Origin of the sequence: Streptomyces zagrosensis, assembly GCF_014203645.1 — a bacterium.
GTDB classification, from domain to species: Bacteria; Actinomycetota; Actinomycetes; order Streptomycetales; family Streptomycetaceae; genus Streptomyces; species Streptomyces zagrosensis.
Map to the genome: position 1 here is coordinate 57,672 of NZ_JACHJL010000012.1, position 57,671 is coordinate 115,342.

The window sequence follows — 57,671 nt, forward strand, 5'->3', positions numbered from 1 at the left end:
TCGTCAGCCCCACCTTCGCTTGATGTCTCTTTGCGGAGCCGGCCTCGCAGCCGCCCCGTGGACCCCGTGACCCGCCTCCGTAAGCCCCGCCCCGTGCCCCGTGGGCCCCGCGCTCCGACCGTAGGCGCCCCTAGGCGGCGCCGGGGCCGCGCGCTTCGGGCCGGGCGCCCCGCACGCCGTCGCTGTCCACCGCGGCGCCGTAGGATTGAGGCATGAGCACCACAGAGCCGCTCCTGTTCCTCAAGGGGCACGGCACCGAGAACGACTTCGTGATCGTCCCCGACCCGGACGGCCACCTGGAGCTGTCCGCGGCGGTTGCGGCGCGTATCTGTGATCGCCGTGCGGGCGTCGGAGGCGATGGACTGCTGCATGTCGTACGGTCCGCCGCGCACCCCGAGGCGCAGGCGATGGCGCCCGATGCCGAGTGGTTCATGGACTACCGCAACGGTGATGGCAGCATCGCCGAGATGTGCGGCAACGGGGTGCGGGTTTTCGCTCGCTACCTGCGCTATGCCGGGCTGGCCGACGAGGGCGACCTCGCCATCGCGACGCGCGCAGGCGTACGCCGAGTGCACGTTGCTAAGGCCGTCGCCAAGGCCCTGCCCTCCGCAGCCTCGCAAGACGAGGGGCAGGCCGGGGGCGACATCACCGTCACGATGGGTCGGGCGCTGCTGCCGGCCGGGCTCGATGCGTCGGTCACCGTCTCGGTGGGGGCGCGTAGTTGGCCGGCGCGTCATGTGAACATGGGCAATCCGCATGCGGTCGCGTTCGTCGATGATCTCGCCGATGCGGGCGACCTGTTCAGTGCGCCAGGTGTGCAGCCCGCCTCCGTGTACCCGGACGGCGTGAACGTCGAGTTCGTGGTGAGTCGCGGTCCGCGGCATGTTGCCATGCGCGTGCACGAGCGGGGCGTGGGGGAGACCCGGTCCTGTGGCACTGGCGCCTGCGCCGTGATGGTGGCCGCCGCACGCCGCGACGGCCTGGACCCCGCAGAACTCGGCCACCCTGTTACGTACACGGTCGATGTCCCCGGCGGCAGGCTGGCGATCAGCGAGTTTCCGGACGGCAGTGTGGAGATGACGGGGCCCGCCGTCATCGTGGCGCAGGGAACACTGGACCCAGCGTGGCTGCGTACGACGCTTGGGAGCGACGGCGAGCGTGGGGCGGGACCGCTCAGCGGATGAATGCTCACCGGACAGGCGCGCACCGGATGGACACGGAGTGCGAGCTCGCCGCGCGGCGGGCGGTTTGACGCCTCTTCCACGGAAGCCCGCTGACGAAACATCGGTTCGTTTGGCTCGCTCGAATGGGTGATCTGGTTCACGCTTGGCGAGAGCGGTTCGGTGGCAGGTGATGGGCTCGGTAGCATCAAGCACCGGCACGGGCGCCAGTTCGGTGCCCCAGGGGCCGATCGCCCCGGCAGTCGCTGCTTCGCCGGTCGATGCCGCCGGAGGTGCCCATGAGCGCAGAGGCCACAAACCCAGCAGAACAGGCTGCGTTCGGCCGAAGGCGTGGCCGCCCCCTCATCGACCTGCGTAACCTTCGAAGGTTCGGGCGGGCCGCGCTCTTAGGGCCGACGCCACGGGGCCGAGTTTCCGATGCGATCGAGCACGTGGTCAAGACGCACCGTGCCCACCACCCCGGGGCCGACCTAGACGTGCTGCGTCGGGCGTACGAGCTCGCCGAGTCCTCGCACCGGGGGCAGATGCGCAAGAGCGGTGAGCCGTACATCACTCACCCGCTGGCCGTGACGCTCATCCTGGCGGAACTCGGCGCCGAAACCACGACGTTGACTGCCTCGCTGCTGCACGACACGGTCGAGGACACCGAGGTAACGCTCGCTCAGGTGCGGGAGGAGTTCGGCGAGGAGGTGCGCTACCTCGTCGATGGTGTCACCAAGCTGGAGAAGGTGGATTACGGGGCCGCAGCAGAGCCCGAAACGTTTCGCAAGATGCTCGTCGCCACCGGCAACGACGTGCGGGTCATGTCCATCAAGCTCGCTGACCGGCTGCACAACATGCGCACGCTGGGCGTCATGCGTCCCGAAAAGCAGGTCCGCATCGCCAAGGTCACCCGCGACGTACTGATCCCGCTCGCCGAGCGGCTCGGCGTACAGGCGCTCAAGACGGAGCTTGAAGACCTGGTCTTCGCGATCCTGCACCCGGAGGAGTACGCACGAACCCGTGAGCTGATCGCCGAGCACGCCGCCCGCCCCGACCCGCTGGCCGAGACCGCACGCAGCGTACGAGCGGTACTACACGAGGCGGGCATCGCCGCTGACGTGCTCGTTCGGCCGCGGCACATCGTCTCGGTCTACCGGGCGCGACTCAAACGGGGCGAGTTGTCCGGTTCGGGCCTTGGGCGGCTGTTGGTGCTCGTCGGGGAGGACGCCGACTGTTACGCGGTCCTCGGCGAACTCCACACGTGCTTCACGCCGGTCATCTCGGAGTTCAAGGACTTCATCGCGGTACCGAAGTTCAATCTCTACCAGTCGCTGCACACGGCGGTCGCCGGTGACGCCGGCGAGATCACCGAAGTGCTCATCCGCACCCAGCAGATGCACAACGCCGCCGAGGCCGGTGTGGTCGCACTGGGCAATCCGTACGCCCCCGCACCGGACGGAGCGGAGGGCACGGAGCGTACGGCGACGGGTGGTGGGAGCGGCACGGGGGAGCGACACGGTGCCGGGGACGGGGCGGACGGCGAGCGGGCCGATCCGACCAGGCCCGGCTGGCTGTCGCGGCTGCTGGACTGGCAGCGCGCGGTGTCGGACACGGACGCCTTCTGGTCCTCGCTCCGCGACGATCTCGCCCAGGACCGTGAGATCACCGTCTTCGCCCTCGACGGCACGGTACTCAGCGTCCCCGACGGGGCGAGTTGTGTGGACGCCGTATACGCGCGGTACGGAGCGGCCGGGCACTGCTGTGTAGGTGCCCGAGTCAACGGCCGGCTCGTCACGCTCAGTACGGCGCTCCACGACGGGGACGGTGTCGAGTTCCTGATGGCGAGCGGACGCGACGCCGCGTCGTCCGGCCCATCCCCGGAATGGCTCGCCCACGCGCGTACTCCAGCCGCACGGATTGCCATCACGCACTGGCTGAACTCTCACCAGACAGCACCCGACCACCCGCCCCATCCGGGCTCCGATGCCGCGAGCTCCCCCGCTGCCCACGGCGGTGCCGTTACGCATCACGCGACGCCTTCGGACGGTGGCGAGCGCGAGTCGGGCGCGCCAGCGCCCCATGCGGCTGAGCACGGGGCTGCCCCCGCTACAGGTGAGCACGGGGCCGAGTCCCGTGTGGATGGGGAGGAAGCCGGGAAGAGCGGCCTGGCGACGCTCGGGGCCGTAGCGCGTGGCGCCGCAGGGCGTGCTGCCGCGGGCAGTGGGGCACGGGGGGCAGAAGGCGGTCAGGACAAGGAGCACGGCCACGCGAGGCCCGGGGCGCCGGAGGACGGGGCGACGGCCCACAGCGGGGCACGGGGCACGGGGCACGGGGCACGGGGGGCCGCGGACGGAGCGCCGGCCACGGAGCACGGGGCCACGGGGCACGGGGCACGGAGCGCGGAGCACGGGGCCCGGGGGGCCACAGACGGAGCCCGCGCCGCACTGGAGGAGACCGCGCACAGCAGCGCCACGGCGGACGGCGGCGGTGCGCTGAACGCAGCCTCCGCCCTGCTCGTTGCCTCACCTCCGCCGATCGTCGCCCCGCCCGGCGCCGGGGAGGCTGAGCGCCTCCCGGCCCCGACCCGAGGTGGCGAGCCGCATGACGACGACGGCCACGGCACCGTTCCGAGCACTGGCGCCGCCCCGAGTACCGGCACGCCGCCGCCTGACAACACCGTGGCCATGGCCAAACCGGCGTCCCACGGCGACCGTGCTGCACCTCCTGTCGGGTCCACCCCGGCCAGCAACGCTGCGGTGGCCACCGCAGCACAAGACGGTGCTGGCTCCGACGAAGCAGAGCCCGAGGCGAGCACGGGGGGTGCGCCGAAGAGCGCTGTACGCGGCCGGGGCACTGTCTCGGCTGACCGCGAGCGGGGCATCGACGGCCGGGTCAGCGCCGGGCGTCGGGCCGCTGGCCACGATGGGGAGGGCGACGGCGCCGAGCCCGCTTCCGGGCGGCAGCGGCACATCGCCACGGGGCGCCGGAACATGTCAGAAGGCAAAGGCGCCGCCTCGGCCGCTGCGGGCCGGGCCCAGGAGCCCGGTGCACACGTTGCAAACGGTGTGGCGGACTCGTCCCGTGCACCGGGCTCGCCCCGCACCGAGGGCACGCCCGGCGGGCAGCGGGGCGCGTCAGACGCACGCCGTGGCCCCGGTGTCGTCGTGGGCCAGCCCGGTGTCGCCGTGCGACTGGCCGGGTGTTGTACGCCGGTGCCACCGGACGAGGTCACCGGGTTCGCCGTACGGGGTGGAGCGGTCACCGTGCACCGGGTGCCCTGCCCCGTGGTGACGCGGATGACCGAGGAAGGGCGGGAGTCGGTTGAGGTGCACTGGCAGTTGGATGCCGAGACGACGACCCGCGGCTATCGGGTGACACTTTGCGCCGAGGCATTCAGCCGGCCCCACCTGTTGGCCGACCTCACCGAGGTCATCGCCGCACAGGGAGCAGAGGTCATCTCCGCGGCCGTGGAGCCACCGTATGAGCAGCGCGTTCGGCACACGTACACGCTGCAACTGCCGGACGCCGGTCGGCTGCCGCTGCTGATGCGCGCCATGCGCCAGGTGCCCAGCGTGTACGACGTCACCCGCGCGGGTCATGAACTCACGACGGCGGGCGTGTAACACGCCCTGCCGCTGCTGCCGCTCCCGTTCCCGCCGGGGTCGGCGCTCCGTGCTCCGGGCCCCGTTGCCCGTGCTGGGGCTCCGTGCCCCGTGCCCCGCGCTCCGTGGAGGCGAGGCCCCCCGGCCCCGGCCCCGAGCCTGACGCTCCGAGGGCCAGCCCCCGCACCCCATGCCGGCCCTACGCCCCACGCCCGCCCCGCGCCCCATGCCCCGCCCCTTCATCACTCCAAGGACCACCCCCGAGAACGCCGCCCCGCCCCCCGTCAACTGGCTGGCTCACCCTGATGGTCCGGCCGCCTCCCTGCCCCGTTCATCCGGCATGCCTCGCTCGTTACGCCCGGCCACTTCGGCCACGCCGCGGAAAAGCCGCGAAACAGCCGCGGAAAACCCGCGTGACCCCCGCGATCGTGCGTGGCACCATCAAAGTGTCGGCGCGGCGGCGGCCCGGGAATCGTTTCGGGCGGCCGAGCGTTATCGACACTGACTGTTCTCACACGACGTAAGGAACCAATGACAACCCCTTCCCAGCAGCAGTCGTTCCCCGCCGCGGATACCTCGGACCGGCAGAGCCTCCCCGAGAGCCTTCGGGCCGACGCCCTGATGGAAGAGGACGTCGCCTGGAGCCACGAAGTCGATGAGGAGCGTGACGGCGAGCAGTACGACCGCTCCGAGCGGGCCGCTCTGCGCCGTGTCGCGGGCCTGTCCACCGAGCTCGAAGACGTCACCGAGGTCGAGTACCGGCAGTTGCGCCTGGAGCGCGTCGTGCTGGTGGGCGTCTGGACGTCCGGCACGGCGGGTGACGCGGAAAACTCGCTCGCGGAACTCGCGGCGCTCGCCGAGACGGCGGGAGCGCTCGTTCTCGACGGCGTCATCCAGCGTCGCCCCAAGCCCGACCCGGCCACGTATATCGGTTCCGGCAAGGCGGAGGAACTGCGTGACGTGGTGCTCGAATCGGGCGCGGACACCGTCGTCTGCGACGGTGAGCTCAGCCCCGGCCAGCTCATTCACCTGGAAGACGTCGTCAAGGTCAAGGTCGTCGATCGCACGGCGTTGATCCTGGACATCTTCGCCCAGCACGCCAAGTCCCGAGAGGGCAAGGCGCAGGTCGCGCTCGCGCAGATGCAGTACATGCTGCCGAGGCTGCGTGGCTGGGGTCAGTCGCTCTCCCGGCAGATGGGCGGCGGCGGCGGTGGCGGCATGGCCACCCGTGGCCCTGGTGAGACGAAGATCGAGACCGACCGGCGGCGGATTCGCGAGAAGATGGCGAAGATGCGCCGTGAGATCGCGGAGATGAAGACCGGCCGCGACATCAAGCGGCAGGAGCGTAAGCGCCACAAGGTTCCATCCGTCGCGATCGCCGGTTACACGAACGCGGGCAAGTCGTCCTTGCTCAACCGCCTCACCGGCGCCGGTGTCTTGGTGGAGAACTCGTTGTTCGCCACCCTGGACCCGACCGTCCGTCGCGCTGAGACGCCCAGCGGCAGGCTTTACACGCTGGCCGACACCGTCGGCTTCGTACGACACCTACCTCACCACCTGGTCGAAGCGTTCCGCTCCACCATGGAGGAGGTGGGGGACGCTGACCTGATCCTGCACGTGGTCGATGGTTCGCACCCCGTGCCCGAGGAGCAGTTGGCGGCCGTGCGCGAGGTGATCCGAGACGTGGGCGCCGTCCAGGTGCCGGAGATCGTGATCGTCAACAAGGCGGACGCGGCAGACCCGGTGGTCCTGCAACGGCTGCTGCGGGTCGAGCAGCGTGCTATTGCCGTATCGGCGCGTACCGGACAGGGCATCGAGGAACTGCTCGCGCTCATCGACGCGGAACTACCGCGGCCGAGCGTTGAGCTTGAGGCGCTTGTGCCCTACACACGAGGTGGCCTCGTCTCTCGTGTGCACGCCGAGGGCGAGGTGATCTCCGAAGAACACACCCCGGAGGGCACCCTGCTCAAGGCCCGTGTGCATGAGGAACTGGCGGCGGAACTCCGTCCCTACGTGCCGGCAGGTTCCGTTGGCGGCCCAGCCGACACCGCCTGACGCATCACCAGCGCCCCGCACGGCGCCCGTCGCGCCGGCCGATCACCAATACGACCGGCCGGTGCACGGGTCTACCCACCCGTCTGCCCCGAGCTGTAACCGGCGGGACGGACAACAGGTAGACCCGCCGCGGTGAGCCAGATCGGCCTCTCGGCCGGGCGGATGCACCACATCAGGTGCGTGCTCGGGGCACGTCAGGCCACCCGGCGCCGCACTGACGTCGCGTCCCGAAAGGGCGTCTCTTCCAAGCGGCGCCTGCCCTGAGACGTACCGCCCGTTCAGGCCCGCACCGGGCACCCGACCAGCACACCGGCGGCCGGCGTACGTGAGGGTCCGCCCCACCACATCGGTGGGGCGGACCCTCATGTCGTTCTCAGTTCCGAAGGCGGTCGAACGCTCGCGGAGCGTCCTCTGTAGAGGGCTTGCAACGCACTCACCGAATTGGCCAGGCGTCTCACCGGACGGCGGACGAACTGGCGCGTCGAGTGCGCTGACAGAACCGCCCTGGCCCGCCTCCTACCAGACCGACAAGCCAGCCCGCCAGTTGACCAGGCGTGTCAGCCGACCGAACGTGGCAGCCGACCGAACGCGAACGCGACAACCGACCGAACGCGTCAACCGGGCGGGCGCTCGCCGCTGGAGCGCGCGCCCGGCAACCTGCTCATCGGTTGGCGAACTTCTTGCTCACCGCGTTGTAGACACCCTTTGCCTCTTCGCCCAGGTGCGGGCCGGCCAGCCAAGTTCCATTGGCCGGGCCGATCGAGGTGTTGGACACCAGCGCCGGTTGCCCGTCCTGGCCCTTGGCAACCCAGCCGCCACCGGAGGAGCCGGCAGTCATGCGGCAGCCGACGCGGTACATGGTCGGCTGCGCCGTGTCCAGCGAGAGCCGTCCCGGCTTGTCGGTGCACTGGTGCATGGATTGGCCGTCGAACGGCGGGGCTGCGGGGTAGCCGGTGGCCGTCATGTCCTCGATCGACTTCACGGCCGGGGCGTTGAACTCCACCGGCAGCGCGCCACCGATGGTTTCCTCAAGCGACTTGTCGCTACCGTCCTCCGGCTTGACCTTCAGCACCGCGAAGTCATACGGAGCGCCCTGGCCCCCGACCTTGGCGCCCTGCTTGATCCACTGGTCGGAGGTCTGCGCCCACTCGGCCCACCACAGCCCCTTCGGCGCGATCTCTTCCTTGGACGCGTTCTCCAACTCGGCCGTCGAAAGTCCGCTGTCGTTGTATGAGGGCACGAACATGACGTTGCGGTACCAGCCGCCGCCCTTGCCCGCGTGCACGCAGTGACCCGCGGTCCAGAGCATGTTGGACTTGCCGGGGTTTGCCGGGTCCTTCACCACGGTCGCGGAGCAGACCATTGAGCCGTCAGGACCGTCGAAGAAGACTTTGCCCGCCTCCGGCACATTTGCGCTGTACGGAGTCTTCACCTGCTGTGCGTCCACCGGCTGCGGCTCGGGGTCGGTCACGTTCTGGTCGCCGGCGATGTCGTCCTCAACCGGCTGGTCGGGCTCCTCGGCATCCTTCATCCGGTCCGAGTCCCACAGGTCCTCGATGATCGGGTTGATGAAGTCGCCGGCCTCGCGAAGCCACTCCTTGTCGAAGTCCTTCCAGGCCCCGTCCTTCCACTTGTCCAGGTCGAGCCCGAGGTCCTTCAGCTTGTTGTTGAGGTCGCTCGGCAGCGCCAGATCATCCGAACCCTGATTCGCGGATGCGCTCGGGTCGGAGCCACCTTCGTTGTCCGAGGGACCGCAGGCAGTGGCGGTCAGCGCCAGTACCGCGGTCAACGCCGCCGCGGCTATCGCGGAAGAGGAGTTCCGCGCGCGCCGTGCCCGCCGCTTGGCGCGCTGGCGAGAGCTGGATGGGCGAAAGGATGGCATGGGCGGAACTCCCCCTGGATGTTCGGTCTGCTCTACAGGCGTTCTCTACTTGTCATGCACCGCCCTGGCGGAGGGCGGCACCCCACTATGCCGGTGACGCGTACGACGGCCGAACGCGGGTCCCCGGTTCCGCGGCGTCAGGGATCTGCCGCCGGACCGTTATCCGTGGCCCGCCGCGTCGTTGGTACGTACGGGGCACGCCCGACCCCCGTTCCACGACGGGAATTAGCACCGATCCGCAGGCAACGGACGTCACGTGGCCAGCGACAAGGCCGGTCAGGCTTCGCTAGACAAAGCACGGGTTTCACCGGAAACCCGTGCATGCCAGTGACGCCGGCGCGACGAGCGATGCCGGCACCACCGCCACATCGGCACCGCCAACGGCGCCACCGGCACATCGGCACCACCAGCACATCGGCGGCCCCCACGTCACGGCGAGGCAACCGCACGGTTAGCCGAACGAAGGAGGAAGGCGCACCCGCCTTGGCCCAGCGCCTGAGGCTCGCGCCGTACACCGTATGAACGCAGCTTCCGGAGCCGACGCGCTGCCGGGCACCGTCACCTCAGTGACGGTCCCCGAACAGACCCGGTGCAGTGATAGGCCGGCCTCTAGCCGCGGTACGGCCCGGGCGCCCGATCCGCTCGACCATGCGGACCCGCGCACGGCAGCGGACGCCGCAACCGTCGAGAACCTGCTGAGGTGCTGGGTACGCGAGAACGACGCCGCCCCGCCGCGTGGTGACATCCTGCGGCTCACGCTCACGGCCAGCGGCATCGGCCTTCGCGTCCCCGTGCGCTACTGGTCCGCGACGGGTTGGCACCGTTTCGGTCACCCGGTTTTGGAGGGCGGCCCGGCCGACGCTCCGACGGTGGACGCGGTCACCCTGGCCGCCCTGCTCAGCCGTGAGGCCACGTACCAGCCGGCTCGTGATGCAGAGCCCCTCGGCGGCGGTGGCGGGGAGGCGGACTGCGGTCGCGCAGCGGTAGCGGCGGACGAGTACGAGTACGGCACTGCCTACTCAGTAGAGGGGGCGCGGGGCAGCGCGTACGGGGGTGATGGCGCGCCCCGTGGCGCATATGGGGGCGACGGCGCGTGCGGTGGTGCGTACGGTGTCGCGGAGGCGTTGGAGGGGGCATACGACGCGAAGGAAAGCGGTCAGTGTGGCGACGCCCAAGCCCCGGCCGCAGATGCGGGATTGACCGCAACGGGTATGGCTTACACCGCGGCCGTTGCCGCTGTCGATGCCATGCCTACGAGGAGCGGAAGCGACCCATATGGTGCCAGCGGTGCCACCGGTGCCAATAGCGTCAGTGTGAGTGATGCGAGCGTCGCTCACCAGAGCGGCGTGGCCGCAGCGTCCCTGGACGTTGAACGGTGGCAGGGAGCCGGCGGGGCAACTGCGGTGAGCGGTGCCGAACTCGTCGGTCGAGTCGCGGATTCCGTGCGCCGTACTGCCGTATTCCTCGCCGACCGGCGGGCTGCGCCAACTGACTCCGGCACTGGCGGAGCCTTCCTCGCCGGCGAACAGGCGTTGTTGCTTGGCCACCCGCTGCATCCCACGTCCAAGAGTCGTGAGGGCCTCTCGGAGGCGGAAGCCGGGACGTACTCTCCTGAGCTACGCGGTGCCTTCCCGCTGCACTGGTTCGCGGTGGACCCCTCCGTGCTCGCCGCCGATTCCGCATGGACCGAGCGGGGCCGCACCGTACCCGCCGATCGACTCATCACCGTGGTCGCAGGAGCGCCACCGCTGCCTAGTGGCGCGGTGCCACTGCCGCTGCATCCGTGGCAAGCACGCGAGGTTCGGCACCGTACGGCAGTCGCCGCGCTGATCGAAGCGGGACTGGTGCGCGACCTTGGCTCAAGCGGCGCCCCGTGGCACGCCACCTCGTCGGTACGCACCGTCTTTCGGCCCGCAGGACCCGCGATGCTCAAGCTCTCTCTCGGAGTGCGCATCACCAACTCCCGTCGCGAGAATCTGCGCAAGGAACTGCTTCGCGGGGTGGAGGTACATCGGCTGCTACGGAGCGGGCTGGCCAAGGAATGGCGGGCTGCGTGCCCAGGGCAACCAGGCTTCGACATTGTGCGCGACCCGGCCTGGCTCGCCGTCGATGGGCCCGACGGCGAACCGGTGACTGGCCTGGATGTGGTCATCCGGCACAACCCGTTCGCCGCCGATGATGACGCGGTGTGCCTGGCGGGGCTCGTCTCGCCCAGGCCCTGGCCTGGGCGACAGGGGCAGGTGATGTGCTCCCGGCTCGCCCACATTGTGAGCCGGCTTGCCGCTCGCACGGGGCGCCCCGTGGGCGCCGTCTCGGCGGAGTGGTTCCTGCGCTACCTGCATACCGTCGTGCGACCGCTCCTGTGGCTGGACGGAGCGGCGGGGGTCGCGTTGGAGGCGCACCAGCAGAACACGGTCGTACTGCTTGATGCGTACGGTTGGCCCACGGGCGGGCGCTACCGCGATAACCAGGGCTTCTACTTCCGCGAGTCTCACAGAGCTGCGCTCGACCGCCGGCTGCCAGGCATCGGCGTACGCAGCGACACCTTCGTCTCCGACGAGGTCACCGACGAACGCTTCGCCTACTACCTGGGCATCAACAATGTCCTCGGCCTCATCGGGGCGTTCGGTGCCCAACGGCTCAGCGACGAACGCCTGTTGATCGCTGCCTTTCGCCGCTTTCTTGGCGAGGCATCCCGACAACCGGCGGCGACTCGTTCCCCACTGGCCGCCCGGCTGCTTGACGCACCCACCCTGCGCTGCAAAGCCAACATGCTCACCAGACTGCGTGGCCTGGACGAGCTGGCGGGACCGGTGGACACCCAGTCCGTCTACGTCACCGTCGCCAACCCCCTCGTTGCATCCGCCCCCTGACCCATGAGCCGAGAAACCGCCATGAGACCCACCGGTTCCACCCCCGATGCCCCCGACAGTGCTCCTGCCCACCGCGCCCCTGCCGCCGCCGGCGCCTCGCCCTCTGCCCGAGACGGAGCCGGTGATACCACTGTCATCCCCGATGACCCGGCCTGTGACGACACGGTCGATCTGCTGCTCCCCGAGGTGAACGGCGACGTCCCCCCCTCTTCGTTGCCGCTTCTCCCCTCTCTCCCCCCGCTTCCCGACTGCACCGATGTTCCCGCGTTCCGTGCCTACCCCGGGGATGCCGCGTTTGCAGCGGGCCCCCACCGAGCGGCGCAGCCAGGCGTGCCGCTCGGTGCTCGGGCGGTGACGGCGCACCTGGGTGAGGCGCCGACCACTGTTGCTCCCGCCCCGCCGCCGGCACAGGGCCTGCTCGGTGACGTCGGGCGTTGGGGCCCCGTCACCACGCCTTTCGGTTCCTTTCGGCTCGTCCCTGTCCACATCGAGCGTGACCTTCCATTGGTCTGCCGCTGGATGAACGACCCCGCTGTGGCCGCCTTCTGGGAGCTTGCCGGCCCCGAGCAGATCACGGAGCGCTATCTGCGAGGGCGGCTGGACGGTGATGGCCGCGCTCTGCCTTGCCTTGGTGTCTTGGACGGCACGCCGATGAGCTATTGGGAGCTGTACCGGGCAGACCTGGACCCCGTGGCCCGGTACTACCCGGCCCGCCCCCATGACACTGGGCTGCACTTGCTGATCGGCGGCGTGCCTGACCGGGGCCATGGCGTGGGTACGGTGCTGCTGCGTGCGGTCGCCGACCTGGTGTTTGACCACCGGGCCGACTGCGGTCGAGTGATTGCCGAACCTGACCTCCGTAACACCCCCTCCATCGCGGCATTTCTCAGCGCGGGCTTCCGCTTCAGTGCCGAGGTGACCCTCCCCGGCAAACGCGCGGCTTTGATGGTCCGAGACCGGTCGCTACGCCACCTGCTCTGACCACGCGGATGGTGAAGGTCGCGACGCCGCCCGGCGGTCCGCCCCGCGTCCCAAGACAGCCCCCAGCACCGCCCGCCAGGCACCGTACGCACGGCGCCGCACGCCTGCTGCGCGCCGCCGGACGCGGCATCGTGCCCCCCATCCCTGTACGGCTCGCGACCAACGCTGTCAGTGGCGCCCCGTAGGCTGGCTTTCCTATGACTTCATCGCCTTCACCGACCCTCACCGACCTGCTGCACGCCGCCGTGACCGCCGTCGGCGGTACGGAACGCCCCGGGCAGGTCACCATGGCTCAAGCCGTCGCCGAGGCGATCGGCGCATCCCGGTTCCTGGACCAGGACGACGGCGACGGCGGAGGTGAGGCGGAGAGCGAGCGCGCACATCTGCTCGTCCAAGCGGGAACCGGCACGGGGAAGTCCCTCGGCTATCTGGTCCCCGCCATCGCGCGCGGCGAGCGAGTCGTGATCGCCACCGCGACGCTCGCCCTACAGCGCCAGCTCGTCGAGCGTGACCTTCCGCGTACGGTCGATGCGCTGCACCCCTTGCTGCGCCGCCGCCCCGAGTTCGCCATGCTCAAGGGCAGGTCCAACTACCTGTGTCTGCACCGGCTACACGAGGGCGTGCCGCAGGAAGAGGAGGAAGGGCTTTTCAACCCCTTCGAGGCCGCCGCTGCCCAGCCCGGGCAGGCCACCAGCAAGTTGGGCAAGGACCTGCTGCGGCTACGGGACTGGGCGGACGAGACCGAGACCGGCGACCGGGACGACATGACACCGGGCGTCTCCGACCGTGCCTGGTCTCAGGTTTCCGTGTCATCTCGGGAGTGCCTGGGCGCATCGAAGTGCGCGTACGGCGCGGAGTGCTTCGCCGAGGCGGCCCGCGAGCGCGCCAAGCTCTCCGACGTCATCGTCACCAACCATGCGCTGCTCGCGATCGACGCCATCGAGGGCGCCCCCGTGTTGCCCGGCCACGAAGTGCTGATCATCGATGAGGCGCACGAATTGGTCTCTCGCGTCACCGGGGCCGCCACTGGCGAACTCACCCCCGGCCAGGTCAACCGCGCCGTACGGCGGGTCGCGAAGCTCGTCAACGAAAAGGCGGCGGACGCTCTACAGACGGCCGCCGAGAGCTTTGAGCGGCTGATGGAGCTGGCGCTCCCGGGCCGCCTCGAAGAGGTTCCAGAGGACCTCGGCTACGCCCTGATGGCCTTGCGTGACGCGTCGCGCACGGTGATCTCGGCCATCGGAAGCACCCGCGATAAGTCGGTGCAGGATGAGGACGCGGTCCGTAAGCAGGCGCTGGCCTCGGTGGAGAGCGTGCACGCGGTAGCGGAGCGCATCGTGGAGGGCTCCGAGTACGACGTCGTCTGGTACGAGCGGCATGACCGATTCGGCGCCTCGCTACGGGTCGCACCGATGTCCGTCTCCGGGTTGTTGCGCGAGAAGTTGTTCACCGACCGCTCCGTGGTGCTCACCTCGGCGACCCTCAAGCTTGGTGGCGACTTCAACGGCGTGGGCGCATCGTTGGGCCTCGCTCCGGAGGGCATGGCGGAAAAATCCGGTGGGGACGACTCGGCTATGCCGCGCTGGAAGGGGCTTGACGTCGGTTCGCCCTTCGACTACCGCAAGCAGGGCATTTTGTACGTGGCCCAGCATCTGGCTCAGCCCGGGCGCGAGGCCGGCCGGGCGGACATGCTCGATGAGCTGACCGAGCTGGTTGAGGCCGCTGGTGGACGCACGCTCGGGTTGTTCTCGTCCATGCGGGCCGCTCAGACGGCGGCCGAGGAACTGCGTGGGCGCCTTGACACGCCCATCCTGCTCCAGGGCGAAGAGACGCTGGGCGAGCTGATCCGTTCCTTCGCCGCCGATCCGCGGACGTGCCTGTTCGGCACGCTGTCGCTGTGGCAGGGCGTCGATGTGCCGGGGCCGAGCTGCCAGTTGGTGGTGATGGACCGGATTCCGTTCCCGCGCCCCGATGACCCGCTGATGAGCGCCCGGCAGAAGGCGGTCGAGGAGGCCGGGGGCAACGGGTTCATGGCGATCGCGGCGACGCATGCCGCCCTGTTGATGGCGCAGGGCGCCGGTCGCCTGGTGCGTACATCGGGGGACCGGGGCGTGGTGGCGGTGCTCGATCCGCGGCTGGCCAAGGCCAGATACGGCAGCTTCCTGCGGGCGTCGATGCCGAACTTCTGGTTTACCACCGATGGCGAGCAAGTCCGCCGATCCCTGTCCGCCATCGATGCGGCAGCCAAGTCCGGGGAGTAAGCCAAGGCCGACGAGGTTGCGGCGGTTTCCTGCCTTCGCTGGGGACGCCCGGGAGCGCGCCTGACGGCCACTGCGAGCGGTGACGGTTGTTACGGAGCCAGACAGCCGCGCCCTCGGCTGGTTCGGCTGGAGATGACCTGCGCTTGGTGGCCACTGTCAGAAGGGACGGCCGTGTACCTCGGCGGGGCGCACACCGAAGTCTGACGGTGGGCGCCCCTAGCAGCGATCTGCCGTCCGCACGAAAAACGTGTCAGCGGCGCAACGAAAGCCATCTCGGCGAGGCACGGGAGAGTCGGTGAGGGGAGCAGCCCCGGAACCGGCGCAGTGGTCCCGGGGCCGGTCGTGGGAGGCGGTCAGACCCGGCGCAGCACCGCTACCACCTTGCCGAGGATGGTCGCTTCGTCACCGGGAATCGGCTGGTACGCAGCGTTGTGCGGGAGCAGCCACACATGGCCGTCCTCACGCTTGAAGCGCTTGACGGTTGCCTCGCCGTCGAGCATCGCAGCCACGATGTCACCGTTCTCCGCCACCGGCTGACGACGCACGGTGACCCAGTCCCCGTCGCAGATGGCGGCCTCGATCATGGAGTCGCCGACCACCTTGAGGACGAACAGCTCACCGTCGCCGACCAGCTGCCGGGGGAGCGGGAAGACATCCTCGACCGACTCCTCGGCCAGAATCGGACCACCGGCGGCGATCCTGCCGACCAGCGGTACGTACGAGGCTGCGGGCTTCCCTGCCGTGTCGGCGGGCTGGGCACTGCTGGGCTGGTCGGAGCCACGGACCTCGTACGCGCGAGGCCGGTGCGGGTCTCGGCGGAGAAACCCCTTGCGCTCAAGCGCCATGAGCTGATGGGCCACGGACGAAGTGCTGGAGAGGCCTACTGCCTGCCCGATCTCCCGCATGGACGGCGGGTAGCCCCGTCGCTGCACGGAGTCGCGGATCACCTCGATGACACGCCGCTGCCGATCGGTCAGTCCTGAGCTGTCTGCCCGGATACCTGGAGGTCGGCCGGGCAGCGAGCGGGCTGGCCGCTGCCCTTCTGGGCTTGGGGTGGCGTCATTCATCGCGTGTGCCGGTTCGAGTCGGTTCCGGGAGCGGTCCTGGGCAGTGATGATGGCGCTGTCTGCGGTGGTGGTCACGGCGGCCCCTCTCGATATGTTCTCCCTAGTTAGCCAACGGTAGTTGCTTTCGAAAGGTTGCGCCAAACACACGTTCGAGTGAAAATCCGCAGATTACCTGACGTGATCACGAGGCGTCGTGTATGAGCCGGGAGATGAATTCGGGCCATTCACGGTACCGCTCTCGGCGCGGACGGCGTGCGCCGGGGTGGTGCACACCGCAGTGGTGTGCTCATTTCCCGCGTCTTTTCGCGCATTTACCCGCGTGCCCGCGTGCACTCCCTCCCCCTTCCGCCGTCCCCTTTCCTCCTTCCTCGCCTATCTCCGCCGCGCCGTACCTGTCCCGCGGGCCCATGCCGGGCCGGGTGACCGTCGCGCCGTGGCCTTCCGCATCGTTACGGTGTGTAGCCAGTGGCGGTGCAATGGTGCGCGTACGAGGACTGTGGCAGGTGTGGTGAGGGGGCTGGGCTGGATGTTCGGGCGCCCTCGCTGCTGCTGTGGGCGCCGCTCAGTGCATCACTTGCGCCCCAGTGGCTCCGCCATGGCATGGCTTCCCGTACCCTCGTGGCTGCCGCTGCGCCACGACACGCCACGGCGGTCGCTGAGCGCCCGGCACCAGATCTAGTGGTTTGATAGACGTCAGCCACCTACAGGTTGTGGTCCCGGGTGAATATCCGCCCAGGTCATCGCCTATGCTTGGGGCTACTTCGGCAGGTTGGCCAGCGGGCCTGTCGAGGATCATCAAGGCTGGGATTCGTACGTCGTTTTTCATGGCGAGGAGGGTGAGGGAGTCATGCACTGCCCCTTCTGTAGGCATCCCGACAGTCGCGTAGTTGACAGTCGCACCACCGATGACGGCTGCTCGATCCGCAGGCGTCGGCAGTGCCCCGACTGCTCCCGCCGGTTCACCACCGTGGAGACGGCGTCACTCATGGTGATCAAGCGGAGTGGGGTCACCGAACCCTTCCGTCGCGACAAGGTCATCTCTGGCGTGCGCAAAGCGTGCCAGGGGCGACCGGTCACCGAGGACGCGCTCGCCCAGCTCGGCCAGCGCGTCGAGGAAGCGGTTCGCGCCACCGGCAGCGCCGAGCTGTCCACGCACGATGTCGGGTTGGCCATACTCGGCCCGCTGCGGGAGTTGGACCTCGTTGCCTATCTGCGCTTTGCCAGCGTCTACCAGGCTTTTGAATCGCTAGAGGACTTCGAGGTCGCGGTCGCGGAACTGCGTGACGGAGCGGCTCGCGCCGCTGACTAGCGGCCACACATAGATGTGTCCGGGGCGCTCCGCGTTCCCGGCCAAAGACAGGCACTGCGCCATGGAACAAAGTGGCGCAATTGGGCGTTTTTGCCCGTATCAGGGAGGCGGAATGACAGAGACGGCGAGCGGTCCGGCACGAGGTTCCCGCTCCAAGGGAAGCAAGGCGACCAAGGGCCTGCGTATCGAGCGCGTCCATACCGTCCCCGGAGTGCACCCCTACGACGAGGTGGTCTGGGAGCGCCGAGACGTCGTCATGACCAACTGGCGTGACGGCTCGATCAATTTCGAGCAGCGTGGCGTCGAGTTCCCCGACTCCTGGTCGGTGAACGCGGTCAACATCGTGACGAGCAAGTATTTTCGGGGCGCGGTTGGCGCGCCTGGCCGCGAGTCGAGCCTGAAGCAGCTCATCGACCGTGTGGTCGGCACGTACCGTAAGGCCGGCGAGGACCATGGGTACTTCGCCTCCCCGGCGGACGCCGAGATTTTTGATCACGAGCTGACGTACGCACTGCTGCACCAGGTCTTCTCGTTCAACTCGCCGGTCTGGTTCAACGTGGGAACCAAGCAGCCGCAACAGGTGAGCGCCTGCTTCATCCTTTCCGTAGATGACTCCATGGAGTCGATCCTCGACTGGTACAAGGAAGAGGGGATGATCTTCAAGGGCGGTTCCGGCGCCGGCCTGAACCTCTCGCGCATCCGCTCCAGCAAGGAACTGCTGTCCTCCGGCGGCAATGCCTCGGGCCCCGTCTCCTTCATGCGCGGCGCAGACGCCTCCGCGGGAACGATCAAGTCGGGTGGCGCCACCCGGCGCGCGGCCAAGATGGTCGTCCTCGACGTGGACCACCCGGACGTCGAAGCCTTCATCGAGACCAAGGTGAAGGAAGAGGAGAAGGTCCGTGCCCTGCGGGACGCGGGCTTCGACATGGACCTGGGCGGCGATGACATCACCTCCGTCCAGTACCAGAACGCCAACAACTCGGTGCGGGTCAACGACGAGTTCATGCGCGCCGTTGAGGCGGGCAGCTCGTTCGGCCTGCGCGCCCGGATGACCGGCGAGGTCATTGACGAGGTTGACGCGAAGGGCCTGTTCCGGAAGATGGCAGAGGCGGCCTGGGCCTGCGCCGACCCGGGCATCCAGTACGACGACACCATCAACCACTGGCACACCTCGCCCGAGTCGGGCCGGATTAGCGCGTCCAATCCGTGCAGCGAGTACATGCACCTGGACAACTCCTCGTGCAATCTGGCCTCGCTCAACCTCATGAAGTTCCTGCGCGATGACGACCAGGGCAACCAGTCCTTCGATGCGGAGCGCTTCGCCAAGATCGTCGAGCTGGTCATCACCGCGATGGACATCTCCATCTGCTTCGCGGACTTCCCGACGCACAAGATCGGCGAGACCACCCGTGCCTTCCGGCAGCTTGGCATCGGCTATGCCAACCTCGGCGCGCTGTTGATGGCCACCGGCCATGCGTACGACAGCGACGGTGGCCGGGCCCTTGCCGGGGCCATCACGTCGCTGATGACCGGCACGTCCTACCGGCGCTCTGCCGAGCTGGCCTCCGTCGTCGGCCCGTATGAGGGCTACGCCCGTAACTCCGACGCCCACAAGCGCGTCATGAAGCAGCACTCGGACGCCAACGGTGTCGCCACACGGGTGGACGACCTGGATTCCCCGGTGTGGGCGGCGGCTACCGAGGCGTGGCAGGACGTCATCCGGCTTGGTGAGAAGCACGGCTTCCGCAACGCCCAGGCGTCGGTGCTCGCCCCGACCGGCACCATCGGCCTGATGATGGACTGCGACACCACGGGTGTCGAGCCCGACCTGGCGCTGGTGAAGTTCAAGAAGCTGGTCGGCGGCGGCTCCATGCAGATCGTGAACAACACGGTCCCCAAGGCGCTGAAGCGGCTCGGCTATCAGCCGGAGCAGGTCGAGGCGGTCGTCGCGTACATCGCCGAGCACGGCAATGTGATCGACGCCCCGGGGCTGCGGCCTGAGCACTACGAGGTGTTCGACTGCGCGATGGGCGAACGGGCCATCTCGGCCATGGGGCATGTGCGGATGATGGCGGCGGCGCAGCCGTTCCTGTCCGGCGCGATCTCCAAGACCGTGAACTTGCCCGAGTCGGCCACCGTCGAAGAGGTCGAAGAGGTCTACTTCAAGGGCTGGGAACTCGGCCTGAAGGCGCTCGCGATCTACCGCGACAACTGCAAGGTCGGCCAGCCGCTTTCCGCGAAGAAGAAGGAGGCAGCCAAGGTCGAGCCGGAGCCGGAGAAGATCGTCGAGTACCGGCCGGTCCGTAACCGCCTTCCCAAGGGCCGCCCCGGCATCACCACCTCCTTCACGGTGGGTGGCGCCGAGGGGTACATGACCGCCAACTCCTACCCGGATGACGGGCTGGGCGAGGTCTTCCTCAAGATGTCCAAGCAGGGTTCGACCCTCGCGGGCATGATGGACGCCTTCTCGATCGCTGTCTCGGTCGGCCTCCAGTACGGCGTGCCGCTGGAGACCTACGTCTCGAAGTTCACCAATATGCGCTTCGAGCCTGCGGGTATGACGGACGATCCGGATGTGCGGATGGCGCAGTCGATCGTGGACTACATCTTCCGCCGCTTGGCCCTGGATTTCCTTCCCTTTGAGACGCGCTCGGCGCTTGGCATTCACTCGGTGGAGGAGCGCCAGCGGCATCTGGACACCGGTTCGTACGAGTCCAGTGACGATGACATGGATGTTGAGGGGTTGGCCCAGTCGGCTCCGCGCCAGTTCGCGGCCCCTCAGCACATCGATCGCAAGCCGGAGAAGGTGGCCGTGCCGGCGCCGAAGCAGGCGCACAACTCCACCGAGCTGGTGGAAATGCAGCTTGGCCTTAACGCGGACGCCCCGCTGTGCTTTTCCTGTGGCACCAAGATGCGTCGCGCGGGTAGCTGCTACCTGTGCGAGGGGTGCGGCTCGACGAGCGGGTGCAGCTAACCCACCGAAGCCATCCGGTCTACCCGTAACTCGGCGCATTTGCTGAGGACTTGGTGATGCTGGCTTTGTGAGGAGGTCCGGCCTTTTGGTCGGACCTCCTCGCCGTTGGCGCGGGCTCCCCAACATGTTTGTCTCCGGTTAAGCCGGAACTTCACCGGTTAAACCGGAAGAGAATCTTGTGGCGAATTGTTGCCTTCGTCTTGTGCAGGGAAGCCCTCAACAGGGGAAGCGGGCGGCGTTTTTCGCCGACCTGCTGCGGGGCTACGGCACCGTGCTTCTGACAGTCGCCGGGGATCGGCACTCAGTCGGCAAGCTCCGGCGCTTCGTGTCTATCCTGGAGAACGTCCGGCCAGTCTTCCCCGAAGGACCTTGGCTGTGGCCCACCGAGCGCTGTGGCGTGTCCGGCCGTAAGCAGCCACGCACGATCACCGCTGGTGCGGACGATGCCTGGGGGCAGGCGGTGTGGTGGCGGTTGCCGGTGCTGATGGCCAATGCCCATATCCGGTTCGCCGAGCAGGTCCAGGAACGACTGATGACCCAAGGGGTCCAGATCGGACACAGCCGCGTTCACGAGCTGGTGACGCAAGCGCCGGCACGACTCACCGTCGAGATGCCGTTCGCGCTGTGCCGAATCCTCGATCGCACGCCGTCCGATCTATGGCTCGACCTCGGTCAGGTCGCAGCCGATCACAACCTCGATTGCGTAGCCCGGCAGCGGCTGCGTAGTGCGACAGTCGTTTGCGCCGGCGAGTTCTTTTGACGGCCGCCAAGACCGTGGCCTAGATGGCCGACGCTGTTGACGGTCGCCTTTCCGGTACGACGCTGGATGCTGTCGCCGCCGCTATTGAAGCTGCCGGAATGACCCAGAGCGGTCGTGCGTGCTTCGGCAATCGGCTACAGAGCCCCGCGGGGACGGAGCGGGCGAATGTCGCCGCCATGACCGGGAAGGTCGCATATCGGCTGGGTGTTGCACTGCACGCGGCCGGCATCATCGACCGCATTCCTGTGTGCGCGCGCTGCGAACGCCCCCGCCGGGTGAATCGAGAGGGCTGGCGCAGTCGGCCTGCCAGATTTGCGGGCCTCGTAATCACCGGTCCAAGGCCCTGAGCGCTGATCCTGCTCAGCTGGACTCCACAGGATGCCAGCATTGGCCTCCCGCTGTGACAACTGCGCCGACGATTCAGGGCACCGTCTTGTCGAGCACGCGACCGCGAAGTTCCGGTGCCAGCACCGACGCCGCGCGAAAGGTCGTCATAGACGTCCTGACCCATCGGATATCCCGACGCCTGGTCGGGGAATGGCTGTGCGCCGGCGGGTCACTGACCCAGGACCACGCACCCCCGCCACTGGTCCAACGGCTTCGATACGCCCTTGCCGACGACCTGCCACACATTGACGAACACGTCCACAAGCAGGCGCATGCGACTACTGGACCACCCCCACCGTCAGCAGGTCCGACCAGTTCCATCGCCCACCGTGCTGCCCGGCTCTGCCTCACCCCACTCAAAGGTTGTCCCGTAACGGCGGGACGCAAGTGAGATGATCTCTCATACCGACAGTGTGCTCGCGACCCCTGACAACGCCCGCGGCGGCCCAGCAGCGCCCATCTGTGACCTGCCCCGGACGCGCGGCGACCACCGGTCGGTACTGGCGATGCTGAGATTCCCGGAAGGAAACGGCTGGCCCGGGCGCTCGCCGAAGGCCCGGCCGACGCCCGGGCAGCGAAAAGGTTGGTGTGCAGGGCCGACGGAAGCGGGTAACGTCTTTGTCATGTTCTTCCAGACGCCGATTTACGAGTGAGAGTGTGATGGGCCCCCGCTGACGTCCTGCGACGTCGCCGCCCGTCCCCCACCGATGAATCCGTAGATCACTTCACATCATTACCGGGAGAGCCCGTGACCGTGAGCAAGAACGTCAACAACCCCGTGGGTATGGGTGGCGGCCAGCGCAAGAGGCTGTCCCGCGCCGAACGGCAGAACAACGGTCCGTACCGCAACCTCGATCGCCAGGGTGCAGCCGATCAGAAGGCGGAGCTGGTGCGCAAGATGCGTGAGAAGGCGGGCGCAGCTGAGGGCGACGGGCAGACGGGCGACGACACCGCACAGAGCTGACGCCGCCGCGGGACGGCACCGCACGGGGCAGGGCCCTGGACTGCGACGCGCGGTTCAGGGCCCTGCCGCCGTATCCGGGGCCCAGCCGCCGTACCGGGCGCGGCCGGTCCCGCTCGGCTCCTCGGCTGACCACCCACATCTCAGCCGACCACCCGGGGCAGCCGCAGATTCAGCAGGCCCGTCACTGCCACCACCCCGAACTGCACCAGCAGCGTGACCACCGGCGCGTTCCCCGTGCCCAGTCCGGGCGACACCGCAGCCAAGGATTGTCCGTAACTGACCTTCGCACCGGTGCGGGCGAGCCTTCCCCTGGCCCTTGTAGCCCGTCCTCGCGCCCCTCACACCCCCCGCCTCGGAGCCCGCACAGCCTGAGCCTGCGGTCGGTTGCCGATCCGCCCGTTCGTCTATCCGGCGAGGGCGAGACTGCGCAGTCGTGGGATGCCGAGCATGGCGTGGTGGCCGCCGTCGCCTTTGTGGCGGCAGTCGTGGAGGAGCTTCCAGGTCTTCATGCGGGTGAAGACGTGCTCGACGCGGGCGCGGACCTGCTTGTGGGACTTGTTGTGCACCTGCTTCCAGCTGGGCAGCTTCTCGCCTCTGCCGCGCCTGTGGGACATGGCAAGGCCGGTGCCCGGGTAGCTGCTGTCAGCGATCGTCATGGTGTTGCCGACGGCGGCCTTGGCTCCGCATTCTTGCCATGCTTTGCAGTCGTTGCGGTTGCCGATGCTGAACTCGTACGGGTCCGGCTTTGGCCGGATGGGCAGGCGCGGGGAACATGTAAGGCGCACAGAACATATAGAACATATAGAACATATAGAACAAGCAGAACACGCGATGGACGCGGAGTGCGGGTAAGGGTGGGAGAGGCTGTGAGCGAGTTCCTGTGGGGCGGTGACCGACTGGACTTGGACGCGTACCTGGCGCGCATCGGTGTCGCCGGAGCGGCGGGACCTGAGGAGACTGGCGGAGCGTCGGGCCCGGCGTCGTTGGCCGGGGCGGGGGGCCTTGGGGCTGCCCAGGGGAGTGCCGCGGGCGGGTTCGCCGCCGATCTGGAGACGTTGCGCACTTTGCACCGGGCGCATGTGGCGGCGTTTCCGTTCGAGAACTTGCAGGTTCTGCTGGGGCGGCCGGTCCTTTTGGACGTAGAAGCCCTGCAAGCCAAGATGGTGCGTCAGCGGCGCGGGGGCTACTGCTATGAGCAGAACCTGCTGTTCGCGGCCGTGCTGGAGCGGCTCGGCTTTTCTTTTACGGGGCTCGGAGCGCGGGTGCGGATGGGCTCGGACAAGCTGCTGGCCGACACTCATATGCTGCTGCGGATCTCGCTGGGCGATGCGGAGTGGATCGCGGACGTGGGCTTCGGCGGTGAGGGGCTTTTGGAACCGCTGCCGTTTAGCGATGGTGTCCAGCGCAGCCAGGGTGACTGGACGTTCGGGCTCGCGCGCGAGGCCGGCCCGGTCTGGGTGCTGCGGTCGCTGCACCCAGATGGCTGGTTTGACCTGTACACCTTCACCTCGGAGGAGCGGTACCCGGTCGATTACGAGGTCCGCAACTACTACGTCTCCACGCACGAGCGCTCTCCCTTCGTCTCCCGGCCGGTGGTCCAGCAAACCGAGCCGGGCGCACGGCGCAGCCTCGTCGGCGCGCGGTTGTCTTTCGCGCGCCCCGATGGTTCGTGGGAGGAACGCGAGGTTGAGTCGGACGAGTTGGTTGATGTGCTGTTCAGTGAGTTCGGTATCGAACTGAGCGAGGCCGATGGGAACAAGCTTGTCCAGGGGTATGCCTCCGGTTCGTGACGGTGGCGGTCGTATGGGCCGTACGATGGCGCGGTGCTGGTCAAGTGGATTCGCTGTTCCGTCGTGGACCGTCCTGGGTTCGAGCGTGGGCAGCGGAAATGGGCGGGGTTGCTCGGCGAGCCGGGTTTCCGTGGGCAGGGTGGCGGGTGGAGCCGTAAGCGTCCGGACGTGGCGCACATATTCGGCTTCTGGGAAAGCAGGGCGTTCTACGACTCCTTCATGGCGCGATCGCATGACCGGCTGGCGGCCGGCCAGGCCGGAACGTACAAGGACATGCAAGTGCTGCTCTTTGAGCGGCAGTTCGACGTGAAGGTGGGCTTCCAGCCCCGCTTCACCGATGTGGACGTGGTGCGGGTCGCGCACTGCCAGGTGCACGCGGACCGGGTCGAGCACTTCACCCTGATGCAGGAGAAGGTCTGGAACCCGGCCATGGCTGGGTCACCCGGCATGCTCCGCGGCGTATTCGGTCATGCTCCCGGCAACGAATTCCTCGTCCTGTCGATGTGGAATTCGGCGGCTGAACACGGCAAATACCGGGAGGAGCGGGTGCAAAGGCTCGGCTCCCGGGCCGAGGTGGACGTGGATATCGCCGCGCTAGCCGGCGACGTTGTCGCAACGGAGCCGTCGTGGACGGTGTGAGGAAACGGGTGTGCCACACCGCGGGATAGACCGCGGCGGCTGCCGAGGCTTCCCTCGCATGGCGGGCTGTGCGCCGCGGTGTCACCCGCCTCACCTGCTGCGTTGATCAGGTCGCGCGGAGGCCTTGGCGGGCCGTGGCGAGCCGGCTCCGCCGAGACCGGCTGGTTCTTGCGTGAGGGGTGCCTCCCTCTGGTCATCGGTGCGCTTCGGAGCGTCGGCTTCGGTGGCACGTTGCCGGGCTTCCTCGTCAGTTTGCGGGGTGGTGGTGTGCGGGCCTGTTGGTGAGGTGGCAGTCCCGGCAGGGGCGGTAGGCGCGCTCACATAGGCCCCGGCACGGGTCGCGACGAGCGCGGCAAGGGCGCTCTGTTCGGCGTGCAGGGGGGCTAGGGGTTCGTGGGTGACGAAGACGCGGAAGAAGAGAGGGGCTGAGACGGCGCGCGCGACGGCTTCGGCGTCGGTGCCAAGGGGAGCCTCGCCTCGCTCGATGGCCCGGCTGATCAAGGGCCCACACCGGCTGAACCGCTCGCGGTAGAAGGCACGCAGCCCTTGTGCGGCACGCTCCGACTGGAAGGCCGCGGCGATAAACGCTGAGGGCGCGGCGGCTGTGGCGCGGTCGCCGAAGGTGGCCGTGACCTCGTTGGCCAGAGCACGTAGATCGCCTTCGAGGGTGCCGGTGTCCGGCGGTGACCAGGAATCCTCCCCTGCGAGGTCGAGTGCGTCCGCGATCAGACCGTCAACGCTGCCCCAGCGCCGGTACAGCGTGGTCTTGTGAACCCCTGAGTGCTCCGCGACGTACTCGACGGTCAGGCCCGGATAGCCGTGATCCGAGAGGCCAGTGAGGACGGCGTCGCGGACGGCCGCCCGAGTGCGGGCCGTGCGCCCGCCGGGACGTACGGTCCCCGGCAGCTGATCGGCAGGTTCTCGATTCAATTGCGACTCCCGTTGCGTTAGGTCGGGCGAGTGTGTCATGCTGATCGTAACGCAACAACGGTTGCATTTGAAGCCTGGTCGCTGAGTCTGGAGGATTTCGGTTGCCTACTCAAATCTCACTGCGCGGCGTCACCGTCTCCCGTGGGGACCGACTGCTGCTCGATGCTGTGTCCTTCTCCGTCCGTCCGGGCGAGCGGATCGGCATCGTCGGGGAAAACGGTGCAGGCAAGTCCACTCTGCTGCGCCTGCTGGCCGGCGTGGACCGGCCCGATGAGGGGGTGGTGATCACGGTCGCCGAGGGAGGGGCGGGCTACCTCGGGCAGGCTCCGCAACTACCCCAGGACCGTACGGTTGGCGATGCGATAGACCAGGCCTTGGACGAACTGCGGGCCATGGAGCGACGGCTGCGTGCGCTGGAGCAGATCCTTGGCGAGGCCGGCCCCCAGGAGCTGGCGGAATACGGCGAACTGCTCGCTGCATTCGAGGAGCGCGGTGGGTATGAGGCCGATGCTCGTGTGGACAAGGCCCTGCATGGCCTGGGCCTCGCGCACATCGGCCGCGAGCGACGCCTTGGCGGGCTCTCCGGCGGTGAGCAGGCCCGGCTGGGGTTGGCCTGTATGGTCGCAGCCGCCCCCGAGGTGATGCTGCTCGATGAGCCGACCAACCACCTCGACACCGCGGCGCTGACCTGGCTGGAGGGCGCCCTGCGGGCTCACTTGGGCACGGTGCTCGCGGTCTCGCATGACCGGGTCTTCCTGGAGCGGGTAGCCACCGCTGTCCTGGAGGTGGACGGTGAGCGGTGCGCACTCGTGCGGTACGGAGGCGGGTACTCGACATACGTCGAGGAACAGGCCGCAGCCCGTCGCCGCTGGGAACAGTCCTACGAACAGTGGTGCGCACAGACTGCCGCGCTCGCCGAGATCGCCGTCACCACCGCCCCACGCGTCGCCCCCGGTCGGGCGAGGAAAGACGGCAACAAGATGGCCTACGACCGGGACAAGGGCCGTGTCCAAGCATCGGTCTCCACCCGGGTGCGCAATGTGCAGGAACGGCTGCGCCGGCTCCACGAGGACCCGGTGCCCAGGCCGCCGGACCCGCTGCGGTTCACCGCCACGCCTGCGGCGGGCACGGCAGGCGGGGAGCTCGTGGGCCTTAGCGGCGTGCGAGTGGCCGATCGGCTCACCGTGGACGCCCTGTCGGTGCGCGCCGGGGAGCGACTGCTGATCCACGGCGCCAACGGGGCGGGTAAGTCCACGCTGCTGCGGGTCATGGCCGGAGTGATCCAGCCGGACGAGGGCCGGGTGATACGCCGAGGAAGGATCGGCTACCTCGCCCAGGAGATACCGGTGGACAACCCCACGGAGCGGCTGCTGGCCACATTTGGTCGGGGCCTGCCGGAGGGGCCTGAGGAACACGCCCAGCGGCTGCTGTCCTACGGGCTGTTTCGCGCACGCGATCTGCATGTGCCGGTGGGCTCCCTCTCGGTTGGCCAGCGCCGCCGCCTGGCGCTTGCCCGATTGATGGCCAGGCCAGCGGATCTGCTGTTGCTCGATGAGCCGACCAATCACCTTGCACTCAGCTTGGTTGAGGAGTTGGAGGAGGCCCTTGGGAGGTGGTCCGGTGCTCTGGTGGTGGTCTCCCACGACCGGCTGCTGCGCAGCCGCTTCACCGGCGCTCACCGTGAGATACGCGACGGGCGACTGGCCGGCGGCTGACCGCTGTCACTGCTATCACTTGCTATCACTGCTGTTCGTGCTGTCCGGACGCGCGGTCCTGCAACCGTCCCCACGGCAGTCGAACGATGGTCGATCTAGGGTGGCCGCATGGCACGACCCCAGCGCATTGTCCTTGTCCGGCACGGCGAGTCCGAGGGAAACGTCGATGACACCGTCTACGAAAGAGAGCCTGACCATGCGCTGGCCCTGACGCCCAAAGGCCAGCAACAGGCCGCCGAAGCGGGTGCCGAACTACAGAAGGCCTTCGCGAACGAGGAGATTTCCGCGTATGTCTCCCCGTACCGCCGCACTCACGAGACGTTTCATCTGCTGGGTCTTGACCCCTCGCGGACGCGGGTACGGGAGGAGCCGAGGCTCCGGGAGCAGGACTGGGGTAATTGGCAGGACCGAGACGATGTTCGCAGGCAGAAGGCGTACCGCGATGCATACGGCCACTTCTTCTACCGGTTTGCGCAGGGCGAGTCCGGCGCTGATGTATACGACCGGGTGGGTGCCTTCCTGGAGAGTCTGTGGCGCAGCTTCGAAGACCCTGGTCACCCGTCCAACGTTCTGCTGGTGACTCACGGTCTGACCATGCGGTTGTTCTGCATGCGCTGGTTTCACTGGAGCGTCGCGGAGTTTGAGGCGCTGTCCAACCCGGGCAACGCCGAATATCGGTCCCTGGTGCTGGGCGACGACGGACGGTACCGCCTTGACCGGCCCTTCGAGCGCTGGTGCACCCCTGAGCCGTATCCGCTACCGGTTAGAGTTCGCTGCGATGACCGCTGACCGCTTCGAACGTGCCCACGCGAGCCTGCGCGGGTTGGCCGTGGGCGACGCCCTCGGTTCCCAGTTCTTCGTCCCCGCCAACTATCCCTCCCTTCAAGCACGCGCGTTGCCGACCGGCCCATGGCAGTGGACCGACGACACCGAGATGGCCTGCTCCGTGTTGGCCATCTTGGCGGTGCACGGCCGCATCGATCAGGACGCGCTCGCCGCCTCGTTCGCCACGCACCACGACTTCGACCGCGGTTACGGTCCGGCGGTGAATCGGATGCTGAGACTGGTCAGGGAGGGGGCGGACTGGCGCAAACTGGCCGCCGGACTCTTCAACGGCCAGGGCTCTTGGGGCAACGGCGCCGCCATGCGCATCGCCCCGCTAGGTGCCTGGTATGCGGGCGATCCCGAACAGGCGTCCCATCAGGCGGAGATCTCCGCGTACACCACGCATCAGCACCGAGAGGCGGTGGCGGGAGCAATGGCGGTAGCGGCTGCTGCGGCCTTGGTCGCCGACCCGGCTGGACCCAAGGAGCCAGAGCGGTTGCTGGATGAGGTGGTGGCGCTGGTGCCGCGCAGCGCGGTCCAGGCGGGGGTGCGGCGCGCCCGCGACATGCTCGACTTCGCTGACCCCGTCACCGTCGCCGCCGTGCTTGGTTGTGGGCGCCGTACGAGCGCGCATGACACGGTGCCGTTCGCGCTATGGGCAGCGGCGGGTCATCTCGCTTCCTACGAGCAGGCATTTTGGGCGACCGCGCAAGCAGGCGGCGACGTGGATACCACCTGCGCGATCGTCGGTGGCATCGTCGCGGCCAGAGTGCAAAGTGCCCCACCCGCCACGTGGCAGGAGCGTACCGAGAAACTCCCCGACTGGGTGCCCGCCACGGCGCGCTGATCAAGGCGCCGCTCGGGCCGCCGACCACGGGGCCCGGTGGCCCCTGAGCGCTACGCGTCGGGGCCACGGGAGCGGATCGGCGCCTTGTGATCGGTTCGCACGCCGGTTGCACGCTGGTTTGTCCGCTGATGGCATGGCGGTGCCGCCGGTCTCGCGCTCGCCGCGGTGCCGCTCAGTGCCTCAATGTGGCTCTGGCACACCTTGATCATGAACAGTTTCACCACGAAGGTGACGCCCACCAGCGCCGAGGCCGCGCTGAAGAGAGGCATGCGAGGTGCCGCGCGTCATCGCCTCGTGACCCCATGACACGGGCGGTTTTCCGGCCTCGCCTCGGACCGCATCGGCCCTCTGTTCCGTAGTGCTGCCAGCCAGCCGGTCAGCCGGTCAGGAAGAAGGAGGCTGCTCCTCGGCCTCGGCTTCGTCCTCACAGGCTCGCGGAGGTGAAGATCGTCATCAAACGTCATCAATATGGAAAGCCCGAGTGCACCGCACATCTGCTGCATTGCATTGAGCAGCCCGGATGCCGCCCCCGCTTCGTGTCGGGCAACACTGCAAACAGCGGTGACAGCGACGGTGAGGATGAGGGTGACGAAGTGCAAACGTATGCCGAAGCCGAAGCGGACCATCGGGCCCACGGATGCTTCCGCCGTACGAACTGTCGGGCGTGATCGCGAGCTCCCAGGTCTTGCCGATGCCTGCGATGGCCGTTCCCGACGCGGCACGGCTTGCGGCCGAATCACTGGCAGCAGCCGCAGTGAGAGGCCGGCGCGCGTGATGCTTTCCTCCTCCGGGTGGACACTCGCTGACCCAAGCGGCGTAGTCTTAGCCTCGCCATGCCCTACGAACCGCCCACCCACACCGTCGAGCGCTCATTGCGCGCCACGACCGGAGCCAAAATCATCGCCGGAGTCGATGAGGTCGGCCGTGGAGCGTGGGCTGGTCCGGTCACCGTCTGCGCCGCCATCACCGGGTTGCGCCGCCCGCCCACCGGACTCACCGACTCCAAGCTACTGACGCGGGATCGCCGTACGGAGATGGCCGCGGTGCTGGCCACCTGGGTGACCGCGCACGCACTCGGCCACTCATCGCCCGAAGAGATCGACAAGTTGGGTATGACCGAGGCGCTGCGGCTCGCCGCGACACGTGCCTTGGACGCGCTGCCGGTGCGGCCCGACGCGGTGATCCTCGACGGCAAGCACGACTATCTCGGCGTACCTTGGCGGGTCCGAACGGTGATCAAGGGCGACCAGTCGTGCATCGCTGTAGCCGCCGCCTCCGTGCTGGCAAAGGTGCAGCGGGACGCGATGATGGCGGAACTGGGCGTCGGCTGTGCTGAGTTCCGCTTTGAAGACAACGTGGGTTACCCGTCGCCCACGCACCGTGCCGCCCTGGAGGAACTGGGCCCCACCGTGCATCACCGGTTGTCCTGGGCCTACCTGGACTCGCTGCCGCGCTGGCAGCACCTCAAGCGGCCCCGAGTCGCTCCGGAAATCGCCGACTTGGAGAGCGAAGGCCAGCTCGGTTTCGACTTCACAGGGGCCTAAATCGCCCAACCGGCCACCCGCCGGCGCGACCCGCGTCGGCGTTTGATAGACATCACACATGCCTCTCATCCCCGAGGAGCCTCAGATTCACGAGAGTGTCCCGGGTCCCCGCGTAGCGCCGGCTTCCGGCCATGCAGCGGCGACCCCCCGTCCCGTTCCCGGCCCTGGCCCCCGGCCCGTCCCGATGCGGCCCGGTCGTCCCGGATCGAACCGAGGCCCGGCGACCCCGGCGCAGCGCACGTCCTCGGACGCTGCGCGGCCCGCGTCGGTCCCCGCCGCCGTCCCGTCCAAGGTGTCAACTACGCCGCAGATCCAGCTCATCCCCGCCTCTGAGCAGGGGGCGCTGGACGCCGCGGACGAAGCCGTTGACCTGCTGTTCGACTCCGGCCGTGCACCCGGTGAGGTGTTGGTGCTCACGACCGGCGATCCGCACCCGTGGGCGGCGCACGAGCTGTCCTTCGGCGAGGCGTCGTACTGGGCGCAGCACGACGCAGGCGATGACGTTTTCTACGCAGCCGCTGACGCCGGCCGCGCCAGCGGCCGTCCGGTCGTGGTCGTGGCCGTCAACGGTGGCGCCGACGACGCCGTGGCCCAGTTGCTGCCCAAGGCGATGTCCCGTGCCGGTGTACTGCTCATCGTTTGCGGCGACCCGCAGCGGATCAACAGCATGCTTACCGCGGGCGTTTAGCTCCCGCGGGCCAGCCGCGCCAACCTGATGTACGCCGGCCGGGCGCTCCCTCGTGAAGGGGGCGTCCGGCCAGTGGCGTGCGCCGACTGAAAAGTATGTGCGGCCCCTCAGCGACAGCGGTGTGTCGCCTGGGCGCACGGTGGTAGTTGGCCCCGGCGCGTACGGGGTGCGGGTCAGCAAGCGGCCGAGTGCTGTAGTCCGCCGGGGGCTGCGCCGTCTACGTTGCGGCTGGCCGCACCATCGACCGAGATCTCCGTCGCCTCCGCCGCGAACGCTTCGCGCCGGGACCCTGCGTAGGGGCGCCGACCGCTGCGCCCCTCACCCAGTACCTGCCAGCCACTAGGCGTCATCGTGATGTACGCACCGCAGCGCAGGCCGTGCAGGGTGCACGCGTCGCGCAGTCCCCACATCCACGCGCCGTCTTCCTCGGTCCAGTTCCCGCTACCCTCCCGGCAGTACAGCAGCACCGCCGTACGCACCGGGGCTCGCAACCGCAGGTCGTGCGGGATGATCCGACGCAGCCGTGCCAGCAGTCCGTTGCGCAACTCCCACCCGTCGGCGTCCGTGCTGCGCTGGCGGAAGGATGCGCTGGCCGCCAGCCGACCATCTTGGTGGAGCACCCCGACCACCGCAGTTGACGGTAGGGGCAGATGGCGCGCGTGTAGGCCGCTGACCAGTTCGCGAGGGTTGGAGAGCAGGGGGATTTTGGCGGCGGCCCACTCGGCGGGTTCGAGTATGCGGCCCAGGCGGTGGGAGGGATCGTATGCAGGGGGTGGGGCGAAACCGAAGGTCACGGTCCTCCCTTCCTCTCTGTGCCCGAGCTGGGCAGGGCGGCGGGCATGGCACGCACCACGGAAGTGCCCAGCTAGGGGAACGGGACGACCGGGGAGCCGATCCAATCTTCGCGGTCACGCTGGCGGGCGGCAATGAACAGCTGGTGAGACTGACCGCTATCCGGCCATATGTGGCCTTTATTTCTGGTCGTTGGTGCTACAAATCTTGTCCTTAGGCATCCCCGCACCGCGAGGACCAGTGGAAACAGCTCCCGGGCGCCGGCCTGCGGTAGCAGCGGGGCGGCTGCCGTGAGGGGCCAGCCGGGAGCGATGCGGTTCCATCGAGGGCGCTGGAGTGGGCAGGCCAGGTGGCCACCCGGCTATGCACGGGCTCAGGGCAGACGGCGTGCCGTGGTCGGTAGATGTAGCACGCCTGAGCTCAGGCTCGGTCCAGCGGCCCCGCGGAGTACCAGTGTTCGCGCCCAACGTTGCCGGAGCACCCGGGCACCCGGGCACCCGGTCGTTCGGCGAGGCCGTGCTGACGCGTGCGCTTGCGGTCATCGCGGTGGCCGGTGCGGGCCCATCCGGTGGCAGAGCGGTGAGCACCATGCGCAGCCTGCGACAGTCCAGGCGGACGCCACGGCCCCGGTCGCGGAGGCGGTGCGCCTCATCGACGACCAGCCGCCCCGTGGACGCGGAGACCTCAGGCAACATCTGATCGCGGACATCGCAAGTATTCAGCCGCTCGGGGCCACCGCACCAAGCACGCATCCGCCGGAACGGAGCCTTTGACCTGCGTAAACATGGCCATTGAGAACGTTGTGGCCGAGTAGTCGCGCCAGCCATTCTCGTTCGGTAGGTGGTTGGTGGACCACCGGTGAGCTCCCCGTCACGCCCGGCGAAGTGGCCGAGTGTCCTAGCTATCGGGTTGCATGGAGGCATGGACAACCTGGAGCTCCGCACCGAAGCCGACGCCATCCTCGCTGAACTAGTCGGCGGCCCTGGGGGTGCTGCGCGGTTGCGGGAGGACCAGTGGCAGGCGGTGGCGGCTCTGGTGGAGGAGCGTCGGCGTGCTCTGGTGGTGCAGCGCACTGGTTGGGGCAAGTCGGCGGTGTACTTCGTGGCCACCGCGCTGCTGCGCCGACGCGGCTCCGGCCCCACGGTGATCATCTCGCCCTTGCTCGCGCTGATGCGCAACCAGGTGGCGTCGGCGGCGCGGGCCGGTATCCAGGCGCGCACCATCAACTCGGCCAATCCGGAAGAGTGGGACACCATCTACAAGGAGGTCGAGCGCGGCGAGACCGACGTTCTCCTCGTCAGCCCGGAACGCCTTAATTCTGTGGATTTTCGTGATCAGGTGTTGCCCAAGCTTGCGGCCACGACCGGATTGCTGGTGGTCGATGAGGCACACTGCATCTCCGACTGGGGGCACGACTTTCGGCCGGACTACCGCCGGTTGCGGGCGATGCTCGCTGAGCTTGCCCCCGGTGTGCCGGTGCTGGCCACCACCGCGACCGCCAACGCGCGAGTCACTGCGGATGTGGCCGAGCAGTTGGGGACCGGTGCCGGCGAGGCACTGGTGCTGCGCGGTCCGCTGGAGCGCGAAAGTCTCCGACTCGGTGTGGTCCGGTTGCCTGCTGCCGCGCATCGCCTGGCCTGGCTTGCCGAGCACCTGGAGGAGCTGGAGGGCTCCGGAATCATCTACACCCTCACCGTCGCCGCAGCCGAGGAGGCCACCGCCTTTCTTCGCCTGCGCGGCTTCACGGTGGCCTCCTATACGGGGCGCACGGAGAACGCCGATCGGCTACAGGCCGAGATCGATCTCCAGGAGAACCGGGTCAAGGCGCTGGTTGCGACGTCCGCGCTCGGCATGGGCTTCGACAAGCCGGACCTGGGCTTCGTCGTTCATCTGGGCTCACCGTCCTCGCCGATTGCCTACTACCAGCAGGTGGGGCGCGCGGGCCGCGGGGTTGAGCATGCTGATGTGCTGCTGCTGCCGGGCCAGGAGGATGAGGCCATCTGGCGCTACTTCGCCGACACCGCATTCCCGCCCGAGGCACAGGTCCGTCAGACCCTGGCCGCCCTCGCCGATGCGGGGCGTCCGCTGTCCGTCCCGGCCCTGGAGGCCCTCGTTGACCTCCGGCGCACCCGTTTGGAGACCATGCTCAAGGTGCTTGACGTGGACGGGGCCGTCAAACGAGTGAAGGGTGGCTGGACTTCCACCGGTGAACCGTGGGTCTACGACGCCGAGCGGTACGTCTGGGTAGCTCGGCAGCGCGCGGCCGAGCAGCAGGCCATGCGGGATTACGTCAGTACATCCCAGTGCCGGATGGAGTTCTTGCGCCAGCAGTTGGACGACGAGGGGGCGGCCCCCTGCGGCCGTTGCGACAACTGCGCGGGAGCCTGGGCCGATTCATCTGTTACGGCTGAGACGTTGTCGGGGGCAGCGAAGGAACTGGATCGCCCGGGCGTGGAGGTTGAGCCGCGCCGCATGTGGCCGACGGGCATGTCCGCCCTGGGCATCGATCTCAAGGGTCGTATCCCGGCCAAGGAGCAGTGTTCCACCGGCCGCGCCCTGGGACGGCTCTCGGACATCGGCTGGGGCAACCGGCTACGCCCGCTGTTGGCGGAGAGCGCGCCCGATAGGCCGGTCCCCGACGACGTCTTGCAGGCCGCGGTGGCGGTCCTCGCCGATTGGGCGCGCTCCCCGGGCGGCTGGGCGTCGAATGCCCCAGATGCCGCTGCCCGACCGGTGGGCATCGTCGCTGTGCCGTCCCTGGCCCGTCCGCAACTGGTCGGCTCCCTCGCCCAAGGACTCGCGACCATTGGCCGCCTCCCCTTCCTGGGAAGCCTGACGTACACCGGGCCGAGCGGCGCGCATGCGGTACGTCGCAGCAACTCAGCCCAGCGCGTCAGTGCGCTGTCCGGAGCCTTCACCGTCTCTGAGGAGCTGGCTGGTGCGCTGGCTCACTCTCCCGGCCCCGTCCTCCTCGTGGACGACTACACCGACTCCGGCTGGACCCTCGCCGTCACTGCTCGTCTGCTCCGCCAGGCAGGCAGTGCCCAGGTTCTCCCGCTGGTCCTCGCTGCGGCAGGCTGAGCTTCCTGCCTCTGTGGGCGTGGTGAAGGCCTGGGGCGGCGGCGTCCTCACGTTGGCCAGGACACCCCGCCCACTCAACTCGGCTCCTAATCATGCCCAGTTGGAAGTCGGGTTCTCGGTCGGCGGCGACCTGGCCACAGCGGCCCTGGTACTGAGCCGCTGTGGCGCCCTCTTCGACAACCTGAACGCGGCGAATACCGCCCCCGCCCGGCCGTTGCCGTTACATCGCACCGTCGTACGTGCCCACCAGCACGCCCCTGGGACTCGATAAGAAGCCCTCAATCTGGCGCCCGGGCTGCCTCGGGGCGGTCTGACCAGCACGGGGCGGTCTGACCAGCACGTGGCGCCTGGCCGGCGCCGATGCCGGCACCGGCTGTCCACTTGCCTCCACTCTCACGGGCGAGAACGCCACCCTCACGGGCGAGAACGCCAACGACTGCACTCAGTTCACCCCCATGACTGCAACCGGACTCACCGTCGCGACTGCACCCCAGTTCACGGCCGGGGTGGGGGCCGTCCAAGCGTCCACACCAGAACTGGGACGGCTCCCGGCAGTCTCGGGTGATCTCGGGCATGGTTACTCCGCGCCCTCGCGACGAGGGCTACTCCTTGAGGGCCGGCTGGACCTGACTGCGACGGCGCAGTGCCAGCCACACCATCTCGGAGCAGGCCGATCCCCTGCGTCGGCACCCATGCAACCTGATTCCTCGGCATCGCGCGGACGAGTCTCGCAACCTGTGGATAACTCTGTCCGTCATGCAATTAGTACGACAATATGGCGATCTACGAGTTATCCACAGGGCTGGTGAGATCTTGCCGATCACGCGACTCTCGGGCCATGACGAACCGCAACGAACCCTTCAGCCCGTCCGGCTCCTCCGACTCGCCCCACCCGCAGTCTTCGCACTCCGCAGACCTGGGCCAGATCACGCTCCGCAGTCCGGCCGAGCTTGCCGATGCCCTCCCGTATCTCCTCGGCTTCTATCCCACGGACAGCGTGGTGATGATTGCGCTGCACGGCGAGCGCGGTCGCTTCGGCGGCAGGCTGCGCCTTGGCATCCCCACCACGCCCCAGGACTGGCCGGCAATTTGCGACCAGCTCGCCGAATGCCTGATCGCCGGCAGCCGGCAACGTGGCCACCAGATCACTGGCGTCGTCCTCTTCCTTTGCCAAGACCCCGCGCGTGACGAGAGCGGACAGCAGGTGATGGAGCGACTGCGCCCGCTCGCCCAGCGGCTACGCCTCGCGTGCGGCGCCCTGGAAGCCCCCATCTACGAGGCGCTCTGCATCTCGGAAGACACCTTCTGGTCTTACTGCTGCCCTGACCAGCGCTGTTGCCCTCCTCAAGGGACACCGCTCGTTCTTCCCGGCACCTCTGCCATGGCCGCCGCTGCCGCATATGCGGGAATTCAGGTCCGCGGCTCGCTCCGACAGATGGAGGATCGACTAGCGCCGCTGTCTGCACCGCGAGCACCCGAGCAGGAGCAAGCGCTGGACGAGGCCGCCACCGCCCTCGTCCCCAAGATGCTCGGCGACGCCGACCGCGCGACGGTGCGCGGCAAGACACTCAACGTTGCAGGACAGGTCCTCGAACGTTTCAAGAAAGCCGAGCCGGTGACGGGCTGCTCGGCGGCCGACGACCGAGATGATCATCTCCTGCAACACGATGAGGCAGCGGAGATCATCCTCGGCATTCAGGACCGTGCCACGCGCGACCGGGCCGCTGAGTGGATGGAAGGACCTGAGGCGGCGCCCGCGCTACGCCTGTGGCGCGCGCTCGCCCGCCGTTGCGTGGGCGCCTATGCGGACCACGCAGCAGCGCCGCTCACCCTGGCGGGTTGGGTTGCCTGGTCACTGGGCGACGAGCCCGAGGCCCGGGTCGCTCTCAGTCGAGCTCTGCACGCGGACCCCGATTATGTCTTCGCCAGGCTGCTGCACCAGGCATGCAACGAGGGAATTGATCCCGAGCCGCTGCGGCGGTGCCTGCGTGAGGCGCAGGCCGGGCGTTCGGCGGACAGCGCCGTACTGAGCGCCGTAAGGGAAGAACTACGGCGCCTTGCGGGGAAGGACAACAAAACCCGGCGTCCTACGGGCGATACGCCGACCACAGGGGAGCGCACGGTACAGCGCAAGCCCGTACCGCAGCCACCGCGAGCGCGAGATGCGCGCGCCGTACGCGAGAGCGGCACGCGATCCGGGGGAGACGGGGCCCCACCGGCGCACCATGCCGCCGGGACACAAGGAACCCAGAGCCCATCGACTGACGGAGTGCCAACGGTGCCGCAGCAGCGACGGCGCATTCGGTGCTTGCAGCCAGGCAAGGGAAGCCGGCCGGCCACACGGCGCGGCGCGGGTGAGACGCGCGGCCCGGCGGGCAAGCCGCGGGCACGCCGCCGCAGCGGGCCGCGCGATGTGAACGGCAGGGACTAGTACTCCAGTCAGACATCGTTGCCTGAGCTGGTTCTTCTTCGGTAGTGGCAGCGGCGGGCGATGGCCTGGTGCTGTCTGCGCCAGAGGGACCAGTTCAGGGCGTGGACGACTGGTCCGAGGCGGGGTGTGGGGCGGGGCCAGAGAGTGTCCAGGAGTCTGCGGATCTCTGCCACCGTGAAGCGGATGGTGCTGGTGGGGTCGTTTGTGCGGCCCCCTTTCGGTGGCCTGGGCTGCGACTGCGGCCAGGAATGCGTGGGCGAGCATGGCCAGGGTGATGTGTCGATACCAGCGCGGATACCGACGGACCTCGTACTGGTCGAGGCCGCATTCGTTCTTGGCGGCTTGGAAGGCTTCCTCGATCGCCCAGCGCGAGCCGGCGATGCGGACCAGGTCGGCGACGCTGGTGCCGTTCGGGGCGTAGGCGAGGTAGTAGGCGATCTCGTCCGGACGGACCAGGTGGCGGCGGCTCAGTACCCACCGCTGGTGGGTGGGCCGGTCGCCATCGAAGACACCGATCGCCGGTAGGCGGGCGGTCGCCCAATCGTAAACTCGCGGGCCTTTGGCGCCGTCTTCGCAGGAGTGCCGTTCCCATGCCTGCTTCGGGGCCTTAACGACGGCCTGGTCGATATGGCCGAAGGGAGCGTGCAACTGCTGCGGCTTCGGTACGGCCAGGACGTAACCGACGCCGGCTTCTTCCAGGGTGCAGCGCATGCGCCATTCCTGGCCGTAAGCACCCGTCACCCAGGCGATCGGCAGATGTGAGGCCAGCGCCCGCAGGATCATCGCGCGGGCCAGTGCGCCCTTGGTCGCGAACCTGTGGCTGTCTGCGACCTTCGCAGCCCGGCACCGGTTGGTGTCGGCAGTCCAGGACTTCGGGAGATACAGTTCCTGGTCCACCAGTGCCCTGCCCTTGGCCGATGCGTAGGCGGCGAAGACTGCGATCTGGCAGTTCTCGGTGCGGCCGGCGGTGCGGGAGTACTGCCTTTGCACCCCGGCGGACGCGGCGCCCTTCTTGAGGAAGCCGGTGTCGTCCACGATCAGGACCCCGTCCGTGGCGCCGAGGCGCTCGGCAACGTAGTGCTGGACGTCGTCCCGGACCACGTCAGCGTCCCAGGATGCACCGTTTAGCAGGTGCTGGAAGCCGGCCGGTCCGCGGTGACCTGCGTACTCAGCGAGCTGCCAGCCGTTTTTCCGTTCCACCGGCGCCAGCAGACCGCGCACGTAGTCCCGCATCCGCCACCGCAGATCCACCCTGGAAAACTAGCCCGCAACCCGCACGTACACCGACTCCAACTCCTCAGCCCACAGGTCGGCTTCGTCCACCCCCCACCATGCCCGGAACAACGAAGCCAACCAGCTCAGGCAACGATTTCTGACTGGAGTGCTAGGCGTGGTCCGCGTGCGGGAGCGTGTGGTGGGGGGAGCTCGGGTGCGTTGGTTACGCGGAGGCCAGCCAGGACACCGCGTACGGATGGGTGCGCGGCACCCGGCCGAACCGCTCGCCGGTGATCGCTGCGATGCCAGCGGGCCGCCGGCCCGACGGCACGAGGCTGCCAGGTGGCCTGCGCCACGTGTTACAAACGGCTGGGGACCGGAGCACGGGGAGGGCGGAACCATGGCGGAGGTTCGTTTGGCGGCTCGGAGTGACCGCTTCGACGAAGACGACGACCGCTGGCGGAGCCAGGTGCTTCATCTGCATCGAGCGCTCGAAGAGGCCGCGGGCCGTGTGGAGTGCCGCTCCGAGCCGGTCTCGGGGACCAAGGGGGCGCTCTCCGATGTGGTGCTCCACCTCACGGGCCCCGGCATCGTCGCCGGGCTCGTGGCGGCGCTCGTCGCGTGGCTCAAGCGTGATCGCGGCCGAAGTGTGCGTCTGACTTGGACCGTTGACGGTCGGCGCGGCGAATTCACCGTAACGGGCACCACCATCGACAACGACACCCTCCGCAGCGCGCTGGAGCACGGCCTGCACGCGGCGGCGGGGGACTCGCCAGCCCCCGGCGAGCCGGACGACCAGAACGGCGCCTCGGGTGACTGAGTCGGGCAAGGCGTACCGGGCGCTCCTGATCGGCAACTCCGCGTTCCCCCGTGACCCCGACCGTCTGCGTACCCTCCTCGGGCCGCCGACGGACGTTCCCCTGCTGGCCGCGGCCCTGACGGACCCCGAGACGGGTCTGCACGAGGCCGACGCGGTGGGGACGGTCCTGGAACAGACCGCACAGCACATCAGAGACGAACTGGAGGAGTTCTTCGGGCGCGCGCTGCCGCACGAACAGCTCTTCCTCTACTACAGCGGGCACGGCCTCCTCGACCTCCGCAACAGGCTGCGCCTGTGCGCGCGCGACACCACGGTCGGACGTCTTCAGGCGCGTTCCGTAGACCTTGAGTTCATCAACGCGCTGATCGACGGGTGCGCGGCGCGGTCGATCGTCGTCATCCTGGACTGCTGCTTCAGCGGCGCCGCCGCCGTGAAGGGAACAGACCCCGCGGCCCAGTTGGCGGGGCACGGCCGGTTCGTGATGACCAGCTCCAGCAGTGCGGACACATCTGCCGACGCCGAGCGGGCGGGCGCGGCCAGCCCCTTCACCCGACACCTGGTCACCGGGCTGAGAACCGGTGCCTCCGGCCGGGATGACCTGGTCACGGCGTACGACGTCTTCCAGTACGTCCACCGCCGGCTCCTGGCCTCCGGGCAGACCCCGCACATGAAGACGGAAGCCGCGGTCGGCGCCATTCCCCTCGCGCGACGCCCGCAGCGGCCGGCCGAACGGGAGGGGGCGGCCGGCCCGGGCCGCACCGCCGGAGGTGACGCCCTTTCCCTCGACGTGCGCCCGGTCTTCACCGACCCCAACGGCACCCGGGCCCCGCTGGCCACGTACACCGACTCCAGCGGTCTCCTGCTCGTCCGCCTGCCCCAGCACGGAGCGTTCCTGACGACCCACCGCGAAGAGATCACCGCGGCGGCCGATGGCGCACCCGCCACCGCCGAACTGTACAACCGGGCGGCCGTCACGTGGCGCGCCGTCCACCCCCGCGAAACGGGACGCAAGGTGACGGACCTGCGCGCCGACACCTCGGGCGGCACCGTCGCGTTCATCTTGCCGGACGACGCGGGCACCGTGGAGTGGCAGGAGTGGCAAGTACGCGCCTTCCACCAGGCCAGGTCTCAGCGGCGCTGGCCGGGCACGCTTCACGCGCCGAACTCCACCATCGAGGAATACAAGACCGACCGGGTCTACCGGCGTCTCAGGACGGCTACCTGGCGGGCCCGGCTGTGGCTGTCGACCCTCGTCTCGATGGCAACGGTGCTGGTCTCGATGGTAACGGTGCTGGACGCCCCGACTGGCGACACCTGGTACGAACGTGGCTGCCGCGTAGTCCTCGGCTTGGCCTTTCTCTTATCGCTGTGCCAGACGCTCCTACACATCCAGGACACCCGGAGGTTTCGTCGCGTGCGCCGCGTGCTGTACGGCTCTGGCCTGTACGCCGTCTCGATGGTGATGGAGACCGGGTTCGTGACAGAGACCAGCTCCGACGGCTTCGGCGTGATCGAGCTGCAAAAGCCGTTCGCGTGGCTGCGGTACGACGGTGCGCCCGAGGCGTCGTTCACGCGGGGTGAACCCGATGGAATGCCGCTGGAGGAGGAACGGTCCATGTTGCCCGCACTCGCCGTGCCCCTCCACTCCTTCCACGGGCGGTACGTCAGGGAGCGGTGCGACCGGCCGGACAAGCCGGGACTCGAACGCGTCGAGGTCATCGGCACCCCGAGACCCGGGCACTGGGTGGTCATCTGTACCGAGGACGGCCTGCTCTGGCCGCACGCCGAGATCTGGTGAGGCATCGCCGACCATCGGGCTAGTACTCCAGTCAGAAATCGTTGCTTGAGCTGGCTGGTTTCGTTGGTCAAGGCATGGTGGGAGTGGACGACGCTGGTCCGTGGGCGGCTGAGCTGGAGTCGGTGTTTGCGCGGGTGGCGGGCCGTTTCTCGCGGGTGGATCTGCGGTGGCGTATGCGGGACTACATGCGGGGCCTGCTGGCGCCGGTGGAGCGGAAGAACGGCTGGCAGCTCGCCGAGTACGCGGGCCACCGCGGCCCGGCCGGCTTCCAGCACCTGCTTGACGGCGCGACCTGGAACGCCGACGCGCTCCGAGACGACGTGCAGCACCACGTTGCCGAGCAACTTGGCGACCCAAAGGGCGTGTTGATCGTGGACGACACCGGATTCCTTAAGAAGGGGACGGCTTCGGCCGGTATCCAGCGGCAGTACTCTGGCACCGCAGGCTGCACCGAGAACTGCCAGATCGAGGTCTTCGCCGCCTACGCGACGGCCAAGGGCCGGGCGCTGGTAGACCGCGAGTTGTACCTGCCGAAGTCCTGGACGGGCGAAGCGGTCCGGTGCCGGGCGGCGGGGATTCCCGGGAACCGGGGGTTCGCGACTAAGGGTGAGCTGGCCCGGGCGATGATCCTGCGCGGGCCCTGGCTTCGCCCCTGCCCGTCGCCTGGGTGAGCGGCGACTGTGCCTACGGGCAGGAATGGCGGATGCGCCGCACCCTGGAGGAGGCCGGTGTCGGCTACGTTCTTGCCGTGCCGAAGTCCCAGCAGCTTTATGCTCCCTTCGCACGGATCGACCACGCCATCGCCCAAGCGCCGGAGGAAGTCTGGGAACAGCTGTCCTGCGGCGAGGGGGCCAAGGGACCTCGGGCCCATGACTGGACGGCCGTTCGCCTTCCGGCCATCGACGTCTTCGACGGCGACGCACTGACGCACGAGCGGTGGATGCTGGCCCGCCGCAGCCTGCTAGGCCCGACGAGATCGCCTGCTACGTCGCCTACGCGCCCAACGGCATCGCGGTCGGGGACCTGGTCTGGGTCGCCGGGGCTCGCTGGGCGATCGAGGAAGCCTTCCAGGCAGCCAAGAACGAGTGCGGCCTGGACCAGTACGAGGTCCGCCGATACCCGGGCTGGTACCGGCACACCACCCTGGCCATGCTCGCCCACGCCTTCCTAGCTGTCCTCGCTGCCCAGGCCACTGCAAAGGGGGCAGCAGAAACGGCGCCACCAACACCATCCCCATCACCGCGGCAGAGGTCCGGCGGTTCCTGCACGTTCTGCTTCCCCGCCCCAAGCCCCACAACGGCCCCATCGCGCACGTTCTGAGCTGGACCCACTGGCGCAGACGACACCAGGCCACAGCCCGGCACTACCACTACCGAAGAAGAACCAGCTCAGGCAACGATTTCCGACTGGAGTACTAGTGAGGTCGCGCCGGGACGAAGGGGCTCGGAGGCGCTGCGGTCCTGCCCGAGCCCCCTGGCGGGCGAAGGTTCTAAGTGGGCTGGAGCTTGCGTGCTGCCCGAGCACCCGGCAAGTGCCGCAGTCTGCGGCCGAGTTCGGGCCCCGACAGTGAACTGCGCCTGGACTCCGACGCTCACCACCCGGCCAGCCCCGCCACGTCCCGCGCTCTGCTCGGCATCGGCTCCCCGGGACGCTCGACCTTCCTGGCGCGGCCGACTGTGGCGCGGACCGACTGTGGCACGGACCGAAAGTGGCGCGGACCGACCGACCGTGCCCCGGCTCCGGCACGTGGACCAGGTTCGGGCGTATGCCCTGGCACCTGCATCCAGCCGGTCGCAGTGCAATCGGTCGCACACACCGCACTACTCCCTGTGTGCCAGGCGTCCGTGTTGTAGACGGGGCAGCAACTCGCCCTCGATACGGGCAACACAGTCGGCTCCACCGAGGCTGAAAAAGGGCGCGGAAGCCGCGGACGGACGCCAGTTGAGGGAGTGAGGTGAGGATGTGGTGGTACATGGCATGGTCGTCCATCGGGGCGCTAGGCGCGGCGGCGAGGCGGATCTCGCTGAGGCAGCACAACGCCCTGTTTATCGTCAAGCAGACGACTATGATCCCTACATGCCCTACGACCCGTCGGCCTTCCCGCCCTTCGCCGTCACTGTCGATCTGGTCGTGCTCACCGTGCGACGGCACGCGCTGTGCGCGCTTGCGGTTCGCCGAGGCGAGCAGCCCTTCCAAGGGCGCTGGGCCTTGCCGGGAGGTTTCGTGCGGGAGGACGAGGACTTGGCGGCAGCCGCCGCGCGCGAACTCGTCGAGGAGACGGGCCTTCTCGCCCACGATCCGACGCTCCCGGCGCCACCGAACGGCGCGCACCTGGAGCAGTTGGCCACCTATGGCGACCCCGAGCGTGACCCCCGGATGCGGGTGGTGAGCGTCGCTCATTTGGCGCTCGCCCCCGACCTTCCCGCACCTCGTGCGGGTGGTGACGCCAATAGCGCACGCTGGGCGCCCGTCGAGTCCCTGCTGGACCAGGAGAACGCCTACGGCCGTGAGATCGGGCACGGCGAACCACTGGCCTTTGATCACGATCGCATCTTGGCGGACGGTGTGGAGCGAGCGCGTTCGAAGATCGAGTACTCCTCGCTCGCCACCGCTTTCTGCCCAGGCGAGTTCACCGTCGGTGAACTGCGCCGCGTCTACGAAGCGGTGTGGGGAGTGGCGCTTGATCCTCGCAACTTCCACCGGAAGGTGACCGGCACGCCAGGGTTTTTGGTGCCTACTGGCGGTACGACGACGCGCCAAGGCGGACGCCCCGCGCAGTTGTTCAGAGCGGGTGGTGCGACGGTGCTCAATCCGCCGATGTTGCGACCTGATGTGTGACACGGCGGTGTCATTTAGGTTGCGAATGCGTCGAAAATAGGACAGGTGAGGTTATATTTCTGCGATAGCCCTCGTCCCACGCGCCGCAGAGCGGTCTCACGCCCCGCGAGAGTAGCCATGATCCAGGCCATCGGGCTGACCAGCGCCCCCCGTCGCAACCAGCCGCCCGCCGTTGATGACCTCACGTTCGAAGCAGCCCCTGGCCTTGTCACCGTCCTCCTTGGAGCTCCAGGAGCGGGAAAGAGCACCGCGCTGCGCCTGCTGCTGCAATTGGAATCCGGTCGCGGCCTCGCTCTCTTTCGTGGCCGCCCCCTGCACAGCGTGCCGCACCCCTGCCGGGAGGTCGGTGTCCTCCTCGGCGATACTCCGGGCCACCCCGCCCGTACCGCACGCGGCCATCTCGCCATGCTGACGGCCGCCGCGGGGATGCCGGTGAGCCGCGCGGACGACGTGCTGGAACTCGTGGGCCTAAGCGGTCTCGCCGAACAGCGGCTCGGCGACTACTCGCGCGGGATGGACCGACGACTCGGCCTGGCTGCCGCACTCCTGGCAGACCCGTACGCACTGGTCCTCGACGAGCCCACGCACGGTCTGTCCCCCCGAGAGACAACCTGGCTGCACGGCCTGCTGCGCAGCTACGCGGCACAAGGCGGCGCCGTGCTCGTCTCGGCCCGCGAGTTCCGGGGCGTGGACCGGCTCGCTGACCGGGTGGTCAGTATCGACGGCGGGCGGTTGGTCGCCGACCAGAGCGTCACTCAGTTCGCCCGCACCAGATTGAGGCCGCGTGTCGCCGTGCGCTCTCCGCTTGCCGACCGTCTCGGCGCCCTGCTCGCCCAGGAGGCCCGCGCCACCGGCGAGCGGATCGAGGTGATCCGCGAGGGAAGTGGCCGCATCTCGGTGTATGGCAGCAGCTGTGCCGTAGTGGGCGAGGTCGCGTACCGCAACGGCATCCTCGTGCACCGGCTCGCGGACGAGGTGGGGGAAGCGAGCCACGCGGGGATGAGCTACGTGGGAGGAAGCCACGCGGCAATGAGCCACGCGGGAGGGAGCCACGCGGGAGGGAGTCACGGGGAGGTGAGCCACACCATGCCGCTCGGTCAAGCCGATGGCCGCCACAGCGCCCAGGCTCCGCCGCCGGGCCGGCCGGTCCGCCTTGCGCAGGTCGGCGCGCCATCTTCGGGCGGTCTCGATCTGGCTGGTGGGTCGCCGGGGGGTGACCCGGCTGGTTCCGTGGGCGGGGCGGCGCATGGCGTTGAGCCCGGCGGCCTCGCCCCAGTGAGCCGCAGTTCGCGCAGCGACCCCAGCGGCACGGGGCCTTTGGCCGGCTCCGCGGAGGGGACCTCTGGGGCCGCGGGCGGGGTCCCCTGGCCCACACCCGCGGACGAACCCGTCCCCGAGCCGCGGACGGCACCCGCCTCGCGTGCGCTGGCGTTGCCGCGGCTCCCCTCGCCGGGGCCGGCCTGGCCCGTGCGCTACGAGCTACGCCGTGCGACCGGAGTGAGCACCGTTTGGTACGTGCTGGCCGCGACGCTCGTCGCCTCACTCATCACCGGCGTACTGCTGGCCCGTACCGGGGACGCGGCAGCCGCGCGGGCGCTCACCGGCTGGCCGGCCGCGCTTCCGCTGCCGCCGGTGGCCATCGGCGCCGTCCTGCTTGGCGCGCTCGCCTTCGGCCAGGAGTACCGCTATCCCGCCTTGGCCCCCACCCAGGGCGCTATGCCGCGCCGACTCGCCCTACTGGCCTCGAAGCTGTTGGTCTGGTCGTGTGCCACGGCGGCGCTCGCGTTGATCGCGGCTCTGGCCAACGGGGCAGTCCTGTGGTTGCTGTTCGGCGTGGACACGATTCAGCCGCTGGACGACTGGTTCGCGCTACTGGCCGGCTGGTGTTTGCTCGCGATCGGCTGTGGTTGGGCCGGGTTGCTTGCGGCGGCGGTGTTCCGTTCCACGTCGATCGGCTTCGCGGCGGCACTGGCCGTACCGCTGCTGGGGCTTCCGTTGCTGCGGCGCACGCTCGATGAGCCGTCTTCGGGGTCGTTGGTGGGCATGCCGGACCGGATGCGTACCGCCGCGTTGGTCGAATGGCCGTCCGCATCTGACCAGGGCATGACGCTGGTCGCCCGGCTGGCCAGTGAACCGGTGGGACAGGTGATGATGTTGTCGATCTCCGTACTGCTGTGCGCCTACGTACTTACGGCGCTGCGAGGCCGACCACGCCCGGGGCGCGCGGTGCGCTGCCAGCGAGCGAAATGAGGGGCCGCGGTCGGTGTCCGCCGGTGTGTGGGCCTGGCCGGGGCGCACGAGGGCGCGTCTAGCGGTCGTGCGAACTGTGCACAACTCCGCATAGCCCGCTCACTTCTGTCCGATTGAGCGTCAATTATGAGGTAATGGGCGATCACCCTTTCGTGTGCTTTTCACCAAAGACCTTAAGGGCCTTCGGAGCGCCGCCGACAAAGGATGCGTGAGTACCCTTGCGCACACCACCACGACCGCGGCTCGCCCCGTCGATTCCGGCCTCGCAGGCTCGGGCGAGCTTGACCGCTACCCCTACGCCGAGGCCCCCGGCATCGAACGTGTCGGCCTCCCGTCCTGGGACACCGACGTAGAGCTGGGCCGAGTGGGCAGGCGGTCGGCCGGCAACCGTGGCCGCGGCCTGCACGGCCAACTCGTCCAACAACTGGGCCAGATGATCGTCTCCGGCGACCTGGGCGCCGACCGCCCGCTGGTTCCCGAGGAAATCGGCCAGCGATTCGAGGTTTCCCGCACCGTCGTGCGCGAATCGTTGCGCGTGCTGGAAGCCAAGGGCCTGGTCAGTGCCAGGCCCAACGTCGGCACCCGAGTCCGTCCGGTCAGCGACTGGAATCTGCTCGACCCGGACATCATCGAGTGGCGCGCCTTCGGGCCGCAGCGTGATGACCAGCGCCGGGAACTATGCCAGTTGCGCTGGACCATCGAACCGCTCGCCGCCCGGCTCGCCGCAGGACAGGGTCGAGAGGACGGCAAAGAGCGGCTCGCCGAGGTCGTCGAGATCATGAGCCACGCGCTGAGCCAGGGCGACGCCCTCACCTTCTCGCGGGCCGACGCTGAATTCCACACGGTGCTGCTCCAGACCGCGGGCAATCGAATGCTGGAGCACCTGGCGGGCATTGTCGCCGCTGCGCTTCAGATCTCCGGCGGACCCGTCACCGGCTGTGACCGTCCCACTGAGGCGGGTCTCGGGCAGCACCGCCGGATCGTTGATGCGGTGAGTGCGGGCGATGGTGCCGAAGCGGAGGTCGCGATGGGCCAACTGCTCATGGTCCACCCCGAGGCCGACCGTGTAGTGCCCGCGCCGCGTGAGCACTGACCGCGACCTCTGACGGGCCAGGCGCTGAGCCTCTTGCCCAGGCGTGGTGACGTCGCCGAACCCCGGCCGGCCGACCGGGGCTGACCGAAGGGTTCGGCGACGCGGCGGCTTATGTCCGTCTGGGTGCGGTTTAAGACCGCTATGGGGTGTGACTCGGGCCACGACGATTGGGCGTAACGCTCTTTGAGGCAGCGCGATGACTAAAGAGGTGGCGGGCGAAGAGGGAATACGGATGTCGTTCGCGGCGCTGTTGCCCTCTGCACCTCCACCCGCGCCGTCGGTTCATCCTTGCCGTCGGTCGTCGGCTCCGGTTCTACGAACGGGGCCGGAAGCCGTTTCCATCGTTCCGAGAGGTTGTTCGTGTCGGCCAGCACATCCCGTACGCTCCCGTCGGAGATCGCCGAATCCGAGTCTGTCATGGCGCTCATCGAGCGGGGAAAGGCTGAGGGGCAGATCGCCGGCGCCGATGTGCGTCGGGCCTTCGAGGCTGACCAGATTCCGCCAACCCAGTGGAAGAATGTTCTGCGCAGCCTCAACCAGGTCCTCGACGAGGAGGGTGTGACGCTGATGGTCAGTGCCGCAGAGGCGCCTAAGCGCACCCGCAAGAGCGTCGCAGCGAAGAGCCCCGCCAAGCGCACCGCCACCAAGACCGTCACAGCCAAGACGGTCGCCGCCAAGAAGGCCACCGCCGGGGCGACCGCCTCGGCCGATGACCGCATGGGCGAAGATTCCGAGGCGGCGACCGAGAAGAAGGCCGCCGCGAAGAAGACCGCGGCCAAGAAAACCGTGGCGAAGAAGGCGCCTGCGAAGAAGGCCACTGCGAAGAAGACCGCGGGCAAGAAGGACGCCGACGAACTGGCCGACGGCGACGAGTCGGCCGAGGAGTCGCAGACCCCGGCTGCGGGCAAGGCCGAAGGCGGCGAGGGGGAGCCCGAGAACGCGGGCTTCGTTCTCTCCGACGACGACGAGGACGATGCGCCGGCGCAGCAGGTCGCTGCCGCGGGCGCTACCGCCGACCCCGTCAAGGACTACCTGAAGCAGATCGGCAAGGTCCCCCTCCTCAACGCCGAGCAGGAGGTCGAGCTCGCCAAGCGCATTGAGGCGGGGCTGTTCGCCGAGGACAAGCTGGCCAACTCCGACAAGCTCGCCCCCAAGCTCAAGCGCGAGTTGGAGATCATCGCGGAGGATGGCCGCCGGGCCAAGAACCACCTCCTGGAGGCCAACCTGCGACTGGTGGTCTCGCTGGCCAAGCGCTACACCGGCCGCGGCATGCTCTTCCTTGACCTCATCCAAGAGGGCAACCTTGGCCTGATCCGTGCGGTCGAGAAGTTCGACTACACCAAGGGCTACAAGTTCTCCACGTATGCGACCTGGTGGATTCGCCAGGCCATCACGCGTGCCATGGCCGACCAGGCCCGCACCATCCGTATTCCGGTGCACATGGTTGAGGTCATCAATAAGTTGGCTCGCGTCCAGCGCCAGATGCTCCAGGACCTGGGCCGTGAGCCCACCCCGGAGGAGCTGGCCAAGGAGCTCGACATGACCCCTGAAAAGGTCATCGAGGTCCAGAAGTACGGCCGTGAGCCGATCTCGTTGCACACGCCGCTTGGCGAGGACGGTGACAGCGAATTCGGTGATCTGATCGAGGACTCCGAGGCTGTCGTGCCTGCTGACGCGGTCAGCTTCACGCTGCTACAGGAGCAGTTGCACTCCGTGCTTGACACGCTCAGCGAGCGTGAGGCCGGCGTGGTCTCCATGCGCTTCGGCCTCACGGACGGCCAGCCGAAGACGTTGGATGAGATCGGCAAGGTCTACGGGGTGACGCGCGAGCGCATCCGACAGATCGAGTCGAAGACCATGTCGAAGCTGCGCCACCCGTCTCGCTCCCAGGTTCTGCGGGACTACCTGGACTGATCGACAGCTACAGGCTGGAGCTTATGAGGGCCGGGATCTCTTGGTGAGGTCCCGGCCCTCATGGTGTCCGGATGCGGGGCGCGCCTGAGTGGGTGACGCTAAGCGGATAGCTCACTGCGCTTGGTCAGGAGGACGCATGCGTACTCTGCTCTCTTCGCTGTTCGCCCCGCTGCTCGCGGCGCTTGTGGCGGTACCGGTGCTGCCGGGCCCTGCCGCCGCGGACGGGGTCATCATCGGGGGCCAGCCGGTACAGACCGAGGACGCGCCCTGGGTGGTGGCCCTTGGTAGCCGTGACCGGTTCGGCGGTACGCGCTCGGGACAGTTCTGTGGTGGCGTGTTGGTCTCTCCTACGACGGTGATCACGGCGGCGCACTGCATGAGTCGCGAGGTGCTGGGCGTGGACCGTAGCGCTGTGGGGGACCTGCGGGCCATCGTCGGCAGGGGTGATCTGCGCGGTGACCTGGGTGAGGAGATCCCGCTGCGGCGAGTTTGGGCCAACCCGGACTACGACCCGACGACGAATGCCGGAGACGTCGCCGTACTCACCCTGGCTCAGGAGCAGCCCGCGGAGCGGGTCATTTCGATGGCGAAGAAGGGCGATGTGGCCTACCGGCCGGGCACCAGCGCCACGGTGTACGGCTGGGGCGACACCACGGGCACGGGTAACTACGCGGCGCAGTTGATGGCGGCCCGGGTCAAGCTGCTCAATGACAAGCGTTGCGAGGAGGCCTATCCGGGCACCGAGAACGGCACCTATGTGTCCAATTCGATGCTGTGCGCGGGGGAGCCGAGCGGTGGGCAGGACGCCTGCCAAGGGGACAGTGGCGGCCCCCTGGTGGCGCGGGGCAGGCTGGTGGGGCTGGTCTCCTGGGGGAGCGGGTGCGCCGAGCCAGGCAGCCCGGGGGTCTATACGCGCATCTCAGCGGTGGCGTCGCTGGTGGAACGGCACGCGAAGGAGCCCGATCGCGCCGCAGCACGCTGAGGAGACGAGGAGGGCGGTCGCCCCGGTGCCGGGGTGACCGCCCATCGCCGGCCTTGGCCGGTCCTCGCTCGTCGTAGGTGCGATGTGTCAGCGTTCCTCATCGGACGCGGACGCGGACGCCGGGACGGCGGTCAGCCGCTCGGTCTCGTCCTGTATTTCCGCGGCGATCTTCTTGAGTTCTGGCTCGAACTTGCGCCCGTGGTGGGCGCAAAAGAGCAGTTCGCCACCGCTTGTCAGTACGACGCGCAGATATGCCTGGGCGCCGCAACGATCGCAGCGATCAGCGGCCGTCAGCGGGCTCGCGGGGGTCAGAACAGTAGTCACGTCGCCTCTTCTCTAGCTCGACGAGCTGTCGTACCAGGGTCAACATCCAACCAGGCCGAAAACGTTCCCGTTGGTGGCTTTCCCTCGGAACTTTTTTCCGAGTCGGCTGGATGCTGACGGTTGGCGGCGAATGAGCCGTATTTCGCTGGCTTACGGTTTCACGTCGCTTGTCGGTCTTGTCCCGCCGGCTGGCTTGCCGGGTTGTTCATGAGGACGTGCCCGGAGCCTAAATGGTTCATGCCTCGTTGGGAACGTGATGTGCGCGTCACCCTATCGAGGGATCGAACGTACGAGCGACTCTCGATTAGCATGGGCGTTCTCACGGGTGGCTGCACAAAGGCTCTACCAGGCCTCTGTACGCTTCTGACCGGTGACCAGCCACCTATGTGCCCGCCGAGGGCCAGCCTGAAATTCAGCGAGGAGCGAACCGCGTGACCGCCGAGATGTCTGTGCCGACCACTGCGCTGCTGTCCGGAGCAGACCGGGGCGGCTCCAACTACACCGCGCGGCATCTGCTCGTCCTTGAAGGGCTGGAAGCGGTGCGCAAGCGCCCGGGTATGTACATCGGCTCCACGGACAGCCGTGGCCTGCTGCACTGCCTGTGGGAGATCATTGATAACTCCGTCGATGAGGCTCTCGGCGGTTACTGCGATCAGATCAACGTCGTCCTCCACGAGGACGGCTCGGTGGAGGTCCGGGACAACGGGCGCGGTATCCCCGTCGACATCGAGCCCAAGACCGGGCTGTCCGGGGTCGAGGTCGTGATGACCAAGCTCCACGCCGGCGGCAAGTTCGGCGGCGGCGCGTATGCGGCCTCCGGCGGGTTGCACGGCGTCGGTGCCTCCGTGGTCAACGCCCTCTCCGCGCGGCTCGACGTCGAGGTGGACCTGAACGGGGCCACGCACTCCATCAGCTTCCGCCGCGGGGTGCCCGGCATCTTCACCGAGTCCGGCCCTGACGCGCCCTTCGACCCGGCGAGCGGGCTGCGCAAGGTCAAGCGGGTGCCGAAGACCAGGACCGGGACGCGTGTGCGGTACTGGGCGGACCGCCAGATCTTCCTCAAGGACGCCAAGCTCTCCTTGGACACGCTGCACGCCAGGGCGCGGCAGACCGCCTTCCTCGTGCCCGGCCTGACGCTGATCGTCCGCGACGAGCGGGGCATCGAGGAGGACAAGCCGATCGAGGAGACCTTCCGATACGACGGCGGGATCAGCGAGTTCTGTGAGTACCTCGCGCAGGACAAGGCCGTGTGCGACACCGTGCGATTGACTGGGCAGGGCAGCTTCAAGGAGACCGTGCCCGTGCTCGATGACCGGGGGCATATGACGCCCACCGAGGTCACCCGCGACCTTGGCGTGGACATCGCGCTGCGCTGGGGCACCGGCTACGACACAACCGTCAAGTCCTTCGTCAACATCATCGCCACGCCCAAGGGCGGCACCCACATCTCTGGCTTCGAGCGCTCGATCACCAAGACCGTCAATGAGGCGCTGCGCTCGGCAAAGGTGCTGCGCGTCTCCGAGGACGACGTGGTCAAGGACGACGCCATGGAGGGGCTCACCGCGGTCGTTACGGTCCGTCTCGCCGAGCCCCAGTTCGAGGGCCAGACCAAAGAGGTCCTTGGCACATCGGCGGCCTCCCGGGTGGTGGCCAACGTGGTCAGCAAGGAGCTGAAGGCATTTCTCGGCTCCGCCAAGAGGGACGTCAAGCAGCAGGCCAGGGCCGTGCTGGACAAGATTGTCGCCGCCGCGCGTACCCGGATCGCCGCCCGGCAGCACAAGGACGCGCAGCGCCGTAAGACCGCCCTTGAGTCCTCCTCGCTACCCGCCAAGCTCGCCGACTGCCGCAGCGACGCGGTAGACCGAAGCGAGCTGTTCATCGTCGAGGGGGATTCGGCACTTGGCACCGCCAAGCTCGCGCGGAACTCCGAGTTCCAGGCGCTGCTGCCGATCCGCGGCAAGATCCTCAACGTGCAGAAGTCCTCCATCACGGACATGCTGAAGAACACCGAGTGCGGGGCGATCATCCAGGTCATAGGGGCGGGGTCGGGTCGCACCTTCGACATCGACCAGGCCCGCTACGGCAAGGTCATCTTCCTGGCGGACGCCGATGTGGACGGCGCGCATATCCGCTGTCTGCTCCTCACGCTCTTCCAGCGCTATATGCGCCCCATGGTCGAGCAGGGCCGCGTCTTCTCCGCTGTGCCGCCGTTGCACCGGGTCGAGCTGGTTCAGCCCAAAAAGGGCCAGGACAAGTACCTCTACACCTACTCCGACGACGAGCTGCGTCAGACGCTGCTGGAGTTGGAGCGCAAGAAGACCCGCTACAAGGACAGCATCCAGCGGTACAAGGGCCTGGGTGAGATGGATGCCGACCAGCTCGCCGAGACCACGATGGACCCGCGCTTTCGCACGCTGCGTCGGATCAACATCAGCGACCTGGAGGCCGCCGAGCGCGCCTTCGACCTGCTCATGGGGAACGAAGTGGCGCCGCGTAAGGAGTTCATCACCAGTTCGGCTGCGACGCTGGACCGGTCGCGGATCGATGCCTAACCGCGGTCGAACGGCGCTACCGGTGGCGTTGTCGGCCGCGTAGCCGCATGGCGAGATCGGCTGGGGGCGGTAGCCGGGCGGGGCGCGTGCACGGGGCAATGGCCGCTCGCCAAACAGTGCGCCGGCCCACCTCGTCGCGGTGTGCAGCGGCGGGCCAGGGGCCACCGGTGGGCCGTGCGAGGGCAAGGGCCGTCAGGCGCGCTGCGCGGGGTCCGGCGGGGCGGGCAGCCACCAGGAGGCCCAAGCTGAGGCGTCAAGGGCCCAGAGGAGCCGGAAGGCGCCATAGCGCGCGCGTGCGGGGCCGCTGGAGGGCCAGCTACGGCGTGCGCCAGATGTAGCGGTGTTCGGGGCGGCCGGTTTCCCCGTAGCGCAGGCTCAGGCGTACCCGACCGGCCCGCTCCAGGAGCTTGAGGTAGCGCTGGGCGGTCTGTCTGCTGAGCTGGGAGCGGTCGGCCACCTCCTGGGCCGATAGCGGGCCGTCAGCGGCGCGCAGGACCTGTCGCACCAGGCCTGCGGTCAGGGGCGAGTGGCCCTTGGGAAGCGCGGTGGGGCCCGCCGACGCGCCGCCGAGGGCACCGAAGATGCGGTCTACCTGGTCCTGCCCGGCCTCGTCGCCACTGGCGAGGGCGCGGCGGAGGGCGGCGTAGCCGTCGAGCTTGGCGCGTAGGCCCGCGAAAGTGAACGGTTTGACGAGGTACTGGAGGGCCCCCTGGCGCATGGCGGCCTGCACGGTGGCGATGTCGCGAGCCGCCGTCACCATGATCACGTCGGTGTGATGGCCGAGTTGCCGCAGCCGTGCGACGAGGTCAAGACCGGTCTCGTCGGGGAGGTAGTGGTCGAGGAGCACGAGATCCACCGGGGTGCGCTCCAAGAAGGCCAGGGCCTGAGCCGCGGTGTGTGCACGGCCCGCGACCGCGAAGCCGGGGATCTTGGCTACGTACGCGGCGTTGACGTCGGCCACCCGCACGTCGTCGTCCACAACCAGTACGTCGATCATCGCGACTCCTTGGTGAGTGCGTCCGGCAGGATGACGGTGAACTCCGCGCCGCCGGCCGCAGGCGCGGAGACTTTGGCGCTGCCGCCCTGTCGTTCGGCGAGGCGGCGTACCAGTGCGAGGCCGATGCCGCGCTTGCCGTGGGTGGGAGGTGCCTTGGTGGACCAGCCTTCAGTGAAGACCAGTTCGCGCTGGTCGGCGGGGATGCCAGGGCCGGTGTCCGTAACCCGGATCAGCAGGGTGCAGCCTTCCGCGCACAGTTCGATCTCCACCCAGGGGTCTTCCGCGCCGGGCGCCGCGTCCAGCGCGTTGTCCACCAGGTTGCCGACGATGGTGACCAGGCCCGGCGGGTCCACCACGCGATCGGGCAGCCAGGTGTCAGGGGAGACGCGGAGCGAGACGCTGCGTTCGGCGGCGACGGCAGCCTTGCCGACCAGCAGCGCGGCCAGCAGCGCGTCATGCACCCGCTCGGTGACCTGCTCGGCGGTGGCCCGGTGCACACCGACAACCTCGGTGATGAACTCCGCCGCGTCCTCGTACAGCCCGAGCTCCAGCAGCCCGAGCAACGTGTGCAATCGATTCGCGTGCTCATGATCTTGGGCGCGGAGTGCGTCGATCAGACCGCGGGTGCCGTCCAACTCGCGCCCGAGTCGATCCAACTCGGTGCGGTCGCGCAGCGTGGCGACGGCGCCGCCGTCATCGGTCGGCATGCGGTTGGCGACCAGTACCCGCCCATTGCTGACGATCAACAGGTTCGCCCCGGTGAACCGGCCCGCCAGGACGTCCGCGGTGCGCCCCGGTGGAAGCGCGTCGTCCAGCGGCCGTCCGGTGTCCTCTGGGCGCAGATCGAGTAGCCGCTGCGCCTCGTCGTTGACCAAACGAATCCGGCCGTGTTTGTCGAGCGCAAGCACGCCCTCGCGGATGCCATGCAGCATGGCCTCGCGTTCGGCCAGCAGTGCGGAGATATCGGAAAAGGCCAGGTCGTGGGTGCGGCGCTGCAACCTGCGAGCCACGAAGTAGGCAGCGACCGCACCCACAGCGAGGGCGCCGCCCGCATAGGCCAGCAAACCAGGCACTGCCGAAATAAGCCGATCCCTGACGTTCTCGTACGCGATACCGACCGAGACGGCCCCGACGATCTGCCCCTGTTCGTCGCGGAGCGGAACCTTGCCCCGGGCGGAACGCCCGAGCGTGCCGTGGTCGATCTCCATCAATTCCCGGCCCGCGAGCACCTCGCTCGGATCGGTGGAAACCTGCTTGCCGATCTCGCTGGGCGAGGTATGTGACCAGCGCACCCCGCGCCGATCCATGATCACGACGTATTCGGCGCCCGTGGAGCGCCGGATCTTCTCCGCCTCGGCCTGCACCGGCCCCTGCGGTGACGGGCGGGAGTGCCGCAGCTCGTCGTCGAGCTGGGGTCTTGCGGCGGTGGTCTGGGCGATGGCCAGTGCGCGGCGCATGGCCTGGTCGTCCAGTTGGGAGTTGAGCGGGGCGAGGAAGAGGCCGGTGGCGAGGGCCGTGACGCCGGTGGCGATGGCCAACTGCATGAGCAGAACCTGCGAGAAGACACGTCGGGGCCAACCGATCCGCATCCGTCCGCCTCCGTTCCGTCCCCCGTCGCCACCGCGGCCAGCCCTGGCCCGTTGTGGTGGAGCCGCCCCTTCCGATTCGTTCATGGGGACGAACGTACGGGGTACGGGTGCCGGCGCCGTGCTCTGTGAGGTTTTGGTTGTCCGTTCTAGCGTGAGCAAAAGGCGCACAACAGAGAGCGGGACGTTTCGACGTCGCACGGCCTCGCGGACCTGCGGGTGTGTGCCGAGGGGCGTGGCTCGGCCGTGGTTGAGCTGAGACACTTCACGCCTAGACGGCGTAGGGAATCATCTTCTGAGGTAAGAATTTGCCTAAAGGTCTTAGGGAGATGCAACAATCGAACCCATCGAACGGCAGGAGGGCCATGGCACGCGTAGGGCTGACCACGGAGCGTCTGACTCAAGCAGGGGCGGAACTGGCTGACGAGGTCGGCTTCGAGCAGGTGACCGTCTCGGCGCTCGCCAGACGGTTCGATGTCAAGGTCGCCAGCCTGTACTCGCACCTGAAAAGCTCGCAGGACCTCAAGAGCAACATTGCCCTGCTCGCCCTGGAAGAGCTCGCCGACCGGGGGGCCGCCGCCTTGGCGGGACGGGCCGGCAAGGACGCCCTGGTCGCCTTCGCCAACGTCTACCGCGACTACGCCAGGGAGCATCCCGGCCGCTATGCCGCAGCTCAACTGAGGCTGAGCCCCGAGGCGGCAGCCGTCAGCGCCGGCGGTAGGCACGCGCAGATGACGCGGGCGATCCTGCGCGGTTACGACCTGACGGAGCCGGATCAAACGCACGCGGTCCGACTGCTGGGCAGCGTCTTCCACGGCTACGTCAGCCTGGAGATGCGGGGAGGGTTCAGCCACAGCGCTCCGGACTCGCAGGAGAGCTGGTCGCGGGTTTTGGATGCCACCGATGCCCTCTTGCGAAGCTGGCCCGCGCCCTGAGCGGGGCTTTGCGCCAGCCGGCGGGCGTCTGAGCCGCGCGGTGTGTCGGCGCAATCGATGCGACACGTTCGGCACATGGCGAAACGTAAGCAAACGGATTGAGGACATGCCTACCAAGCACCACTGGACCACCACGCCCATCACCGCCGACATCCTGCGCGGCGCCCTCGATACGGAGCGCACCGCGAACGGTGTGCTGCCGCACCGGCTGCCCGCCTCGGCCCGTGCCCAATGCACCGATGGGCAGCTCGCCATGGTGGAGGCGCAGCCCTCCGGTGTACGACTGGTCTTTCGTACGCGGGCCACCGCCGTGGAACTGGACGCGCTGGCCACCAAGCGGGTCTACAGGGGCGCCCCGCCGCGTCCGGACGGCGTGTACGAGCTACTTATCGACGGCCGCCTGGCCGGCCAGGCCAGCGCGGTTGGCGGCAACACCCTCACCATCGACATGACCGCCGGGACCGCCGAGCAGCAGCCCGGTGCGCCCGACACCCTCCGCTTTCCCGACCTGCCTCACGGTGTCAAGACCGTCGAGATCTGGTTGCCCCACAACGAGGCCACCGAGCTCGTCGCTCTACGCACCGACGCCCCCATCGAGGCCGTGCCGCCGGGCGGTCGCCGGGTGTGGTTGCACCACGGCAGTTCGATCAGTCAGGGTTCCAACGCCGCGAGCCCCACCACCACCTGGCCCGCGCTCGCCGCCTCACTCGGCCGCGTGGAACTGATCAACCTGGGCCTGGGCGGCGGGGCCCTGCTCGACCCGTTCATCGCCCGCGCGATGCGGGACACCCCCGCCGACGTGATCAG

General features: G+C 68.5%; 37 protein-coding genes and 4 pseudogenes (1 of these 41 only partly in view). 31 read left to right on the forward strand and 10 right to left on the reverse strand.

From position 1 onward, the window contains the following. Positions 1-212: 212 nt before the first annotated feature. The 3 genes from dapF to hflX all read left to right on the forward strand — a co-directional run bounded on the left by dapF (position 213) and on the right by hflX (position 6,820). Positions 213-1,184 (forward strand): diaminopimelate epimerase, encoded by a 972-nt coding sequence (gene dapF / locus FHS42_RS22070; protein ID WP_184574588.1) that lies wholly within the window; start codon positions 213-215, stop codon positions 1,182-1,184. 275 nt (positions 1,185-1,459) lie between these two features. Then, positions 1,460-4,786, forward strand: coding sequence for an HD domain-containing protein (locus tag FHS42_RS37355; protein WP_246495185.1), 3,327 nt, complete (start codon positions 1,460-1,462; stop codon positions 4,784-4,786). 510 nt (positions 4,787-5,296) lie between these two features. Then, positions 5,297-6,820 carry a GTPase HflX gene (gene hflX, locus FHS42_RS22085; protein WP_184574590.1) on the forward strand — a complete coding sequence of 508 codons (1,524 nt, stop codon included), beginning with the start codon at positions 5,297-5,299 and terminating at the stop codon, positions 6,818-6,820. 661 nt (positions 6,821-7,481) lie between these two features. Here the strand turns inward: hflX and FHS42_RS22090 are convergent. Next, on the reverse strand, positions 7,482-8,702 hold the full coding sequence (locus FHS42_RS22090; protein ID WP_184574592.1) for a trypsin-like serine peptidase: 1,221 nt from the start codon (positions 8,700-8,702) through the stop codon (positions 7,482-7,484). A gap of 518 nt (positions 8,703-9,220) precedes the next feature. On the opposite strand from FHS42_RS22090, the gene FHS42_RS22100 reads away from it, so the two are divergent. From FHS42_RS22100 to FHS42_RS22110, 3 genes are all read left to right on the forward strand, one after another. Next, positions 9,221-11,575, forward strand: coding sequence for an IucA/IucC family protein (locus FHS42_RS22100; RefSeq protein ID WP_246495186.1), 2,355 nt, complete (start codon positions 9,221-9,223; stop codon positions 11,573-11,575). A gap of 21 nt (positions 11,576-11,596) precedes the next feature. Continuing rightward, complete coding sequence (locus FHS42_RS22105) at positions 11,597-12,556, forward strand: GNAT family N-acetyltransferase (protein WP_184574594.1); 960 nt, start codon at positions 11,597-11,599, stop codon at positions 12,554-12,556. A 197-nt stretch (positions 12,557-12,753) separates the two neighbouring features. After that, positions 12,754-14,817, forward strand: a complete 2,064-nt coding sequence (locus tag FHS42_RS22110; protein ID WP_184574596.1) for an ATP-dependent DNA helicase — start codon at positions 12,754-12,756, stop codon at positions 14,815-14,817. 353 nt (positions 14,818-15,170) lie between these two features. Here the strand turns inward: FHS42_RS22110 and lexA are convergent, their stop codons facing one another. After that, positions 15,171-15,959, reverse strand: a complete 789-nt coding sequence (gene lexA / locus FHS42_RS22115; protein WP_184574598.1) for a transcriptional repressor LexA — start codon at positions 15,957-15,959, stop codon at positions 15,171-15,173. Between the two features lie 772 nt (positions 15,960-16,731). Here lexA and nrdR point away from each other — a divergent pair. The 4 genes from nrdR (at position 16,732) to FHS42_RS22135 (ending at position 22,278) form a co-directional block, all read left to right on the forward strand. Next, complete coding sequence (nrdR, locus tag FHS42_RS22120) at positions 16,732-17,193, forward strand: transcriptional regulator NrdR (RefSeq protein WP_184574599.1); 462 nt, start codon at positions 16,732-16,734, stop codon at positions 17,191-17,193. Positions 17,194-17,305: 112 nt separating this feature from the next. Next, positions 17,306-20,167 carry a vitamin B12-dependent ribonucleotide reductase gene (locus FHS42_RS22125; RefSeq protein ID WP_184574601.1) on the forward strand — a complete coding sequence of 954 codons (2,862 nt, stop codon included), beginning with the start codon at positions 17,306-17,308 and terminating at the stop codon, positions 20,165-20,167. A 202-nt stretch (positions 20,168-20,369) separates the two neighbouring features. Continuing rightward, on the forward strand, positions 20,370-20,927 hold the full coding sequence (locus FHS42_RS22130; RefSeq protein ID WP_184574603.1) for a hypothetical protein: 558 nt from the start codon (positions 20,370-20,372) through the stop codon (positions 20,925-20,927). A 1,135-nt stretch (positions 20,928-22,062) separates the two neighbouring features. Next, positions 22,063-22,278, forward strand: a complete 216-nt coding sequence (locus tag FHS42_RS22135) for a DUF6243 family protein (RefSeq protein WP_184574605.1) — start codon at positions 22,063-22,065, stop codon at positions 22,276-22,278. A gap of 140 nt (positions 22,279-22,418) precedes the next feature. Here FHS42_RS22135 and FHS42_RS38280 read toward each other — a convergent pair whose 3' ends face one another. Beyond that, the gene (locus FHS42_RS38280; RefSeq protein ID WP_281392833.1) at positions 22,419-22,541 is read right to left on the reverse strand and encodes a hypothetical protein; all 123 of its coding nucleotides are present in this window, start codon (positions 22,539-22,541) and stop codon (positions 22,419-22,421) included. Between the two features lie 141 nt (positions 22,542-22,682). Continuing rightward, positions 22,683-22,997 (reverse strand): annotated as a pseudogene (locus FHS42_RS22140) (transposase family protein); the annotation flags it as partial. Between the two features lie 147 nt (positions 22,998-23,144). On the opposite strand from FHS42_RS22140, the gene FHS42_RS22145 reads away from it, so the two are divergent. Continuing rightward, positions 23,145-24,068: an arylamine N-acetyltransferase family protein gene (locus FHS42_RS22145; protein WP_312866984.1), complete on the forward strand. Its 924-nt coding sequence runs from the start codon at positions 23,145-23,147 to the stop codon at positions 24,066-24,068. 33 nt (positions 24,069-24,101) lie between these two features. After that, positions 24,102-24,707, forward strand: coding sequence for a YdbC family protein (locus tag FHS42_RS22150; protein WP_184574607.1), 606 nt, complete (start codon positions 24,102-24,104; stop codon positions 24,705-24,707). 306 nt (positions 24,708-25,013) lie between these two features. On the opposite strand, the pseudogene FHS42_RS22155 reads toward FHS42_RS22150, so the two are convergent. Further along, positions 25,014-25,676 (reverse strand): annotated as a pseudogene (locus FHS42_RS22155) (TetR/AcrR family transcriptional regulator); the annotation flags it as partial. Between the two features lie 62 nt (positions 25,677-25,738). On the opposite strand from FHS42_RS22155, the gene abc-f reads away from it, so the two are divergent. The 6 genes from abc-f to FHS42_RS22185 all read left to right on the forward strand — a co-directional run bounded on the left by abc-f (position 25,739) and on the right by FHS42_RS22185 (position 31,256). Next, positions 25,739-27,352 carry a ribosomal protection-like ABC-F family protein gene (gene abc-f, locus FHS42_RS22160; protein ID WP_184574611.1) on the forward strand — a complete coding sequence of 538 codons (1,614 nt, stop codon included), beginning with the start codon at positions 25,739-25,741 and terminating at the stop codon, positions 27,350-27,352. A 108-nt stretch (positions 27,353-27,460) separates the two neighbouring features. Further along, positions 27,461-28,141, forward strand: a complete 681-nt coding sequence (locus FHS42_RS22165) for a histidine phosphatase family protein (protein ID WP_184574613.1) — start codon at positions 27,461-27,463, stop codon at positions 28,139-28,141. Beyond that, positions 28,131-29,024, forward strand: a complete 894-nt coding sequence (locus FHS42_RS22170; protein WP_184574614.1) for an ADP-ribosylglycohydrolase family protein — start codon at positions 28,131-28,133, stop codon at positions 29,022-29,024. The genes FHS42_RS22165 and FHS42_RS22170 overlap by 11 nt, the downstream gene beginning before the upstream one ends. 440 nt (positions 29,025-29,464) lie before the next feature. Next, positions 29,465-29,692 carry a hypothetical protein gene (locus FHS42_RS22175; protein ID WP_184574616.1) on the forward strand — a complete coding sequence of 76 codons (228 nt, stop codon included), beginning with the start codon at positions 29,465-29,467 and terminating at the stop codon, positions 29,690-29,692. Between the two features lie 165 nt (positions 29,693-29,857). Continuing rightward, positions 29,858-30,568 carry a ribonuclease HII gene (gene rnhB, locus FHS42_RS22180; protein WP_184574618.1) on the forward strand — a complete coding sequence of 237 codons (711 nt, stop codon included), beginning with the start codon at positions 29,858-29,860 and terminating at the stop codon, positions 30,566-30,568. Between the two features lie 58 nt (positions 30,569-30,626). Next, on the forward strand, positions 30,627-31,256 hold the full coding sequence (locus FHS42_RS22185) for a hypothetical protein (RefSeq protein ID WP_184574620.1): 630 nt from the start codon (positions 30,627-30,629) through the stop codon (positions 31,254-31,256). Positions 31,257-31,429: 173 nt separating this feature from the next. Here the strand turns inward: FHS42_RS22185 and FHS42_RS22190 are convergent, their stop codons facing one another. After that, a complete protein-coding gene (locus tag FHS42_RS22190) occupies positions 31,430-32,050 on the reverse strand; it encodes a hypothetical protein (protein ID WP_184574622.1) in 621 nt (206 codons plus the stop codon). Between the two features lie 919 nt (positions 32,051-32,969). Between FHS42_RS22190 and FHS42_RS22195 the strand changes: the two genes are divergently transcribed. Both FHS42_RS22195 and FHS42_RS22200 read left to right on the forward strand, forming a co-directional pair. After that, positions 32,970-35,129 carry a RecQ family ATP-dependent DNA helicase gene (locus FHS42_RS22195; RefSeq protein ID WP_184574624.1) on the forward strand — a complete coding sequence of 720 codons (2,160 nt, stop codon included), beginning with the start codon at positions 32,970-32,972 and terminating at the stop codon, positions 35,127-35,129. An 838-nt stretch (positions 35,130-35,967) separates the two neighbouring features. After that, the gene (locus tag FHS42_RS22200; protein WP_184574626.1) at positions 35,968-37,560 is read left to right on the forward strand and encodes a DUF4192 domain-containing protein; all 1,593 of its coding nucleotides are present in this window, start codon (positions 35,968-35,970) and stop codon (positions 37,558-37,560) included. 94 nt (positions 37,561-37,654) lie between these two features. Here the strand turns inward: FHS42_RS22200 and FHS42_RS22205 are convergent. After that, positions 37,655-38,811: pseudogene (locus FHS42_RS22205) on the reverse strand (IS701 family transposase). A 364-nt stretch (positions 38,812-39,175) separates the two neighbouring features. Here FHS42_RS22205 and FHS42_RS22210 point away from each other — a divergent pair. The 8 genes and pseudogenes from FHS42_RS22210 (at position 39,176) to FHS42_RS22245 (ending at position 50,470) form a co-directional block, all read left to right on the forward strand. Beyond that, positions 39,176-39,595: an effector-associated constant component EACC1 gene (locus FHS42_RS22210; RefSeq protein WP_184574628.1), complete on the forward strand. Its 420-nt coding sequence runs from the start codon at positions 39,176-39,178 to the stop codon at positions 39,593-39,595. Beyond that, on the forward strand, positions 39,588-41,393 hold the full coding sequence (locus tag FHS42_RS22215) for a caspase family protein (protein WP_184574629.1): 1,806 nt from the start codon (positions 39,588-39,590) through the stop codon (positions 41,391-41,393). Before FHS42_RS22210 ends, FHS42_RS22215 begins: the two co-directional genes overlap by 8 nt. A gap of 74 nt (positions 41,394-41,467) precedes the next feature. Beyond that, positions 41,468-42,713 (forward strand): annotated as a pseudogene (locus tag FHS42_RS22220) (IS701 family transposase). 756 nt (positions 42,714-43,469) lie between these two features. After that, the gene (locus tag FHS42_RS22225) at positions 43,470-44,231 is read left to right on the forward strand and encodes an NUDIX hydrolase (RefSeq protein ID WP_184574631.1); all 762 of its coding nucleotides are present in this window, start codon (positions 43,470-43,472) and stop codon (positions 44,229-44,231) included. Positions 44,232-44,348: 117 nt separating this feature from the next. Continuing rightward, the gene (locus tag FHS42_RS22230) at positions 44,349-46,481 is read left to right on the forward strand and encodes an ATP-binding cassette domain-containing protein (RefSeq protein ID WP_184574633.1); all 2,133 of its coding nucleotides are present in this window, start codon (positions 44,349-44,351) and stop codon (positions 46,479-46,481) included. 208 nt (positions 46,482-46,689) lie between these two features. Next, entirely contained in the window at positions 46,690-47,574 is an 885-nt protein-coding gene (locus tag FHS42_RS22235; protein WP_184574635.1) for a FadR/GntR family transcriptional regulator, read from the forward strand. 360 nt (positions 47,575-47,934) lie between these two features. Next, positions 47,935-49,488: an RNA polymerase sigma factor gene (locus tag FHS42_RS22240; protein ID WP_312866985.1), complete on the forward strand. Its 1,554-nt coding sequence runs from the start codon at positions 47,935-47,937 to the stop codon at positions 49,486-49,488. 136 nt (positions 49,489-49,624) lie between these two features. Continuing rightward, positions 49,625-50,470: a S1 family peptidase gene (locus FHS42_RS22245; protein ID WP_184574639.1), complete on the forward strand. Its 846-nt coding sequence runs from the start codon at positions 49,625-49,627 to the stop codon at positions 50,468-50,470. An 87-nt stretch (positions 50,471-50,557) separates the two neighbouring features. Here FHS42_RS22245 and FHS42_RS22250 read toward each other — a convergent pair whose 3' ends face one another. After that, positions 50,558-50,794, reverse strand: a complete 237-nt coding sequence (locus tag FHS42_RS22250; protein WP_184574640.1) for a DUF7455 domain-containing protein — start codon at positions 50,792-50,794, stop codon at positions 50,558-50,560. A gap of 431 nt (positions 50,795-51,225) precedes the next feature. Between FHS42_RS22250 and FHS42_RS22255 the strand changes: the two genes are divergently transcribed. Then, entirely contained in the window at positions 51,226-53,346 is a 2,121-nt protein-coding gene (locus FHS42_RS22255) for a DNA gyrase/topoisomerase IV subunit B (protein ID WP_184574642.1), read from the forward strand. A gap of 316 nt (positions 53,347-53,662) precedes the next feature. Here FHS42_RS22255 and FHS42_RS22260 read toward each other — a convergent pair whose 3' ends face one another. Together FHS42_RS22260 and FHS42_RS22265 are read right to left on the reverse strand one after the other, a co-directional pair. Beyond that, positions 53,663-54,343 (reverse strand): response regulator, encoded by a 681-nt coding sequence (locus tag FHS42_RS22260; RefSeq protein ID WP_184574644.1) that lies wholly within the window; start codon positions 54,341-54,343, stop codon positions 53,663-53,665. Continuing rightward, positions 54,340-55,932 (reverse strand): ATP-binding protein, encoded by a 1,593-nt coding sequence (locus FHS42_RS22265; RefSeq protein WP_184574646.1) that lies wholly within the window; start codon positions 55,930-55,932, stop codon positions 54,340-54,342. The genes FHS42_RS22260 and FHS42_RS22265 overlap by 4 nt, the downstream gene beginning before the upstream one ends. A 362-nt stretch (positions 55,933-56,294) precedes the next feature. Here FHS42_RS22265 and FHS42_RS22270 point away from each other — a divergent pair, with 362 nt between their 5' ends. Further along, the gene (locus FHS42_RS22270; protein WP_184574648.1) at positions 56,295-56,864 is read left to right on the forward strand and encodes a TetR/AcrR family transcriptional regulator; all 570 of its coding nucleotides are present in this window, start codon (positions 56,295-56,297) and stop codon (positions 56,862-56,864) included. Positions 56,865-56,970: 106 nt separating this feature from the next. After that, on the forward strand, positions 56,971-57,671 hold the 5' portion of the coding sequence (locus FHS42_RS22275) for a GDSL-type esterase/lipase family protein (RefSeq protein WP_184574650.1). It continues 484 nt past the right edge of the window; 701 of the gene's 1,185 nt are visible here — the first part of the coding sequence; its start codon is at positions 56,971-56,973; the stop codon falls past the right edge of the window.

Coding starts and splice junctions, on each gene's coding strand:
- FHS42_RS22110 (WP_184574596.1), top strand. CDS start 12,754: ATGACTTCATCGCCTTCACCGACCCTCACCGACCTGCTGCACGCCGCC.
- FHS42_RS22225 (WP_184574631.1), top strand. CDS start 43,470: ATGCCCTACGACCCGTCGGCCTTCCCGCCCTTCGCCGTCACTGTCGAT.
- FHS42_RS22230 (WP_184574633.1), top strand. CDS start 44,349: ATGATCCAGGCCATCGGGCTGACCAGCGCCCCCCGTCGCAACCAGCCG.
- FHS42_RS22210 (WP_184574628.1), top strand. CDS start 39,176: ATGGCGGAGGTTCGTTTGGCGGCTCGGAGTGACCGCTTCGACGAAGAC.
- FHS42_RS22125 (WP_184574601.1), top strand. CDS start 17,306: ATGACAGAGACGGCGAGCGGTCCGGCACGAGGTTCCCGCTCCAAGGGA.
- FHS42_RS22265 (WP_184574646.1), bottom strand. CDS start 55,932: ATGCGGATCGGTTGGCCCCGACGTGTCTTCTCGCAGGTTCTGCTCATG.
- nrdR (WP_184574599.1), top strand. CDS start 16,732: ATGCACTGCCCCTTCTGTAGGCATCCCGACAGTCGCGTAGTTGACAGT.
- FHS42_RS22245 (WP_184574639.1), top strand. CDS start 49,625: ATGCGTACTCTGCTCTCTTCGCTGTTCGCCCCGCTGCTCGCGGCGCTT.
- FHS42_RS22185 (WP_184574620.1), top strand. CDS start 30,627: ATGCCTCTCATCCCCGAGGAGCCTCAGATTCACGAGAGTGTCCCGGGT.
- rnhB (WP_184574618.1), top strand. CDS start 29,858: ATGCCCTACGAACCGCCCACCCACACCGTCGAGCGCTCATTGCGCGCC.
- FHS42_RS22170 (WP_184574614.1), top strand. CDS start 28,131: ATGACCGCTGACCGCTTCGAACGTGCCCACGCGAGCCTGCGCGGGTTG.
- dapF (WP_184574588.1), top strand. CDS start 213: ATGAGCACCACAGAGCCGCTCCTGTTCCTCAAGGGGCACGGCACCGAG.
- FHS42_RS22105 (WP_184574594.1), top strand. CDS start 11,597: ATGAGACCCACCGGTTCCACCCCCGATGCCCCCGACAGTGCTCCTGCC.
- FHS42_RS22260 (WP_184574644.1), bottom strand. CDS start 54,343: ATGATCGACGTACTGGTTGTGGACGACGACGTGCGGGTGGCCGACGTC.
- FHS42_RS37355 (WP_246495185.1), top strand. CDS start 1,460: ATGAGCGCAGAGGCCACAAACCCAGCAGAACAGGCTGCGTTCGGCCGA.
- FHS42_RS22100 (WP_246495186.1), top strand. CDS start 9,221: ATGAACGCAGCTTCCGGAGCCGACGCGCTGCCGGGCACCGTCACCTCA.
- FHS42_RS22200 (WP_184574626.1), top strand. CDS start 35,968: ATGACGAACCGCAACGAACCCTTCAGCCCGTCCGGCTCCTCCGACTCG.
- FHS42_RS22090 (WP_184574592.1), bottom strand. CDS start 8,702: ATGCCATCCTTTCGCCCATCCAGCTCTCGCCAGCGCGCCAAGCGGCGG.
- FHS42_RS22165 (WP_184574613.1), top strand. CDS start 27,461: ATGGCACGACCCCAGCGCATTGTCCTTGTCCGGCACGGCGAGTCCGAG.
- hflX (WP_184574590.1), top strand. CDS start 5,297: ATGACAACCCCTTCCCAGCAGCAGTCGTTCCCCGCCGCGGATACCTCG.
- FHS42_RS22270 (WP_184574648.1), top strand. CDS start 56,295: ATGGCACGCGTAGGGCTGACCACGGAGCGTCTGACTCAAGCAGGGGCG.
- FHS42_RS22195 (WP_184574624.1), top strand. CDS start 32,970: ATGGACAACCTGGAGCTCCGCACCGAAGCCGACGCCATCCTCGCTGAA.